At 38.9% G+C, this 50,135-nt stretch carries 48 protein-coding genes, 1 tRNA gene and 1 pseudogene; 32 read left to right on the forward strand and 18 right to left on the reverse strand.

The window, feature by feature from the left end:
• Positions 1-157 precede the first annotated feature (157 nt).
• The 3 genes from VB713_RS18780 to VB713_RS18790 form a co-directional block, all read right to left on the reverse strand.
• Complete coding sequence (locus VB713_RS18780) at positions 158-1,096, reverse strand: hypothetical protein (protein ID WP_323313032.1); 939 nt, start codon at positions 1,094-1,096, stop codon at positions 158-160.
• Between the two features lie 71 nt (positions 1,097-1,167).
• Positions 1,168-1,395 (reverse strand): hypothetical protein, encoded by a 228-nt coding sequence (locus VB713_RS18785; protein WP_323313033.1) that lies wholly within the window; start codon positions 1,393-1,395, stop codon positions 1,168-1,170.
• A 41-nt stretch (positions 1,396-1,436) separates the two neighbouring features.
• Complete coding sequence (locus tag VB713_RS18790; protein ID WP_323313034.1) at positions 1,437-1,730, reverse strand: hypothetical protein; 294 nt, start codon at positions 1,728-1,730, stop codon at positions 1,437-1,439.
• A 143-nt stretch (positions 1,731-1,873) separates the two neighbouring features.
• Between VB713_RS18790 and VB713_RS18795 the strand changes: the two genes are divergently transcribed.
• From VB713_RS18795 to VB713_RS18820, 6 genes are all read left to right on the forward strand, one after another.
• A complete protein-coding gene (locus tag VB713_RS18795) occupies positions 1,874-3,346 on the forward strand; it encodes a leucyl aminopeptidase (RefSeq protein WP_323313035.1) in 1,473 nt (490 codons plus the stop codon).
• Between the two features lie 257 nt (positions 3,347-3,603).
• The gene (gene plsX, locus VB713_RS18800; RefSeq protein ID WP_015217127.1) at positions 3,604-4,629 is read left to right on the forward strand and encodes a phosphate acyltransferase PlsX; all 1,026 of its coding nucleotides are present in this window, start codon (positions 3,604-3,606) and stop codon (positions 4,627-4,629) included.
• A gap of 115 nt (positions 4,630-4,744) precedes the next feature.
• On the forward strand, positions 4,745-5,734 hold the full coding sequence (locus tag VB713_RS18805; RefSeq protein WP_323313036.1) for a beta-ketoacyl-ACP synthase III: 990 nt from the start codon (positions 4,745-4,747) through the stop codon (positions 5,732-5,734).
• A 113-nt stretch (positions 5,735-5,847) separates the two neighbouring features.
• Positions 5,848-6,729 carry an ACP S-malonyltransferase gene (gene fabD, locus VB713_RS18810; RefSeq protein ID WP_323313037.1) on the forward strand — a complete coding sequence of 294 codons (882 nt, stop codon included), beginning with the start codon at positions 5,848-5,850 and terminating at the stop codon, positions 6,727-6,729.
• Between the two features lie 235 nt (positions 6,730-6,964).
• Complete coding sequence (locus VB713_RS18815; RefSeq protein WP_323313038.1) at positions 6,965-7,864, forward strand: acyl-CoA desaturase; 900 nt, start codon at positions 6,965-6,967, stop codon at positions 7,862-7,864.
• Positions 7,865-7,956: 92 nt separating this feature from the next.
• Complete coding sequence (locus VB713_RS18820; protein ID WP_323313039.1) at positions 7,957-8,595, forward strand: lysophospholipid acyltransferase family protein; 639 nt, start codon at positions 7,957-7,959, stop codon at positions 8,593-8,595.
• Positions 8,596-8,621: 26 nt separating this feature from the next.
• On the opposite strand, the gene VB713_RS18825 is transcribed toward VB713_RS18820, so the two are convergent.
• On the reverse strand, positions 8,622-10,016 hold the full coding sequence (locus VB713_RS18825; protein WP_323313040.1) for a serine/threonine-protein kinase: 1,395 nt from the start codon (positions 10,014-10,016) through the stop codon (positions 8,622-8,624).
• A 153-nt stretch (positions 10,017-10,169) separates the two neighbouring features.
• On the opposite strand from VB713_RS18825, the gene VB713_RS18830 reads away from it, so the two are divergent.
• Both VB713_RS18830 and VB713_RS18835 read left to right on the forward strand, forming a co-directional pair.
• The gene (locus VB713_RS18830) at positions 10,170-11,408 is read left to right on the forward strand and encodes a transposase (protein ID WP_323313041.1); all 1,239 of its coding nucleotides are present in this window, start codon (positions 10,170-10,172) and stop codon (positions 11,406-11,408) included.
• Positions 11,409-11,427: 19 nt separating this feature from the next.
• Positions 11,428-13,587 (forward strand): DEAD/DEAH box helicase, encoded by a 2,160-nt coding sequence (locus tag VB713_RS18835; protein WP_323313042.1) that lies wholly within the window; start codon positions 11,428-11,430, stop codon positions 13,585-13,587.
• Between the two features lie 116 nt (positions 13,588-13,703).
• Here the strand turns inward: VB713_RS18835 and VB713_RS18840 are convergent, their stop codons facing one another.
• On the reverse strand, positions 13,704-14,363 hold the full coding sequence (locus VB713_RS18840; protein ID WP_323313043.1) for a hypothetical protein: 660 nt from the start codon (positions 14,361-14,363) through the stop codon (positions 13,704-13,706).
• A gap of 258 nt (positions 14,364-14,621) precedes the next feature.
• Here VB713_RS18840 and psb34 point away from each other — a divergent pair, with 258 nt between their 5' ends.
• From psb34 to VB713_RS18870, 6 genes are all read left to right on the forward strand, one after another.
• Entirely contained in the window at positions 14,622-14,792 is a 171-nt protein-coding gene (gene psb34 / locus VB713_RS18845; protein WP_323313044.1) for a photosystem II assembly protein Psb34, read from the forward strand.
• Between the two features lie 157 nt (positions 14,793-14,949).
• Positions 14,950-16,353 carry a 3-isopropylmalate dehydratase large subunit gene (gene leuC, locus VB713_RS18850; RefSeq protein WP_323313045.1) on the forward strand — a complete coding sequence of 468 codons (1,404 nt, stop codon included), beginning with the start codon at positions 14,950-14,952 and terminating at the stop codon, positions 16,351-16,353.
• Positions 16,354-16,470: 117 nt separating this feature from the next.
• Entirely contained in the window at positions 16,471-17,079 is a 609-nt protein-coding gene (gene leuD / locus VB713_RS18855; protein WP_323313046.1) for a 3-isopropylmalate dehydratase small subunit, read from the forward strand.
• 42 nt (positions 17,080-17,121) lie between these two features.
• Positions 17,122-17,355, forward strand: a complete 234-nt coding sequence (locus tag VB713_RS18860) for a DUF3134 domain-containing protein (protein ID WP_323313047.1) — start codon at positions 17,122-17,124, stop codon at positions 17,353-17,355.
• Between the two features lie 190 nt (positions 17,356-17,545).
• Positions 17,546-18,448, forward strand: coding sequence for an SMP-30/gluconolactonase/LRE family protein (locus tag VB713_RS18865; RefSeq protein ID WP_323313048.1), 903 nt, complete (start codon positions 17,546-17,548; stop codon positions 18,446-18,448).
• Between the two features lie 22 nt (positions 18,449-18,470).
• Entirely contained in the window at positions 18,471-19,025 is a 555-nt protein-coding gene (locus VB713_RS18870; RefSeq protein ID WP_323313049.1) for an antibiotic biosynthesis monooxygenase, read from the forward strand.
• Positions 19,026-19,121: 96 nt separating this feature from the next.
• Here the strand turns inward: VB713_RS18870 and VB713_RS18875 are convergent, their stop codons facing one another.
• From VB713_RS18875 to VB713_RS18900, 6 genes and pseudogenes are all read right to left on the reverse strand, one after another.
• Positions 19,122-19,550 carry a HEPN domain-containing protein gene (locus tag VB713_RS18875; protein WP_323313050.1) on the reverse strand — a complete coding sequence of 143 codons (429 nt, stop codon included), beginning with the start codon at positions 19,548-19,550 and terminating at the stop codon, positions 19,122-19,124.
• Positions 19,547-20,017 carry a hypothetical protein gene (locus tag VB713_RS18880; RefSeq protein WP_323313051.1) on the reverse strand — a complete coding sequence of 157 codons (471 nt, stop codon included), beginning with the start codon at positions 20,015-20,017 and terminating at the stop codon, positions 19,547-19,549. The genes VB713_RS18875 and VB713_RS18880 overlap by 4 nt, the downstream gene beginning before the upstream one ends.
• A gap of 13 nt (positions 20,018-20,030) precedes the next feature.
• The gene (locus VB713_RS18885; protein ID WP_323313052.1) at positions 20,031-20,747 is read right to left on the reverse strand and encodes a hypothetical protein; all 717 of its coding nucleotides are present in this window, start codon (positions 20,745-20,747) and stop codon (positions 20,031-20,033) included.
• A gap of 41 nt (positions 20,748-20,788) precedes the next feature.
• A complete protein-coding gene (locus VB713_RS18890; RefSeq protein WP_323313053.1) occupies positions 20,789-22,069 on the reverse strand; it encodes a VWA domain-containing protein in 1,281 nt (426 codons plus the stop codon).
• Positions 22,066-23,322 carry a VWA domain-containing protein gene (locus tag VB713_RS18895; RefSeq protein ID WP_323313054.1) on the reverse strand — a complete coding sequence of 419 codons (1,257 nt, stop codon included), beginning with the start codon at positions 23,320-23,322 and terminating at the stop codon, positions 22,066-22,068. Before VB713_RS18895 ends, VB713_RS18890 begins: the two co-directional genes overlap by 4 nt.
• Positions 23,323-23,763: 441 nt before the next feature.
• Positions 23,764-23,967, reverse strand: a pseudogene (locus VB713_RS18900) (4-Cys prefix domain-containing protein); the annotation flags it as partial.
• Between the two features lie 454 nt (positions 23,968-24,421).
• On the opposite strand from VB713_RS18900, the gene VB713_RS18905 reads away from it, so the two are divergent.
• The 6 genes from VB713_RS18905 to VB713_RS18930 all read left to right on the forward strand — a co-directional run bounded on the left by VB713_RS18905 (position 24,422) and on the right by VB713_RS18930 (position 29,118).
• Positions 24,422-25,084 (forward strand): ATP-dependent Clp protease proteolytic subunit, encoded by a 663-nt coding sequence (locus tag VB713_RS18905; RefSeq protein WP_323313055.1) that lies wholly within the window; start codon positions 24,422-24,424, stop codon positions 25,082-25,084.
• Between the two features lie 116 nt (positions 25,085-25,200).
• Positions 25,201-25,794 carry an ATP-dependent Clp protease proteolytic subunit gene (locus VB713_RS18910; protein ID WP_323313056.1) on the forward strand — a complete coding sequence of 198 codons (594 nt, stop codon included), beginning with the start codon at positions 25,201-25,203 and terminating at the stop codon, positions 25,792-25,794.
• A 185-nt stretch (positions 25,795-25,979) separates the two neighbouring features.
• Positions 25,980-26,588 carry a J domain-containing protein gene (locus VB713_RS18915; RefSeq protein WP_323313057.1) on the forward strand — a complete coding sequence of 203 codons (609 nt, stop codon included), beginning with the start codon at positions 25,980-25,982 and terminating at the stop codon, positions 26,586-26,588.
• Positions 26,589-26,856: 268 nt separating this feature from the next.
• Positions 26,857-27,117, forward strand: coding sequence for a MoaD/ThiS family protein (locus tag VB713_RS18920; protein WP_323313058.1), 261 nt, complete (start codon positions 26,857-26,859; stop codon positions 27,115-27,117).
• A gap of 304 nt (positions 27,118-27,421) precedes the next feature.
• Positions 27,422-28,726 carry a threonine synthase gene (gene thrC, locus VB713_RS18925; RefSeq protein WP_323313059.1) on the forward strand — a complete coding sequence of 435 codons (1,305 nt, stop codon included), beginning with the start codon at positions 27,422-27,424 and terminating at the stop codon, positions 28,724-28,726.
• A gap of 116 nt (positions 28,727-28,842) precedes the next feature.
• Positions 28,843-29,118: a MoaD/ThiS family protein gene (locus VB713_RS18930; protein WP_323313060.1), complete on the forward strand. Its 276-nt coding sequence runs from the start codon at positions 28,843-28,845 to the stop codon at positions 29,116-29,118.
• Positions 29,119-29,442: 324 nt separating this feature from the next.
• Here VB713_RS18930 and VB713_RS18935 read toward each other — a convergent pair whose 3' ends face one another.
• Positions 29,443-29,799, reverse strand: a complete 357-nt coding sequence (locus VB713_RS18935; RefSeq protein ID WP_323313061.1) for a hypothetical protein — start codon at positions 29,797-29,799, stop codon at positions 29,443-29,445.
• Between the two features lie 341 nt (positions 29,800-30,140).
• Here VB713_RS18935 and VB713_RS18940 point away from each other — a divergent pair, with 341 nt between their 5' ends.
• From VB713_RS18940 to VB713_RS18950, 3 genes are all read left to right on the forward strand, one after another.
• Positions 30,141-31,754, forward strand: a complete 1,614-nt coding sequence (locus VB713_RS18940; RefSeq protein WP_323313062.1) for an AAA-like domain-containing protein — start codon at positions 30,141-30,143, stop codon at positions 31,752-31,754.
• Between the two features lie 14 nt (positions 31,755-31,768).
• Positions 31,769-32,608: an AAA-like domain-containing protein gene (locus tag VB713_RS18945; RefSeq protein WP_323313063.1), complete on the forward strand. Its 840-nt coding sequence runs from the start codon at positions 31,769-31,771 to the stop codon at positions 32,606-32,608.
• Positions 32,609-32,902: 294 nt separating this feature from the next.
• Positions 32,903-35,011, forward strand: coding sequence for a GUN4 domain-containing protein (locus VB713_RS18950; protein ID WP_323313064.1), 2,109 nt, complete (start codon positions 32,903-32,905; stop codon positions 35,009-35,011).
• Between the two features lie 252 nt (positions 35,012-35,263).
• Here the strand turns inward: VB713_RS18950 and VB713_RS18955 are convergent, their stop codons facing one another.
• The 3 genes from VB713_RS18955 to VB713_RS18965 all read right to left on the reverse strand — a co-directional run bounded on the left by VB713_RS18955 (position 35,264) and on the right by VB713_RS18965 (position 36,543).
• On the reverse strand, positions 35,264-36,040 hold the full coding sequence (locus tag VB713_RS18955; RefSeq protein ID WP_323313065.1) for a transposase: 777 nt from the start codon (positions 36,038-36,040) through the stop codon (positions 35,264-35,266).
• Positions 36,041-36,050: 10 nt separating this feature from the next.
• A complete protein-coding gene (locus VB713_RS18960) occupies positions 36,051-36,182 on the reverse strand; it encodes a hypothetical protein (protein ID WP_323313066.1) in 132 nt (43 codons plus the stop codon).
• Positions 36,183-36,324: 142 nt separating this feature from the next.
• Entirely contained in the window at positions 36,325-36,543 is a 219-nt protein-coding gene (locus tag VB713_RS18965) for a UPF0175 family protein (protein WP_323313067.1), read from the reverse strand.
• 80 nt (positions 36,544-36,623) lie between these two features.
• Between VB713_RS18965 and VB713_RS18970 the strand changes: the two genes are divergently transcribed.
• The 5 genes from VB713_RS18970 (at position 36,624) to VB713_RS18990 (ending at position 41,733) form a co-directional block, all read left to right on the forward strand.
• A complete protein-coding gene (locus VB713_RS18970; protein ID WP_323313102.1) occupies positions 36,624-36,752 on the forward strand; it encodes an addiction module protein in 129 nt (42 codons plus the stop codon).
• 134 nt (positions 36,753-36,886) lie between these two features.
• Positions 36,887-37,240: a XisI protein gene (locus tag VB713_RS18975; RefSeq protein WP_323313068.1), complete on the forward strand. Its 354-nt coding sequence runs from the start codon at positions 36,887-36,889 to the stop codon at positions 37,238-37,240.
• Positions 37,241-37,396: 156 nt separating this feature from the next.
• Complete coding sequence (locus tag VB713_RS18980; protein WP_323313069.1) at positions 37,397-37,792, forward strand: CU044_2847 family protein; 396 nt, start codon at positions 37,397-37,399, stop codon at positions 37,790-37,792.
• Positions 37,793-38,473: 681 nt separating this feature from the next.
• Positions 38,474-40,651 (forward strand): type I DNA topoisomerase, encoded by a 2,178-nt coding sequence (gene topA / locus VB713_RS18985; protein WP_323313070.1) that lies wholly within the window; start codon positions 38,474-38,476, stop codon positions 40,649-40,651.
• Positions 40,652-40,848: 197 nt separating this feature from the next.
• Entirely contained in the window at positions 40,849-41,733 is an 885-nt protein-coding gene (locus VB713_RS18990; protein ID WP_323313071.1) for a pirin family protein, read from the forward strand.
• Positions 41,734-42,065: 332 nt separating this feature from the next.
• Here the strand turns inward: VB713_RS18990 and VB713_RS18995 are convergent, their stop codons facing one another.
• A complete protein-coding gene (locus VB713_RS18995) occupies positions 42,066-43,085 on the reverse strand; it encodes a tRNA-dihydrouridine synthase family protein (RefSeq protein ID WP_323313072.1) in 1,020 nt (339 codons plus the stop codon).
• 135 nt (positions 43,086-43,220) lie between these two features.
• On the reverse strand, positions 43,221-45,272 hold the full coding sequence (locus VB713_RS19000; protein WP_323313073.1) for a YfbK domain-containing protein: 2,052 nt from the start codon (positions 45,270-45,272) through the stop codon (positions 43,221-43,223).
• Between the two features lie 735 nt (positions 45,273-46,007).
• On the opposite strand from VB713_RS19000, the gene VB713_RS19005 reads away from it, so the two are divergent.
• The 4 genes from VB713_RS19005 to VB713_RS19020 all read left to right on the forward strand — a co-directional run bounded on the left by VB713_RS19005 (position 46,008) and on the right by VB713_RS19020 (position 48,906).
• On the forward strand, positions 46,008-46,208 hold the full coding sequence (locus VB713_RS19005) for a hypothetical protein (RefSeq protein WP_323313074.1): 201 nt from the start codon (positions 46,008-46,010) through the stop codon (positions 46,206-46,208).
• Between the two features lie 212 nt (positions 46,209-46,420).
• Positions 46,421-47,143 (forward strand): hypothetical protein, encoded by a 723-nt coding sequence (locus tag VB713_RS19010; protein WP_323313075.1) that lies wholly within the window; start codon positions 46,421-46,423, stop codon positions 47,141-47,143.
• A gap of 32 nt (positions 47,144-47,175) precedes the next feature.
• Positions 47,176-47,246, forward strand: a tRNA-Ser gene (locus VB713_RS19015).
• Positions 47,247-47,466: 220 nt separating this feature from the next.
• Positions 47,467-48,906, forward strand: coding sequence for a VWA domain-containing protein (locus VB713_RS19020; protein WP_323313076.1), 1,440 nt, complete (start codon positions 47,467-47,469; stop codon positions 48,904-48,906).
• Between the two features lie 103 nt (positions 48,907-49,009).
• Here the strand turns inward: VB713_RS19020 and VB713_RS19025 are convergent, their stop codons facing one another.
• Positions 49,010-49,927: an AbiJ-NTD4 domain-containing protein gene (locus VB713_RS19025; RefSeq protein ID WP_323313077.1), complete on the reverse strand. Its 918-nt coding sequence runs from the start codon at positions 49,925-49,927 to the stop codon at positions 49,010-49,012.
• Between the last annotated feature and the right edge of the window lie 208 nt (positions 49,928-50,135).

Consider the following 50,135-nt stretch of genomic DNA (forward strand, 5'->3'; position numbering starts at 1 on the left):
AAAACTGGTTTACTAATTGCTGTTACTGTACCTCATAACAGCGGGAAGTGCTGTAAATCAGATTTAAATTGCTTATGAATTATTTACAATTGTGAAATTAAAACCCACCTGCATAGCTTATAATCCCCCTTTTTAAGAGGGATTCAGGGGTATGTACCTAATCCGATTCCACTGAATTAGAGTTAATTAACTGTTTAAATTCCTCCAAAGAATTAACACTAATTGTTGATATCAGGAGTTTTTCTGACAAAGATGTATCATCAACTTGATTGATTTTTTCAACTAGATTTTCTGGAATATTACCAAACCGGACTTGCAATAGTTTGATAATATCTTGCTTTTGAGTTCTTTCTATCGCTCGTCTTTCAATATTAGTTAATAATGGCATTTTTATTTCCTCCTGATAATTAGCTAATCTTTCTTCAAAACCTGATTGTAGTTCTTCAGATAAAGCCATCATTAAATCAATAACTTTATACAAATCAGCAATTTCTTTACGGTTATACCTTCTTTCATAAAGTAACCGGGCTAAGTTCCATTTCCACTGTTCCCTGGCTGATAAATTACTCGTAGTGGCTTTGGTCTTTAAATGTGCCATTACTACTATAGCAAAAACATTATTATTTTGTTCTAGGTCTTCCCACTGATAATCTAGAAGTTTCACAATAGAAAAGTTAAAAAGCAGTTGACTCTTTCCTAAACCATATTGGTAAGAATTTGGTCGCCAATTTTTAGTTTCATCTCCTAGTATTGCTAAACTAACGACTGGTTTTTGATATAAATCAAAAGCTCGATAGTTGTAAATAAACATCCTTTGTGCAAATTCTTTGTCATATTGACTTTGTACTTCTACATGAATTAATATCCAAAGTTCTTGATTATCTAATAACCACACTTGGAATAATTTATCAGCGTGGCGATTTTTTGTTTCCGCAGATGCGGTAATTTGTTCTAATTCTTTATCTAGAGAAACGGGATTTTTCGTCCAATCAATTTGTTGATGAAGTTCTGGATAGAAGAAATTTATAAATGACTCAAAATAGTCTCCTATTGCTTCTTTCCAGGTTTCATCATAGTTGGCTGTGATTTCGGTCATTATGATAAAAAAAACTGTAAAGGAATTTATAGAAATTAATTTACTAAAATTCAGAACTTTAGGGACAAAACTTATACATGGTACGCCGTGATAACTGTTTTCTTGTCAGGACTATAAATAGATTCTACCCTTGGGTATTGATCATGAATCCACCAAACTTTTATTCTATTACCTTGGGCTGGTGCAGTTCCTGAGATTGAATAACCAGCATCAATCATTAATTGCTCAAATTGAGTTGCGCTTAAAGTTTGATATTTTAGCTTTGGTAGTCCCTGTATTTGATGCTTGTTGAGAGTCATAGGTAGGCTGGTACGTTATGAATATCTTGTACCTTACTAACCTATCCTTTTCTCAACTCCTCTCCAAATGAGTCATAAGTTCCCTGGTATGATGTAAAAATCTTGTAACCTGGTAATACTAAAGCAATGCCTATTCTGCTGTGAATCTTGCCTGGATATCTGTAAGGTTCATCGTCAGGAACAGCACCACCAATCCGAATATGTGTTCCTGGTAGCCATAAGTATAATCCAGGAATCAATAAGTCCATACTGTAAGCAATTTCTCTCATCGCTTGATTTTCACCAGGAGAATTATTGCTGGAAAAGCTTAACTTGGTGTTTGTGATGTTCAACATACGTTTTCAATCTCCAATAGAGATTTTGCCAGAATAGGTTAGTTTCAATCCCTAATAGGGATTATCTTAACAGGAGTCCCCACACCCTGGAAATTTTGAGCAATACTGGTACAAGTAAGGAAAGTTTACAGAACATTACAAAAATGACGATTCAACCTACAAATACAGCTTTATTAGATTGGACAGGTGATACTTTAGCGATCGCTTTATTTGAAGATGCGGTAGAGTTAACAGGTGATTTAGCCGCCTTAGATGAGAAATGTGGCGGAATTTTAAAAGAACTCATAGCTGAAGAAGAATTTACTGGTAAGCTCAATAGCACCGTTGTTATGCGGGCAGGTGCTAATCACCCAGTGCGAAAAGTGATTTTGGTCGGTTTAGGTAAACCAGACTCGCTGAAACTAGAAACTTTACGCCGTGTTGCGGCTACAGTGGCGCGAACTGCTAAAAAGCAAAAAACCAAAACTCTAGCAATGAGTTTACCCGTCTTGGATAATGATCCTGCTGCTACGGCGCAAGCAATTGCTGAAGGTACACAACTAGCACTTTACCAAGATACCCGCTTTAAATCAGAGCCAGAAGACAAAAATCCCCAAATTGAAACTATTGATTTACTGGGATTCGGGGGACAAGAAGCAGCTATTACCCGTGCAGAGCAAATTGTTTCTGGGGTAATTTTGGCTAGACAATTGGTAGCAGCCCCAGCCAATACAGTGACACCAATTACTATGGCAGAAACAGCCCAAGCCATAGCTAAAGATTATGGTTTAGAAATCCAAATTCTAGAAAAAGAAGAATGTGAAAAACTAGGTATGGGTGCATTTCTAGGAGTCGCCCAAGCTTCTGACTTACCACCAAAATTTATTCACCTCACCTACAAACCAGCAGGAACACCAAAACGCAAATTAGCAATTATCGGTAAAGGTGTCACCTTTGATTCTGGAGGTTTAAATATTAAAGGTGTAGGTAGTGGCATCGAAACCATGAAAATGGATATGGGTGGTGCTGCGGCTACTCTTGGTGCAGCTAAAGCTATTGGGCAGTTAAAACCAGATGTGGAAGTTCACTTTATCTCTGCCGTCACTGAAAACATGATTAGCGGTAAGGCTATGCACCCAGGAGATATATTAACCGCTTCTAATGGCAAAACTATCGAAGTCAACAACACCGATGCTGAAGGGCGTTTAACCTTGGCTGATGCCTTAGTTTATGCCGATAAATTAGGAGTAGATGCGATCGTTGATTTAGCCACTCTCACTGGCGCTTGTGTAATTGCTTTAGGTGACGATATTGCCGGTTTATTTACACCTGATGACGCTGTAGCTTCCCAACTGCAAACAGCCGCTGAAAATGGTGGGGAAAAAATTTGGCGGATGCCAATGGAAGATAAATATTTTGACGGATTGAAATCTGGTATTGCCGATATGAAAAACACCGGACCCCGTTATGGTGGTTCTATTACTGCGGCTTTATTCCTGAAGCAATTTGTCAAGGATACTCCTTGGGCGCATTTAGATATTGCTGGGCCAGTGTGGGCTGATAAGGAAAATGGCTACAACGGTGCAGGTGCAACTGGTTTTGGTGTGAGAACTTTGGTTAGTTGGGTTTTGAGTTAGAGAACTCCATTCTCGTTCCCATACAGAGTATGGGAATAAATTATATAAGGCTCCGCCTTGAGTGATAGTAGAGGTAGAGCTTTTTTTTAATAACTGCTTTATGCCGATTAATAAACGAGTTTTGAGAGATAGATGGATGTTTACATAATTTGCTTAGTTGCAGGAAAAATATAGTTCCTTATGCTTTTTTGGGAATTTTGAATTTTTTAAGTATTGCAATCTGATAAAATTTGTAAGGTTTCTTTGAGCTAGGAGCAATGGGATCGACTGGTGTAAGGATCGCAATTGACGCTATGGGAGGGGATCACGCACCCAAGGAAATCGTCGCTGGCGCACTGCGAGCGCGGGAAGAATTGGGTGTAAAAATCTTGTTGGTAGGTGATCCCCAAAAAATTGAAGCTGCTATGCCACCAAAAACAAATATGGTGGATTTAGAGATTGTTTCTGCTGAGGAAGCGATCGCTATGGATGAGGAACCTTTAAATGCAGTCAGACGCAAACGCAAGGCCTCCATCAATGTAGCAATGGATTTAGTCAAAAAACAGCAAGCAGATGCTGTATTCTCTGCTGGTCACTCCGGGGCAGCAATGGCTTCAGCTTTACTCCGCTTAGGCAGATTACCGGGAATTGACCGCCCAGCTATTGGCACAGTATTTCCGACAATCAAGGCAGGTAAGCCAGTATTGATACTTGATGTCGGCGCTAACGTAGACTGTCGTCCTAAGTTTTTAGAGCAGTTTGCGGTGATGGGGTCGATTTATAGTCAGTATGTTTTGGGAACAGAAGAACCCAAAATAGGTTTATTGAATATCGGCGAAGAAGACACCAAGGGCAATGAAGTCGTTCTCCGCGCCCACCAAATGTTAAAGGAAAATACCCAAATTAATTTTACTGGTAATGCTGAAGGGCGTGATATTTTATCCGGTGAGTTTGATGTAATTGTCTGTGATGGCTTTGTCGGTAATGTCGTATTAAAATTTGCCGAAGCAGTCGGAGGCGTAATTCTACAAATTCTGCGCGAGGAATTACCCCAAGGACTACACGGTCAAATCGGGACGGCAATTTTAAAACCCAACCTCAAGCGTGTTAAACAGCGCATGGATCACGCCGAACATGGTGGTGCTTTACTTTTAGGCGTAGACGGAATTTGTTTTATCGGTCACGGTAGTTCTCAAGCGCCTTCAATTTTTAGTGCTATTCGCATGGCTAAAGAAGCTGTAGATAATCAGGTACTGCAAAGACTTCAGTCCCAATATCAAATCCTACAGAGTGAAAGCGATTAGCTGAAAAGTTATTTGTCATTAGTCATTTGTCATTTATGCTGGTAAAAACTACAACTGATTTATGACAACTGACAATTGACAAAAATACTGATAGCTGGGGAAATTAGGAGTGCCAATGTTTAACGGTATAGCAATTACAGGCAGTGGCTCGGCAGTACCAGCAACTACCTTAGATAATAAATTACTAACTCAACTGGTAGAAACATCAGATGAGTGGATTACTACAAGAACAGGAATTAGTCAACGGCGGTTAGCTTTGCCACCAGAGTCATTAAGTATACTTGCTACCACTGCGGGTAGACAGGCTATTGAGGCAGCAGGAATTAAAGCCGAGGATATTGATTTAATTTTATTAGCCACATCTACACCCGATGATTTATTTGGCAGTGCTTGCCGAATTCAAGCTGAATTAGGGGCAATTAAAGCAGTCGCCTTTGATTTAACAGCAGCCTGTTCAGGTTTTGTATTTGGACTAGTCACAGCAGCCCAATATATCAGAACAGGTGTCTATCAGAATGTACTCTTGATTGGGGGCGATATCCTCTCTCGTTGGGTAGATTGGCAAGACCGACGCACTTGTATATTGTTCGGTGATGGTGCTGGGGCAGTAGTTTTACAGGCCAATAAGAGCGATCGCTTATTAGGATTTTCTCTTAAAAGTGATGGTACTCAAAATCATTACCTCAACCTTGCCTATGAAGGTGCTGCTCAAGAATTGATTCCAGGTATCAATGTCACTAAAGGAACTTATCAACCCATCAGCATGAACGGCAAAGAAGTCTACCGCTTTGCAGTCCAAAAAGTGCCAGAAGTTATAGACAAAGCCTTATTTGCCGCTAATCTCACCGTAGATCATATAGATTGGCTCATATTGCATCAAGCAAATCAGCGGATTATTAATGCGGTAGCTGAACGTTTAAATATTCCAGCACATAAATTAATAAGTAACGTCGCCAACTATGGCAACACCTCAGCAGCTTCTATTCCCCTAGCATTAGATGAAGCCGTGCGAGAAGGAAAAATTAAACCCAATGATATCATTGCTACCTCCGGCTTTGGCGCAGGTCTAACCTGGGGTGCAGCAATTTTTCAATGGGGAAGGTAGAAGGGGCAGGGGGCAGGGAGCAGGGAGTAGGGGGAGCAGAGGAAGAATAATTTACTAATAACCAATGCCCAATGCCCAATGACCAATGACCAATGACCAATGACTAATAACCAATGACTAAAACTGCATGGGTGTTTCCCGGACAAGGTTCGCAAACCTTGGGTATGGGAATGGATCTACTAGAAATACCATCTGCTCAAGAAAAATTTGCCCAAGCTGAGGCAATTTTGGGCTGGTCTGTTATGGATATCTGTAAACATGACGAAGAAAAACTATCACGCACACTTTATACCCAACCTATTCTTTACGTAATAGAAAGTATCCTCGCTGATTTATTAAGAGACAAGGGACAAAAACCAGATTTAGTCGCTGGTCATAGTTTGGGAGAATACATAGCCCTTTATGTTGCTGGCGTTTTTGATTGGTCTACAGGTTTACATCTAGTTAAACGTCGTGCGGAAATTATGGATAGTTCCGCAGGTGGCATGATGGCCGCACTAATGAACTTTGACCGAGAACAATTAGAAAAAGTCATTAACGAGACACCTGATGTCGTTTTAGCAAATGATAACAGTCCGGCTCAAGTCGTTATTTCTGGAACTCCAGATGGTGTAGAGGCTGTTATGTCGCAAGTCAAAGCCAAGCGTGCTATTCCCTTAAAAGTTTCAGGGGCATTTCACTCACACTTAATGACTGCTGCTTCTACGGAATTTCAAGAAATTCTCGACTCAGTAATTTTTCAGACAGCTGTTGTCCCAGTTTTGTCTAATGTCGAACCTGTTCCCACAGTTGATGCTGATATAATAAAACAGAGACTTTCTCAACAAATGACTGGTTCAGTTCGGTGGCGAGAAATTGCTCTGCAATTACCAGAAAATGGGATTGAGCGAGTTGTAGAAATTGGTCCTGGTAATGTTTTAACAGGTTTGATAAAACGCACTGCTGCTGGGTTAATCTTAGAAAACATTCGTAATGCTGGAGAGTTGCCTAAATAGGTGATGAAAGCAAACTAATTCAAAACTAAAGAAATCATTATTTAGATAACTTTGGCAACATAACCTGTTTACGTTGCCTATCTTCCCTGTTTAAAGATTTACTTGATTAATGGTTTTTTAATTTATTTACAGTAATTTGTTAAGGGTTTCGGTAAGATAACGCCAAAAAAATCAAACTTACACTTCCTTAAAATTGCTCAAAAAATAGCGTATTAACCCTGCAAAGAAATGATATATGACAAAATATCCAAGACTTTTAGTTATTAGTTACATTTTAGGCCCAGTTCTAATAATATTAACCCACTTGGGAGTATTTCTTCTGTTCGTCACAGGACTCTCATGGATGAGCATTCTTTGGGGAGTTGCCCTTTATGTGATTAGAATGATGAGTATTACAGCCATCTATCATCGGCTTATTACTCATAAATCTTACCAGGCAAAAGCAGTCATCAAATGGGTCGGTAGCATTATTGCTTGTTCCTCTGGACAAATGGGTCCGAACTGGTGGAAAAGTCATCATATTCAGGGACATCATAATAACTCCGATAAACCAGGTGATAGTCACTCTCCCCATACACCATTTAAAGGCTTCAAAGGCTTCCTGTGGTCGCAGTTTGGATGGCTTTTGTCTCGAAACTTTTTTCCGCCCAGCCTTGCCGCTGATTTGGAAGCAGACTGGGTAATGAAAACCATAGATCGATTACACTTTATTCCTCTTATCCTTTTAGGCTTAATTTCTTTTTGGATAGGTGGACTGGAGTTTCTCAGTGCTTTCTTCCTGAGTACAGTGATACTTTTCCATTGTGTTGCCTTTGTCAACTCTCTTTCTCATATATTTGGAGAACAACCCTTCCGCAGTGATGATTATAGCCGTAATAACTGGTTCGTTGCGCTGCTTACTTTTGGTGAAGGGTGGCACAATATGCACCACGCATTTCAGTGGTCAGCCCGTCATGGTTTCTCTGTTAAAAAAGGCAAAGTTGTCTACTTGATAGATCCCACCTATGAGTTTATTCGACTTCTAGAAAGACTACACTTAAGTTCTAATCTGAAGCTACCCTCCGAAGTGGAACTCCTGCAAGCGGCGAACAGCATTAGTAAAGAGAAAAAAATTACAGTTGATGCCTCATCCTGAATAATGATAGTGCTGCTAATTAATGCGTTTGGCTGATGAAAAGCGATCGCGATCGCTTATCCTAGACCTTAGTCTCATTTGAATTATCCTCCGTGACCAGAGAACGCGAACCTTTTATCAGTCTAGCACTTTACTACGCTTTTAAGTGGTCTGTAGTTAGTCCTATGCTGCATACTTACTTTCGTATCAAGATTTATGGCGTAGAAAATGTCCCCCAAACTGGGCCGTTGCTAGTAGTTAGCAATCATGCTAGTTACTTTGACCCACCAATTGTTTCTAATTGTGTACGTCGTCCCGTAGCGTACATGGCTAAAGAAGAATTGTTCAAAGTGCCAGTTTTAGCACAAGCGATTAAATTGTATGGTGCTTATCCCGTTAGTCGGGGTAGTGCTGACCGTGCAGCTATTCGTGCAGCTCTAGAATGTCTTGATAATGGCTGGGCTGTAGGTGTTTTTTTAGAAGGTACACGTACTCCAGATGGTCGCATTACTGACCCCAAAAAAGGCGCAGCATTACTAGCAGCCAAGGCCAAAGTACCTTTTTTACCAGTGAGTTTATGGGGTACTGACAAGATTTTACAGCCAGGTTCATCCCTTCCCCGTTCAGTTCCCATTACTGTCAGAATTGGTAAACTAATTGATGCTCCTAGTGCTACTACTAAAGCAGAATTAGAAGCGATGACACAAAAATGTGCGACTGTAATTAATGAAATGCACGATTTGGGACGATAAATAGTTCCAAAAAGTAGGATGCTTCCTTAATCTTTTGTAATTGGTAAATCAAGCCATTCACTAAGTTCGTGAGCCAACCAATCAAGTTCTAGAGTACTAACAGAAAAAATGTTACTTTCACCAGTGTGAATTTTATATTTCAGCATTCCTGACCAGATTATTAAGCATGGTTGGGGTTGATTTTTATTATTATAAGTACTAGTTCGCTCTACACGAACAATATTTTTTTTGAAACTAGGAAGTGGATAATAGCGCTCAATACCAAATAACTCATAACAGGAATAAATTTTTTTCCTATTGATATGAAGTTTTTTAGTACCAAATAAACAGATAAATATAACCAGAAATAATATTAATAAACTCAGTGGAATGAATAAAGGCAACATGATTCTAAATATAGGCAGAATCATGATAAAAGAAAGCGGTAAAACTATCCGAAAATACCAAGATAACATCATTATGATTTTGGTAAATCCATTTACTGGAGGGATAGTTATTTCTATAAAATCAGCATTTTTATGCAAAGTAACTTTACTTCCAAAAGGCTTTCCTAAAACTGCATTAGATGCCTTGACAGGAATCTGAGTTTTAACTCTAGGTATCTCTAAAATCTGTAAAGCCTGTTCAGCAGAAGCTAAACGTTTACTCGTCATAGGTTGTGTCATCTTCCGCAACCAACTGCTAAAACCAGGACTAATATTAGCGGCTGCTTCAAATTTAATGACTAAATCTTGCTGCGGTAAATCTGCTGGGTGTTGACCTGTGACCAAATAAATTAAAGTTGCTCCCAAACCATAAAGATCAGAAGCAGGAGTAGCCTTACCACTAAATTGCTCAGGTGGCATATAACCATAACTACCCACAACAGTCATTGTGCTATTATTTCTCAGAATAGTCTGTACTGAACCAAAATCGACTAAATAAACATCACCGACACTATTACCAGAACGATTTGTTAATAATATGTTGCTGGGTTTAATATCACGGTGAATTACTGGTGGTTGACGACCATGTAAATATTTCAGAATATCTAGTATTGCTCTTGCGATTTGTTTGACTTCTTCTTCATTAAAACTACGTCCTGCATTGAGTTGTGTTTCTAAAGATTCGGCAGGGATATAACTTTGTACAAGCGCAAATCCTTTGTATGCTGGAGTATCTAGCTCAAAGTAGTCTAAGTAACTGGGAATTGCTGGGTGAGAGATGGCTTTGAGTGTTTCAGCTTCCCGTTCAAATAGCTTTAAATCATGCCATTGAAACTCATCATCAAATGTCAGCAGTTTAACTACTACCAGTTCTTGGGTTTGTAAATCACGAGTTAGCAGCGTCCTCCGTCCTGCTTTTTTACCCAGTTGCTGCTGTACTTCGTAACGTTCTAACAGCGTCTCTTTGGCAAAATCACCTAAATCTTGATTTGTCATTTTGCTAAATTCACAACTTCGTTGCTTTTATAACTTTACTCCCTGTTACTACAGTACTGTAAGCTTACTGAAACCAGCAACCAGCAAGAAACACCATATTTTATGGTTTTTAACAATCATGATATACTATTTATGTAATAAAAGTAGACATAAATGATCGTATTTGAGGCAAAACTTGAAGGACAAAACGAGCAGTATCAGGCGCTTGATCAAGCCATTCGTACTGCTCGTTTTGTGCGTAATAGTTGCCTGAGATACTGGATGGATAACAAGGGCATTGGACGCTATGACCTAAATAAATTTTGCGCTGTACTTGCAGCCAGTGTTGAGTTTCCTTGGGTATCTAAGCTGAACTCGATGGCAAGACAAGCTAGTGCTGAAAGAGCGTGGTCTGCAATTGCTCGGTTTTTTGACAACTGCAAGAAAGGTAAACCAGGAAAAAAGGGATTTCCAAAGTTTAAGAAAGAACAAACGCATGGTTCTGTAGAGTATAAAACCTGTGGATGGCGACTTTCTGACGACCGTAGGTACATCACTTTTACTGATGGGTTTAAGGCAGGAACCTTTAAACTCTGGGGAACCCGTGACCTGCATTTCTACCAACTTAAACAGTTTAAAAGGGTGCGGGTTGTACGTCTTGCAGATGGCTATTATTGCCAGTTTTGCATTGACCATGAACGAGTAGAAAGGCGAGAACCAACGGGTAAAACTATTGGTATTGATGTGGGACTGAACCACTTCTACACCGATAGTAACGGGGAAGCAATCGCCAATCCTAGACATCTTCGCAAGAGTGAAAAGTCTTTGAGACGTTTGCAGCGTCGGATGTCTAAGACTAAAAAAGGTTCTCAAAATAGAATTAAGTTTAGAAATAAACTTGCTCGTAAGCATCTCAAAGTAAGTCGCCAGCGTAAAGACTTTGCCGTTAAAACGGCAAGGTGCGTGGTGAGGTCTAACGACCTTGTGGCGTATGAAGATTTGATGGTGCGAAATATGGTGAAAAATCACCGATTGGCTAAGTCAATTAGTGATGTTTCGTGGTCATTGTTTCGTGAATGGGTTGAATATTTTGGCAAGGTATTTGGTGTGGTAACTGTTGCAGTTCCACCCCACTACACTAGTCAGAATTGCTCTAACTGTGGCGAGGTTGTCAAAAAGACTCTTAGTACCAGAACTCATGTTTGTCCTCATTGTGGGCATACGCAAGACAGGGATTGGAACGCAGCGCGGAACATATTAGAAAAAGGATTGAGTACGGCGGGTCACGTCGGAACTAACGCCTCTGGAGAGACTGACCAATACTTGAGTGAGGAAACTCCTTCAAGCAAGTCAACTCGTGGAAAGAGGAAACCCAAAGAGCAATCTTTGGAATCCCCACCCTCAACGATGTAGGGTGGGGAGGATGTCAACTATGAGCAACAGCACTTTTTCTCAACTCGCACCTTTTATTCAAGAATATATTTATCTTCACAACTGGACGGAATTAAGACCAGTACAAACTGCTGCTTGTGAAGTCATATTTAACACAGATTCTCATTTATTAATTGCTGCTGCTACCGCTGCGGGAAAGACTGAAGCGGCCTTTTTACCAATTTTAACTTTATTACACCAAAACCCAGCAAATACTATAGGTGTATTGTATATTAGTCCCATTAAAGCTTTAATTAATGACCAATTTGAACGCCTCAATGGTTTATTAAAAACAGCAGATATATCAGTATGTTCTTGGCATGGCGATGTTGCTCAAAATCGCAAAAGCCAACTTTTAAAAAATCCCCAAGGTATTCTCCAAATTACACCAGAATCTTTGGAAAGTTTGTTAATTAACAAAAATGATCAACTAATCCGGTTATTTGCTGATTTACGTTTTATCGTTATTGACGAAATTCATGCTTTCATGGGTTCAGAACGTGGATTTCAAATTATTTGTCAATTACAGCGTTTAGGAAAAATTACCAAAAAAGAACCTCGTCGGATTGGGTTGTCAGCAACTCTTGGTGATTACTCAATGGCTGAAGAGTGGTTAAAATTAGGAACGAATCAGACAGTAATTACTCCCAATATTGAAGCAGGTAAACGCCCAATAAAATTAGCTGTAGAACATTTTTATATTGACAAGGAATTTGATCAAGAATCAGCATACGAAAAATATATTTTTAATCTTACTAAATCTCGTAAATGTCTAATATTTGCTAACAACCGTACCCAAACAGAATCTATTATTTCTTCTTTGCGTCAAATAGCTAAAAAAGAAGCATTTCCAGATATATATCATGTCCATCATGGCAGTATATCCGCCAGTTTAAGACAATCTGCTGAAAATGCCATGCGGGAACCTCATCATCCGGCTGTGACTGCGGCAACTTTGACTCTAGAGTTAGGTATAGATATTGGTTATTTAGAAAGAGTTATTCAGTTAGAATCACCTTTGTCTGTTGCTAGTTTTTTGCAAAGATTGGGACGGAGTGGCAGAAGGGGAGAATCTGCGGATATGCGTTTTGTTTGTGCTGAAGAAAAACCCTTAGCAGAAGCTTCATTACCAGAACAAATTCCCTGGCAACTTTTACAGTGTATTGCTATTATTCAACTTTATTTAGAAGAACGTTGGTTAGAACCAATTCAGTCAATTAAATATCCTTTCAGTTTGCTTTATCATCAAACAATGAGTATTTTAGCCGCAATGGGAAAACTCTCACCGGCAGCTTTGGCTCAACAAATTTTAAATTTACCACCATTTACTAATATTTCTGAAAATGATTATAAATTATTGCTACGTTATTTAATTGATATTAATCACATTCAAAAAACTGAACAGGGTAAATTAATTATCGGTTTAGCAGGAGAAAAGATAGTAAATAGATTTCAGTTTTATGCTGTCTTTCCTGAGAACAAAGAATATGTAGTCAAAGCAGGTAAAACAGAAATTGGCAGTATTGTGATACCTCCTGCTGTTGGTAATCAATTTGCTTTAGCTGGAAGAAGTTGGGAAGTTATAGAAGTTGATTTTAAGAAGAAGGCTATTTTTGTTAAACAATCTGAGGGTAAAGCGACTATTTATTGGCGTGGTGGTAGCGGTAATATTCATACTAAAATTTTGCAAAGAATGCGGCAAGTTTTGCTAGAAGATGTAGAGTATATGTATCTACAACCAAATGCAATACGACGTTTGCAGGAAGTTCGTAAACTGACACGAACATTAGATCAAAAAAATATTTTGTTATTAGAAAAAAACAAATGCTGTATCTTTCCTTGGATGGGTACTGTTGCTTATCGTACTTTGGAAAGATTGCTTAATTCTTTTTGTCGAGAATCGTTAGAAATTACCAGTATTGGTGGCATAAATCCCTATTATTTGACTTTGAAATTAGGTAAGGATAAGTTCTCTAATGTTTATCCAGAAATAGTTTCTTTGTGTGAGCAGAGAATGACAACAGAACATTTAGTTAGTCATGCAGAAGCACCAGAAATTAATAAGTATGATAAATTTATTCCGCACGTACTTTTAAGAACAGCTTTTGCTCATGATCATTTAGATATGGAAGAACTGAGACAACAAGTTTCCCTTTGGTAGAGGATTAAGAATATTGAGGATATTTGAGGTAGGGAATTTCGAGAAAATACAGTTGGGTTTCGTTTCTTAACCCAATCTACACGGCGGTCACTAGAAAAAATTACCGTTTAGTTTTTTCACTGTTTCCACTCCACTTGAATAGGTTTAATTTCCTGTTCATTATATGCAGTGAGTTGAGCCGATACATTCTGATTCGACCAGCTTATACCTTTAATATGATACTTGTAGTTCTGTCCGTATTGTGCGCGGGCTATTTCCACTGCTTTAGCTCCATCTGCACCATTTATTATAAAGTGTCTGATCCCCACCATGAGTATTACAAGTCCTATCCCCAATATGAATGCAGATTTAGGAATAGAGGCAGAATCACCCGATCGCACTCTTGCGGATACTACAGGTGCAGCACGCAGTTGTGTGTAGATCCAGACAAAAAGAGCGATCGCACCAATTGAAACTAGATACGGCACAAAAAGACCGACCGGATCAAGGTGAAATTCAGTTACCCAGAGTTCTGCTGGCTTGGAAAAGGGAAGCAATATCAATATATGGCTAATGAAGTTGGAACTTATGTAAGCGGCGTACCATGTAACGATGGAAACTGTATGCAGGTTGCCCCGGAGAAGAAACACACCTGCCACCACACCTGGGATATGCAAGGTGGGGGAATAATTTACGCAATAGACCATGTAGGCAATATCCAGGACTCCAGCTAGGATCAGCGCAATACCCACCCGGTTTAAAATAGCGCCATATTGGGATGTTTGTTTCAGTTTCATAGGTATAGATAGTTCACTGGTTATTTCTATCTAGCGATCGCTCCAAATTTTCAATCCCATCCTAATACTCATTCGTTTTATGTACGCGTTTCAGCAATATTTGTATTGCAGTTTTCTATATTCTTGTTCACCAACTATCCCAGATAAGTAAGGCTTATCTATATCATCTACTATTTTTTTGTCAAGTTCTATTGACACTTTGTAACAATCTTGTTAAATTAGTTTACATAAAGTAACAAACAAAGGAAAAAACATATAATGTATACCACCACTAACGAAGAAGGCATCCTCAATAACTACGCCAACGAGCCAAAGCTTTACTACGCTGAATACCCTACAAAACAGCAACAAAACAGCTACGCCTTCCAAGGTGCAGTAGCAGTCCTATTTATTACATCTATAGTTTTAATCGCTTTGGGGGTTAGCTAAGATTTCGAGCTTCGGTAATTAGTATCTAATCGTCATTTGGATTTCTCCTATCAGCCCCAGCTAGTTTCGCTGGGGTTTTTTTTATGACTAAATTTGCGAATTACTGCAAATTTTTTGATACTATGGATAATCCGACTCCTTTAATCGAGATGGGAATATGAGCAAAGGAACCCTGTTTGACAAAGTTTGGGACTTACACACCGTTGGGACACTTCCTTCAGGGCTGACACAACTATTTATTGGGCTACACCTCATTCATGAAGTGACAAGTCCTCAAGCCTTTGCAATGTTGCGGGAGCGGGATTTAAAAGTATTATTTCCAGAACGGACTATAGCTACAGTTGATCATATAGTTCCTACAGAAAACCAAGCCCGTCCCTTTGTGGATAGCTTGGCCGAAGAAATGATTCAAGCATTAGAAAAGAGTTGTCAAGAAAATGACATTACTTTTTACAATATTGGTTCAGGAAATCAAGGTATAGTTCATGTGATTGCACCCGAATTGGGACTAACTCAACCGGGAATGACGATCGCTTGCGGAGACAGTCATACATCTAGTCATGGGGCATTTGGTGCGATCGCATTTGGGATTGGAACCAGCCAAGTCCGGGATGTTCTGGCTTCCCAAACCCTAGCTTTATCGAAATTAAAAGTCCGCAAAATAGAAGTTAACGGCAACTTAAAACCAGGTGTTTACGCCAAAGACGTAATTTTACATATTATCCGTACCCTCGGAGTCAAAGGTGGCGTGGGCTACGCTTACGAATTTGCCGGCACAACCTTTGCCCAAATGAACATGGAAGAACGGATGACCGTTTGTAACATGGCCATAGAAGGCGGTGCCAGATGCGGTTACATCAATCCTGACCAAATTACCTACGATTATCTGCAAAATAGAGACTTTGCGCCTCAAGGTGCAGATTGGGATCAAGCCGTTACTTGGTGGGAATCTCTGCGTAGTGCAGTTGATGCTGAATATGATGATGTCGTAGTTTTCAATGCTGGGGAAATCACCCCCACTGTCACCTGGGGAATTACCCCTGGTCAAGGAATTGGCGTAGATCAAAAAGTACCCACAACAGCAGAACTCCTAGAAGAAGACAGGGTGATCGCCGAAGAAGCATATCGCTACATGGACTTATACCCAGGTCAACCCATCCAAGGCACAAAAATTGATGTCTGCTTTATTGGTAGTTGTACCAACGGCCGCATTAGCGACTTAAGAGAAGCCGCCAAAATTGCCCAAGGTCGCCAAGTGGCAGCAGGTGTCAAAGCCTTCGTCGTCCCTGGTTCCGAAAGAGTCAAAAAAGAAGCCGAAGCCGAAGGACTAGATAAAATCTTCCAAGCAGCCGGCTTTGAATGGAGAGAACCAGGATGTTCCATGTGTCTAGCCATGAACCCCGACAAACTCCAAGGCAGACAAATCAGCGCCTCCTCCTCTAACCGCAACTTTAAAGGTAGACAAGGTTCATCTTCCGGACGCACCTTACTCATGAGTCCCGCAATGGTAGCCACAGCCGCTATTAAAGGCGAAATCGCCGACGTGCGGGAATTGTTGTAACAACCTATCTTGTGAAACTAGGACAGGCTAGAAGCCCGTCCCACTAGAAATCTCTCTTAAAACTCTTCTTTCTTCGCGTTCTTCGCGCCTTCGCGGTTCATTAAGTTCATTAATATTATGGTCAGTGAAGTAAAACAAATATCAGGTAACGCCGTTCCCCTCATTGGTAACGACATAGATACAGACCGAATCATCCCCGCCCGCTACCTAAAAGCTGTTACATTTGACGGTTTAGGTGCAGGTGTATTTATAGATGATCGGCAAGCATTAAACTGTCAACATCCCTTTGACCAACCCCAATACCAAGGTGCAAAAATCCTCATAGTTAACCGGAATTTTGGCTGTGGTTCATCACGGGAACACGCACCCCAAGCCTTGGCTAAATGGGGAATAAAAGCCCTGATTGGTGAAAGCTTTGCGGAAATATTCTTTGGTAATTGTGTCGCTATGGGCATACCTTGCGTTACAGCTGATGCAGCGACAGTCAAACAACTGCAAGATTTAGTCACAGCAAATCCGCAAACATCTGTTAGCATAGATTTGGAAAATTTGCAAGTGAAAATTGGTGATTTTACCTCCCCAGTGGTGATGAACGAGGGGACAAGAAGCACCTTTGTTTCTGGTACTTGGGATGCTTGCGGTCAATTAGTAGAAAATGTCGAAAAAGTGCGGGCAACTGCGGCGAAATTGCCGTACATTGGTTGGCGTAAGTTAGCAGTAAAGTAAGTTAATCAATTTAGTTTTTCCCAATTCAAAGAGAATTTTTGTATGCTTAATGGCCCTTTGCATGAACAACCTCGTAACCAACGAGCTACCGTAATTCGTACAAGTCATGAATTTATTCTTCTGGAATGGCTGAAGTCTACTGGACGGTTAATACCTCGTGAACCAGCGGAAACAGGGAATCTTCGTGAGGTAGAAGAAATTTCTGAAATTATCGACCTCGATGATCTTCCTTATGATAATGATGATGATGACTCAGACGTAGAATTAGAAGATTAGTAGAGAAAGGCAGAAGGAACAAGACAGGGCGTAATTTTTGTTTTGTGATTTCTGCCTCTGCCGTTAAATAATAATCTGTTATGCAAATTTCATATTGAATATCTTTTGCTAATATCCATTTGGTAAATACCTTCATAAGTTTTGTGGTATAAATTCATGGTTTAGCAACCTTCGAGAGAATTTCACTCAAATGCAGAACTCAACAGGATTACCGCCAATTTACGCCCATACTCCAGTTGAATTAGTCCCAGCCCAAGTTATTGCCACATTCCCAGTTAACACCTTTCTAGAAAATCTTGTCATCGCTCCAGATGGAAGTATTTTGGTGACTAATCATGAAATAGGTAAAGTTGTGCGGATTTTACCGGATGGCAGTCAACATATTCATGCCAGTGTAGAAGGTAAAGTCAGTGGTTTAGCCTTCACTACTAATGGTGGTCTGATTGCGACTGGATGGAATGCTGATTTTGTATCTGTGATTTTTCACATAACAGCCGATGGTGTTGTCGAAACTTTAATGACATTACCAGATGCGATTTTTCCTAATGGCATTACCCCAATGTCTGATACACAGTATTTAATGGCAGATTCCTATCGAGGGGCAATTTGGCTGATTGATATTGCCCAACGTAGTGCCTCAATTTGGCTAGAACACCCTTTGTTAGCTCGCAATAGTATACAAAGCAGAGTTCCGGGTGTCAATGGCTTGAAGTGGTTTAATGACCAACTTTATGTTTCAAATACTGATAAACAGCTATTGTTGCTGATTACCATTGACACTGCAAATACTCCCAGTGAACCAGAAATTTTCGTTAAGCAGACAAATATTGACGATTTTGCCTTTGATGTAGAGGGTAATCTGTACGGGGCAACTCACGTTTACAACAGTGTAGTCAGGATTGCGCCCGATGGCACTACGACTATTATTGCTGAATCTGAGCAGAACGTAATTGGTAGTACAGCAGTTGCTTTTGGCGATCGCACTGCTATTTATGTTGTCACAAATGGGGGGATGTTTTTGCCACCTCCCACAGGTGTCGTAGCGGCTACAGTCGTTCGACTTGAGGTGGGAAAAGCTGGATATCAAAGGTGATCGGCAAAAAGGAAATTAACGGATGGAAACGTCACAAGAAGAGCAATTGGTCACGGTTGTGATTTCGCAATTCGTCAAACCAGGCAATGAAATGGCTTTTGAGGCTTGGGTGAAAGATATTACCACTGTAGCCAGAACTTACGTAGGTCATCTCGGTACAAATGTGATTCGTCCTCAACTTGGTGTGAGAACTGAATATGTGATTATCTTGCGATTTGATAGTTATGAAAATTTGAAAGAATGGATGACATCACGCGATCGTCAATACTGGCTGACTCAAGCCAAACCTTTGGTAGAATCTGACCCCCATATCCAGGAAATCAGCGGCTTAGAAGCTTGGTTTTCTATTCCTGGTCAACCTTTAAAAACACCACCACGCTATAAAACTGCATTACTTACCTGGGCAGTTGTTTACATATTAATTAATCTTTTGAGTGTCTTTCTTAGTCCTTTACTTCGTAGTTTACCTCCGCTGATTATTTCCTTAATTATTTCCGCTATTATGGTGGTAATGCTGACTTATATCATCATGCCCAGAGTGACTCGTCTGTTTAGCTTTTGGCTATATCCCCAATAAAAAGTTTAGGATAATTATCAATTTTTCAGGGTAGGCAGATGCCCACCCTAATTAATTATTCTCGTAAAAATGAATTAATATTATTAATAAAATTTTCTATGGGTTTTGGCTAATAGTAAACTTCTCTAATAACTGGACTACTTGTTTTGCATCCTTAATAGCTTGTTTTGCCTTAGAAATAAGAAGATTAGGAGCTATATAATCTTCATAGTCAACTTCAACTCTCAACAATCGTAAACGCTCTAAAGTTTGCCCTAACTTTATAAAATCACGTTCTTTACTACCTAATAATCCTGTAATAACATATGTATGTACACCAACCTTAAGAGTTCTTAAATTAGTATATCCTTCAAAATCTCTTAAGTAGTTTCTAGTTAAACAAAAAGCGGAGTAATACGCTCTACTGATAGAAGAGCGTATTTTTGCTTCATTAATTGATGCACTATTTACCTGATTTGAGGTACTAATTACTTCATTATATAAAGTTTGTGCAACTTCTAAATAATTTGACCAGTCGAATTTCATTCAAAGTCCAAATGAATACAAAGATTTACAGCAACTCCTAATGACGCATCTATCCACCAATTTTCATCAAATTCGTTTAATTGATTTAATGATTCATCGACAGATTCTGGACTGGCACAGATAGAAAGCACAAGTTTCTCCCATTGGGGAGATTCAGGATCAACATACAACTGTAATCTTAATTTCTCGGTGGGGAAATACTTTCTTATTTGTGGATGAGCTTCCAGAATAACATCTATCAGGTTAGAATGCTTTTGCAAAAACCTTCTTACATTGATGTTTTCTATTGTGTAGAAAAAAAAGATTTTTCTTAATTTTATATTATTAGTCCATCCAGTATCTTCTACCAGATGTTTTGGTAATTGCCAATTATCTGTAGCTATTTTTTGCCGTTGAATAGCTATAACATCATTATCATCATCGAAACTATTATCTACCAACTGTTTAGTTTGCTTTTCTAAAAGCATTTTTCCACCTTTTTTATTTAGAACTAGGGTAATGATCTAGATGCATAACATCTGCTTTATTTAGCATGGATTTAACAACATCTGCTTCTATTAGAGATTGAGATAATTGTTCTTGTAAATTTTTTACATCGTTTGAATCTAAAGCTACATAAAACTCTCTCGAACCACTTGCATCTTGGTACGCAATTTTTAATGTGTGAACTACCAAAGCTCCGGCGATACCTTCTTTAATCTCTGTTTTGAAAACAGGTCTTACATCAGCCACAATACGTGAATTTAAGAATATATGATCGTATTCTTGTAACAAACTTATGGCTTTAGAAGAAATACTAATAGAGCCATCAATTGCTAATAATTTATTTAGCCTTTGCTCAAAACGTGTAAATTCTTCATGTGATAACTCTGAGAATGTATCATCACTAGACAAAGCACTAATTAATGCCGTTATTATTTCACTATTTTTAAGATTTTCCTGGGTACGCAGAGAATAAATTGAACGAATAGCCCTTAAAATATCTTCCAAATTATTAATAGATATTTCTTCTATTTTTGGAGATATTTCCAATATTAAGCTATCTATATTTACGAATGGGTGAATTTCTGTTACGACATTGAGTAATTTATTAAATAAAATTTCATCAATCTTTATAATTAAATCAATACCTAATTTATATTGTGGTGGAATTTTTATATTGTTCATTTCTTTAACAGAGATATATCTGTCTTCCATCTTAGCAAATTAAAGGGTAGGCAGATGCCCACCCTAGAGAATTATTCGCGTAAAATTGTTTTTGAGACAATTCTGGTTTTTTTACGATCGCTCTCCGAGAGTTCTTCACCAGCTTGCAGACGTGTGGCGTTGGTTTGCAACACAGTGGCTGCACCTGTATCTCCGATTTGCAAGGCGGTTTTGGCAGCTGTTTGCAGCATTGTCACAGCCCCAGCGCGATCGCCTTGTTCCAATTTTGTCTCTGCTACCTGAGTTTGACGATATTTAGCTAATACCAAAATCGACTGGATCACTTGGAGATTCACCGCTGGTTGGTAAGCCTTAGTCACATTTGCATAAATAGGCAACAAGGGGGAAAGTAACCCTTCTTTATTTTCTGCTGGATTATCGTAGCGAATTTGGATATGTCCAATCACTTGTTTGCCTTCTGGTAACTGTCCCAAATAAATATTTGTCAAAACCACCCGTTCCGCATCTTTCATTAAATCTCCCAAGCGGATAATAAAGCTACCGTTAGCTTCTGCTTGCACTGATAACTCAATGGTTTCTGGGGCAACTTGGGCAATGGGTTTAAGTTCTGCTAATCGGACACCAGGCACTAGAGACAGCAGCAGGTGGGCATTAGTTAAGCCCACAGACTGAATGCGTTTAAACAAGTTACCAAATTGGGTTACGGCTTGTTCTGGATGCTCAATATAAGCCAGAGTACCACCACCTGCATCGGCAATTTTTTCTAACAAATCCTGGTTCCAGTCATTGCCAAAGCCGAAGGTGTTGATTGTCAGGTTGACTCTAGTTGCTTTTTGGGCAAGTTCCAAACAGCGTTTGTGGTCATTGGGGCCAATTTCCCATTTCCAGATTTTTAACCCACCGTCACCATGGCCATCTGTGAGCAGAAATGCTTGGGAAACAGCGCCTTTTGTGCCTTTGAGTAATTCTGTGATTCCCAAAGACAAGGCTTCCGCAATAACTGTGCCTCCAGAAGCCTTGAGCTTGTTCTTTAACTTGGCTTTGATGCTTTCGATATCTGTGACGACTTGATTGGGGATAACGACCTCAGAAGTACCCGCAAAGGCGACAATGGAGATGCGATCGCCTGGTTTAAGTTGAGCTAACAATTGCTCTACTGCCTGAATCACTGTATCCATGGCTTCTCCATGCATAGAACCACTTTTATCCAAAATCAGGCATAAATTCAACGGTAAACTTTGGTCAAGTTGATCAGCAGTAGCTGATATAGAAATGGCTAATTGACGCTGGTTACTCAATAGAGCCGCATCAACATTCGTATCATTTAGTGCCGACAGTAATTGAACTTTCATTTAGGAGGAGCATCCTGCAACACAGTTTTTGAGACAATTCTGGTTTTTTTGCGATCGCTTTCTGATAACTCTTCCCCTGCTTGTAAGCGTGTAGCGTTGGTTTGCAATACCGTTGCGCCACTGGCATCTCCCATTTGCAAAGCCGTTTTGGCTGCCGTTTGTAGCATTGTCGCTGCCCCAGCCCGATCGCCCTGTTGTAATTTCGCTTCGGCTAACTGGGTTTGGCGATATTTGGCTAAAGCCAAAATTGACTGTTGCACTTCGGGATTGGCAGATGGTTGGTAAATTCGCTCTACATTTGCATATACTGGCATATTCAGGGAAAATAATCCGGTTTGGTTCTGGGCGGGATCATCGTAGCGGACTTGCACATTAGCGATCGCCTGTTTACCTTCGGGCAACTGTCCCAAATAAATATTAGCCAAAATCACCCGTTCCACATCCTTCATTAAGTCTCCCAAGCGCACCAGAAAACGTCCATCAGCATCTGGTTGTACTGGTAATTCAATGGTATCCGGGGCAACTTGGGCAATGGGTTTAAGTTCTGCTAATCGCACATTCGGCATCAGTGAAAACAACAGATAGGCGTTAGTCAATCCCACTGTTTGCATCCGGGTGAACAAGCGACTGAACTTATCCATAGCCTGATCTGGTTGTTCAATATGAGACAAATTCCCCAAACCAGCATCAGCTATTTTTTCTAAAATATCCTGATTCCAATTGTCACCAAAACCCAACGCATTCAAAGTCAAATTATAGCTGGCGGCTAATTGGGCGAATTTCAAACAGCGATCGTTATCACCATGTTCATTTTCGCCATCAGTTAGCAAAAAGGCTTGGGAGATAGTTTCTTTTTTGCCTTTGGCTAATTCTTCAATCCCCAACCGCAAACCCTCATCAATGGCTGTTCCACCATCTGCTGTGAGACGATTAATTTGCTGTTTGATCTGGTGGCGATCTGTAATCACCTGATTAGGGACTAGAACTTTAGCCCGGTGATCAAATACAACAATACTCAAACGATCATCAGAACTGAGCCGATCAACCAGCAAAGAAGCTGCTTTTTTCACAGTTTCGAGCGATCGACCATTCATGGAACCACTATGATCTAAGATTAAACATAAATTTAATGGCGCACTGCGATCTAGAGTCTCGCCAATCGCAGAAATCGAAACAGCTAACTGACGTTGACTGCTGGATTGATTCGCGTCTAAATTAGCATCATTGAGAGTAGGCTGCAAGTTAACCTTCATAAGCCAATTTTCCTATCGAGATTATCTATATCTATTTATAGATAACTCCAAAAGGTAGCTTACAGACTACGGAAAACAATTTTAACAAAAACTGTATACCTCATTCCCTACCTCTGCCTATAAAATTATTGATCAGCTAAAACATATCTAATTTAAATATTCGAGCCGATTCTGAATCAGGATTAAAGGATTTGAGGATTTACAGGATGTTGGTTTGCGTTGAGGTTTTTTCGGGTTTCGGTATTTTCAGGATATTCTTGTTGTCTGAATCAGGATTTTCAGGATTTGAGGATTTACAGGATGTTGGTGTGTGTTGAGGTTTTTGGTTTTAAGGATTTTCAGGATATTCTTGTTGTCTGAATCAGGATTTATAGAATTTAAGGATTTACAAGATGTTGGTTTGCGTTGAGGTTTTTGGTTTTAAGGATTTTCAAGATGCTATTGCTTAATTACGCATTTTTCATTTAATTTATCAATATCTTGGGCTAAATAAGTTTTGCCAAAACCTCCCCCACCCAGAGGTTTAACCGGACGATAACGGTTTCTGAGAATGATTAAGGGAATACCACAGTGAGGACAAAATTTGGTTTGGTCGGGAACTGGTGGGTTATGACAATCTGGGTTCAGACAACATATCTGATTCATGAGTGGGTTGTGGTAGATACGTTGAAATTTTAATGATATTTTAAATATATATACACAAATATACTAGCCAATTACGCAACCAGAGCATTTTTTCCCTATCTCGTAGCTTTTTAACCCAATACAGTTCAGTTAAGAATTTTTTCTTCTCTTTTCTCTGTGCCTCTGTGGTTAGTTTTCAAAAAAGAATTTTAGGCTAAACTGAACCGTATTGCTTTTTAACCGACTTTTTTTGCTTTCTCCTTCCTCTACAAGAGAAAAACATATTACCTAGTATTACTGAAACGACGATCTAGGAATAAGATCAATTTACAAACAGTAAAATCCTCTACATCCTGAATTTAGACAGAAAAAAACCAATCCTGCCTTCTGCCTAGAAATCCACACCCTAAATCACCCAAACATCGCGCTAGGATGTAATACAGTTAACGGCATAGTTTCAGGCGATTGAGTTGCTATGGACATTTCTCCCATCAAGGCTGTGCAAGCCCCCTATTACGGCGATAATTTCTACAGAACACCACCGCCAGATTTACCTTCCTTGCTCTTGAAGGAGCGAATTGTCTATCTGGGAATGCCTCTGGTGCCTGCTGTCACGGAATTGATAGTCGCTCAATTGCTGTATTTACAATCCGACGACCCAGAAAAACCAATTAAAATCTACATCAACTCAACTGGCACGTCTGGTTATAGTGGTGAACCTGTCGGTTTTGAAACCGAAGCTTTCGCCATTTATGACACCATGAAATACATCAAGCCTCCAATTCACACCATTTGCATCGGTTCAGCAATGGGTATGGCTGCCATGCTGCTGAGTGCTGGTACAAAAGGTTGTCGTGCTAGTTTGCCCAATTCCAACATTATCCTGCATCAACCCAAGAGCTACGCCCAAGGCCAAGCAACGGATATTCAAATTCGCGCTAAGGAAGTTTTGGCAAACAAAGCATCAATGCTGGAAATTCTCTCTCATACCACGGGACAGGATGCAGCAAAAATCTCCAAAGACATGGATCGTCTTTTTTACATGACACCTTACCAAGCGAGAGATTACGGTTTGATTGACCGAGTTTTTGAGAAAGAAGAACTGGCCAATCCCCCACTCCCTGCAAGTGTGCTTTAAAAAGTACCGAGTACCGAGTATTGAGTACCGAGTACTAATGACTCTTCACTCAGGACTCAGCACTAACTTTCACTCAGTACTAACTACTGAAACTAATTAAAACTGGAGTAACGAAAATGCCTATAGGCGTGCCTAAAGTTCCTTACCGGATGCCCGGAGGACAGTATACAGACTGGATTAGTATTTACGATCGCCTTTCCAGGGAGAGAATTATTTTTCTGGGTAGAGATGTTGATGACGAAATCGCTAACCAAATTATTGCCATCATGCTTTATTTGGACTCAGATGATCCAGGTAAGGATATTTTCTTATACATCAATTCCCCCGGTGGCATGGTAACATCTGGTTTGGCAATTTATGATACCATGCAACACATCAAATCTGATGTTGTCACCATTTGCGTTGGTTTAGCTGCTTCTATGGGTTCTTTCCTGTTAGCGGCTGGAACTAAGGGCAAACGCATGGCTTTACCTCACTCCCGGATTATGATTCACCAACCTTCCGGTGGTACTCGTGGACAAGCATCTGATATCGAAATTGAAGCTAGAGAAATTATCAGAATGCGTAACCAGTTAAATCAGATTTATGTTGATAATACTGGTCAAACTTTAGCCAAAATTGAAAAAGACATGGATCGTGACTTTTTCATGTCCGCTCAAGAAGCTAAGGAATACGGTTTAATTGACCGTGTGATTGAAGAACGACCGTAGAGCGAAGCAGGGGGTGCAAGGAGAAAGTTTTCCCCCTTGCGCCCTGCTTCTTGTCCTCTTCCCAATCGTCTATCCTCAAAAACTGTAAATTTTGAACTTTAAACTATAAATTTAGTTTTTATTATTTAGATTTAGGCTTTAATGCTAATAACTAAAATAAATTATTTGCTCACTGATAGCTCAAGATGGACCTTGGAGATTGCTACCGTTTATTGGGACTAAGGTCGGGAGCCTCTTTTGCTGAAATTAAGTCGTCTTACCGCCGACTGGTGCAGCAATATCACCCCGATACTAACCCAGATGATGAAAAGTCTAAAGACAAATTTATTGCTTTGACGGAGGCTTACAGATTCCTGCAAACGGTAATACCGTCAGAGGAAATAGCCTCAAAATCAAGTAGTTCATCAACTTCTGTACGTAGTTACATTGAGGTGGAATCCCAGGAGTCAGTAGCAACCACAACAACTGTGATGCCCCACCCACCAACTCTAGAGGATATAGAACAACGGTTAAAGTGGAAAACTTATGAACAGTTGCAACGGTTTTTGCAAGAAAGACGTTTTCCGCAAGCGATCGCTCTTGTGGAGGCTTTAGCTGCTAGATTACCACTAGATATAGAAGTCCGCCAATGGCAAGCGATCGCTTATCAAATCTGGGGAAGGGCTTTAATTTCCGAAAAACAACTTCCGAAAGCGAGAATTTATCTGAAAAAGGCTTTAAAGACAGATCCTCACAATAAGGCTCTGTTAAACGAAATCCAGCAGGACTTTCAGCGTTTGGGGATTAAATTTTAAGATTTGATAATTTATATGTCGTCAATATGTCTCCCACTCAAGGAAGCAAAATTTTGAGAAGATTGATCTAACAATATGCAGTAATTCTCAGATCAATTAGACTTCCAAATAAGTAACTTGATTCCCAAAAGAGCCACGGGAACTGGATGCTGCTGATCAAGGTCTTCAATTGCTGAGAAGGGATACCAATGCTGAACAAAGTTGAATTCATCTGGCATTTAATTTCTTCTAATAAATAATCAAATAAATCAGGGTGTAGAAAAATTGTATGTCGAAATCTGCAATTACCGTAACCGTTAAATTGTTCGCTGCCTATCAAGAAGCTTATGGTGTGAGTGAACTGGTGCTAGATTTTCCTAACGGTACGCCAGTAAAGGCGGTGTGCGATCGCTGTATCACCGAACATCCAGAACTCTCTCAATGGCGTGATGTTACCCGCTTTGGGATTAATCTCATCTTTGTGGAACCAGACACCCTACTAGAAGATAGTGATGAAGTTGTCCTCATTCCACCCGTTAACGGTGGCTGAAAGAGTACTGAGTACTGAGTACCGAGTCCTGAGTCCTGAGTATTGAGTGATTGAGTACCGAGTCCTGAGTCCTGAGTATTGAGTATTGAGTGATTGAGTACCGAGTCCTGAGTCCTGAGTATTGAGTGATTGAGTGATTGAGTACTGAGTGATTGACTCGGATTTACACTCGTTACTTTCGTGTTCTCATCCCTATTCCGTTATAAAAACTATATCCGACAAAAATAGTCGGGTATGTTTGACGTGTATTTTAGGGCGTGCTAGAGTAATCCAAAGTTGACGGATATACGGGGACAGGTAGTTTATGACTCAGGCAATTGCAAACCTAAACAAAGCAAACACTTCTATACTGCAAGCCTTGAAGTGTAAGGAATGTGGAGCAGAATATGAACTCAAAGCGAGTCATGTTTGTGAATTTTGCTTTGGGCCGCTAGAAGTCAAATACGACTATGATGCTTTACGCCAGTCCGTCAGCCGAGAAAAAATCCAAGCTGGGCCAAATTCAATTTGGCGCTACCGTCAATTTCTACCTGTCGCTACTGATAATGTTATAGATGTAGGCACGGGGATGACTCCCTTAGTGCGATCGCACCGTTTAGCCCGTCGCCTGGGTTTAAATAAACTTTATATTAAAAATGATGCCGTCAATATGCCCACCCTGAGCTTCAAAGATCGGGTGGTGTCAGTTGCACTCAGCAGAGCTAGAGAATTAGGTTTTACCACAGTTTCTTGTGCCAGTACAGGTAACTTAGCAAATTCCACAGCAGCGATCGCAGCCTATGCTGGTTTAGACTGCTGTGTATTCATCCCCGCAGACTTAGAAGCTGGTAAAATATTGGGCAGCTTAATCTACAGTCCCACCCTCATGGCTGTCAAAGGCAATTACGATCAAGTCAATCGTCTCTGTTCAGAAGTCGCCAATACACACGGTTGGGGTTTTGTCAATATTAATCTCCGCCCTTACTATTCTGAAGGTTCCAAAACATTAGGCTTTGAAGTTGCAGAACAATTAGGTTGGGAACTACCAGATCATATTGTTGCCCCTCTAGCATCTGGTTCCCTGTTTACCAAAATCTATAAAGGCTTCAAAGAATTTACAGAAGTAGGTTTGGTGGAAGGTAAAAACGTTCGTTTCAGTGGCGCTCAAGCTGAAGGCTGTTCCCCTATCGCTAAAGCCTTCAAAGAAGGACATGACTTTATCCAGCCAGTCAAACCAAACACAATTGCCAAATCCATCGCTATTGGGAATCCAGCAGATGGTGTTTATGCCGTAGAAATAGCCCAGAAAACTGGCGGTAACATTGAATCAGTCAATGATGCAGAAATTATCGAAGGCATGAAGCTACTGGCAGAAACAGAAGGTATCTTCACAGAAACAGCCGGTGGAACAACAGTTGCAGTACTGAAAAAATTGGTAGAAGCTGGCAAAATTGATCCAGATGAAACTACAGTTGTTTACATCACCGGCAACGGTTTGAAAACCCAAGAAGCAGTACAAGGCTACGTTGGTGAACCTTTGACCATAGATGCCAAACTTGATAGTTTTGAACGGGCTTTAGAAAGATCCCGGACACTTGATCGCTTAGAATGGCAACAAGTCCTCGTTTAGTCATTGGTCATTAGAGATTTCTCAAGAATGACTACTGAATAATGATTGTAGGGGTTTAGCGCAATGCTAAACCCCTAGTAACCAACCACCGAAAATCGAAAATTAAAGTTGAAATTATGGCTGTAACTGTTTTAGTTCCTACTGCTCTGCAACAATTTACAAATAATCAAGCTACCCTAGAATGCAGTGGCAGCAATATCACTGAATTATTTGAATCCTTAGAAAAAAGCTGTCCTGGTATCAAATCACGTTTGTGCGATGAAACTGGTAAGCCAAGACGATTCTTAAATTTGTACGTTAACAGCGAAGACATCCGGTTTCTAGAAGGCACAGAAACATCCCTAAAAGACGGTGATGAAGTCAGTATCGTTCCCGCTGTTGCAGGTGGTTGAGCTATCTGCAAATTAAACCTCCCCCAGTTTGCGGGGAGTTTATTATTTAGGTAGGGTTTGCGGAAAAAGTCTTTTCGTTAGGGCTAGGAGTCAGGAGAAGAAGGAAGAAGGAATAGTCTTAAATCCGGTCAAGTGATAGGTTTTTGCTTTATACTAAAAACGGGTTAAAAGTGTCATTCTGAACGAAGTGAAGAATCTCCGAGATACTTCACTGCACTACGTTACGTATGGCTACGCCACGCTACGCGAACAGTATGACATAAGTCCAGATTTCACCCGTTGGCAGTATATATGCCTAACGGCACGCTTCGCGAACAGCAAGCCCTACGTATTGTTTAGTTGTTGCTGCCATTCCTGATTTTTTTCTATATCATTCAAAACGATACGTTGATAGGATTCATTTTCTAAGTCAATCGTTAACACACTACCAAAGTCATTTTTTCTAGTTACATACCAAAATTCCTTACCTCGGTCTGTGTAATAAGTTCCAGCTTTAATTAGACCAGGTACAAAACTGCCAGGGGCGCGAATTTCTTTCCAAGTATTAGGTGGTAGTTCTGTTGTTGCTTGCGTAATATGGGTTAACGGTATTTGCCAAACTTTGTGAAAGCGAACAGCTAAAAGTTGCTCTTTTAAAGAAAATTCTATTTGTAAATAGTCTTCAACTATACTTAGGTGCATAAAATCAAAAGGTGCAAAAAGGTTAAAGCACTTGTTTGGTAAACTTTTTACTGACAACAATCAATTTTTTAACTCGATTTTATTCAAAAATCTGTCATTTGAGCAGATTCAAGACTATTCTTACTTCCTCCTTCCAATTCTCACCCTCAACTATCACAATCGGTTTTTACTGTTTTTTATGATAATACAAAGCTGTATTATATCCCACATTCCGCACCCTGGGGTGTTACATTTTGGAGGGAATCGGGTAACAATACATTCACGCAACGATATTAAGCGCACAACTTGTGATAAATATGGCTGGAAAAACTGCATACATAAACAATATGATTCAATAGATTATGAAAAAAATCCTCATTTTAACCGCTAACCCTACCAATACACAAACCTTACGTCTTAATGAAGAAGTAAGAAACATTGAAAATGCTCAAGAACGTTCTCAGAAACGTGACGAATTTAAAATTATTGTTAAGCAAGCAGTACGTCAAGAAGAATTTCGTCGTCACTTATTAGATCATAAACCCGATATTGTTCATTTCTCAGGACATGGTGGAGGTGAACAGGGTTTAGCTTTAATGGGAGATAATGGAGAAGCAATTTTAGTTAAGCCTGATGCTTTAACCGATTTTTTTGAAATTGTACAAAGAAGTTTTAAAATTGAGTGTGTTGTGCTAAATGCTTGTTATTCCGAAATACAAGCTGAGGGTATTTATCCTTATGTTGATTATGTAGTAGGAATGAATCAAAAAATAGGGGATAAAGCAGCAAGAGAATTTACTCTTGGTTTTTATGATGCTTTGTTTGCAAATGAATCAATAGAAACTGCTTTTAAGTTGGGTTGTAATGCCATACAAATGAAGGATATTCCTGAACATTTAACTCCTATTTTAAAAAACCGGACTAATTTACATTCTCAGTCGGTACTTAATTCTTTTAAAGATATTAGTTTAGAAAGTTTTGATGGACAAGTTCCTTTAAATTCACGTTTTTATATTGAACGCCCTAATATTGAATCAAATTGTTATCAGACAATTTTAGAACCCGGAGCATTAATTAGAATTAAAGCACCTAAAAAAATGGGAAAAACATCTTTGATGAGTCGCATTTTAAATCATGGTGTCAAACAAGGTTATCAAAAAGTATCTATTGATTTATGGAGTCCAGAAATATTAACTGATATTAGCACATTTTTACAATGGTTTTGTGCTTTAGTCAGTGAAGAATTAAACTTAGAAATCCAATTAGAGAAATATTGGAAAAGGTTTTTAACTAATCAACAAAATTGTAGTAAATATTTTAGTGATTATCTCTTAACTCAAATTACTCAACCAATAGTATTAGGGTTAGATGATATTGACGAAATATTTTCTTATCCGCAAATTGCTGGTGAGTTCTTTAAGCTTTTAAGATCGTGGAATGAGAAAGGTAAAAATAGTGATGTTTGGCAAAAGTTACGTATTGTAATTGCTCATTCTCAGGAGGTTTATATTCAGTTAGATGCTAATCATTCGCCCTTTAATGTAGGTTCATCTTTTGAATTAGGAGAATTTAATCAATTACAAATTAAAGAATTAATTAAACGACATGGTTTAAATTGGTCTGAGCAAGAAATTCAAAAGTTAATAGATATGATAGATGGACATCCTTATTTATTAAGAGTTGCTTTATATTATTTAGCAAAAGGTCAAATAAATTTAGATGATTTTTTGAAAAATGCACCTACAGAAGCGGGATTATATCGTGATCATTTTTCTAAATATTTATCAGTTTTGGAAGATAATGAAAATCTCAAAATAGCGATGAAGAAAGTAGTTGAAAGTGATACTCCAGTTCAGTTAGATGCCAAGATAGCGTTTAAATTACGCAGTTTAGGGTTAGTAGAAGCAAAAGAAAATAAAGTAATCCCCCTTTGTAATTTATATCGGCTTTATTTTTTAGATAGATTATCAAATTAATTGAGGAAATTATTATGAGTGCAGATAATAAGATTATTCAATATCAATTTAGTGGTAGTCTTCCTCCTAATGCACCTACTTATGTAAAGAGAAAAGCTGATGAGGAACTTTATCAAACATTAAAATTAGGGAATTTTTGTTATGTATTAAATTCAAGACAAATGGGTAAATCTAGTTTGCGTGTGCGAATAATGAAGCGTTTGCAGACGGAAGATAAATATGGTTGTGTGGCAATTGATTTAACTGAGATTGGTAGTGTTGATGTAACTGTTGAAACCTGGTATGCGGGAATAATTGATAGTTTAATTAGTGGTTTTCAGCTTCAAGAAAAGCTAGATTTAGGGACTTTTTTAGAAACACATCAAAATCTTTCTCCGGTTAAATGGTTAGGAAAATTTATTGATGAGGTTTTATTAACCCAAGTTCAGAAAAATATCGTCATTTTTATAGATGAAATTGATAGTATCATCAGTTTAAAATTTAATGTGGATGATTTTTTCGCGTTAATTCGCTCTTTTTATAATCGTCGAGTTGATAATGTTGAATATAATCGTCTGAGTTTTGTGTTGTTAGGTGTAGCGACTCCTAGTGATTTAATTCAAGATAAAACGCGGACTCCTTTTAATATTGGTTATGGGGTGGAATTAACAGGTTTTACTTTTGCAGAATCTCAAGTATTAGCAAAAGGATTAAGTGTTAAAACAAATCAACCTGAGAAGTTATTAGAATTAATTCTAAAATGGACTGGAGGACAACCTTTTTTAACTCAGAAAGTCTGTAATTTAGTTTTAAATGATCCCCCTCAACCCCCAGGGGAAACGCATCTAAATTATCTTGACAAAATACAATTTTGATGTATCAACGAAGAAATCTTAATTTATCGTTTGATTGATTTTTTTGGAGTCATGGTGATTGATTAAAGTATTGTCAATAAGGAGGCATTAATGCGAATTTATAGGTCGTTATTGAGATTCAATTGTCCTTATTGATAAGATGCGTTTCCCCTGCCTCAACCCCCCTTAGAAAGTGGGGAGTATGCAGAATGGTTAGAGAATTTAATTAGAACTAATATTATTGAAAATTGGCAAGCACAGGATAACCCGGAACATTTACGCACCATTGAAAGACGGATTTTAATTGATGAACAAATGGCAGGTGAATTATTAGATATTTATCAAAAGATTTATCAACAGGGAGAAGTAATTAGTCAGAATACTGGAGAGGAGGGAAAGTTACAGTTATCTGGTTTAGTGGTGAAAATAAATAATTATTTACAAATTTATAATCCTATTTATCGAGAGGTTTTTAATCAAGAATGGATTGATAATCAATTAGCTGCTTTACGTCCCTATTCTGAAGCTTTTAGGGCGTGGTATGGTTCAGGTTGTCATGAAAATTCTTGGTTATTACGAGGAAATGCTTTAAAAATAGCAGAAGAATGGGCAGAATTGAAAAATTTAAGTTTTCAGGATAAACAATTTTTAGCAGCTTCTCGTCAGCAGGAAATTGAAGAAGAAATCAATAAAAGGGAAAAGGAATCTGAGTTAGAAAGGGAAAGAAAGGAGAAAGAAGCGGCAGAAAGGGCGAGAATTATTGAGGAAGAAGCTAAACAGGAAGCAGAAAAACAATTAGCAAAAGCTAGAAGAAGAGTTTATTTTGCACAAGTATTTTTATTGATTGCAGGAGTACTCGGAATTGCAATTGCTAAAGTAGCCCTAGATGCTAGTAGTAATCTAAAAAATGTTGCGATACAGCTTGAAAATACTAAAAAATTAACTAAAAATGAACAACAAAAAGCTGAAAATGCTACCCAACAAGTTATTCAAAAGAATACAGAGTTGTCACAAGTAAATGACCAAATGAAACAACAACAGCGAGAAGCAGAGAAAGCAAAAACAGAGGCGAAAAATGCTAAAATAGAAGCCAGAACAGCTAAAGAAGATAAAGAAAAGTTAGAAACACAAAAAAATAGGTTAGATAATGATACTAAAAAATTACAAGGAGAATTACAGTCAAAGTCTCAAAAAATTAAAGATGCTGAAAATAAAGTTTTAGTTTTCAAGCAACAGCAAGAAAAAATTACCAATCGACTTAAAGACAAACAAAGACAATTTAATATTGCTAAAGAACAAACAGAAAAATCTCAAAAAGATGCTGCTCAAATCAGACAAAGTATTGATAAAATTACAGAATTATCAGCAGTTGCTTCTCAATTACAACAAAAAAATCAAGTAAACGAAGCTAATCAATTTTTAAATATTGCAGGTTTGGTTTTACAAGAAAAAATCACAAACCAAGAACTAAAAGAAGCTTTATTAGATAGTTCTTTGGTTTTAGGATATGAATCTTTAAAAACAGAAGAGAATAAAAATCCACAATTAGAATCACAATATAACAAAGCTAAAGAAGACTTGAATGAAAGTTTTAAAAAATTACCAAAAGAAAATAATATTGATAAAAATGATTCTAGTTATTTAGCGACTTTAGTTTATATTTATTATGTAAAAGGTAAATTAGGAAAATCACTAAATAATTACAAAATAGCATTAGCTAAATATGATATTCTCAAATCTCAATTAAAATCTAATACTGATTTATTTAAGTTAGACCTGAATATTCTCTATAATGGTAATGCTGATATTGTCGCTAGTCTTTATCGTCAACTTGATGATTTAGATAAATCAAATACAGTTTATTATGAATCTTTAAAAACACATTTATTAAATGAACTAGATTATTTAATGAAACAAAATAGATGGAAAGATGCAGATTTAAAAAATTGGCAGTTTATTCTTGTTTCAGCTAAAAGAGAAAAAGAAGGTTATTTAGAAGTAAATGATGTTAAAAACTTTCAATGTCAGGATTTAAAAGCAGTAGATAAATTATGGGTGGATAACTCAAAAGGGAAGTTCGGTTATAGTGTTCAAAAAAGAATATATCTGGAAACAGGCAATTCTTTAGATTTTGACTGGAAAAAGGGAACATTTACAAAATGGAACGAAGAAGGGTATAATACTTTTGTTGAAAGGGTGGGATGGAAGAAGGGTAAAGAGGAAGGGGGAGATTGGATGAGATATGATGAACTACCCTTATGGGAAGAAAAATATTTAAGTACGTATAAAAAGCGATTTACTTTACCTTACCTTGATGGTGGTGGGGTGGTGGTTACCTTGGTGGGGTACCTGGTTTGGGGTTGGGTGGTTGGGGGTGGGGTCGGGGGGTTCTTCTCTCTTCTTGCAGAGACTTGTAGATTGTAGCAGATAAGGCTTTCAGAGCATTGTAAACATTTGTTAAGCAAGCATTTTCCACGAAAGAATAAGGTTTACAGAAATTCGATACCTGGCACGAGTCCCCTGGCACGAGTCCAAAAAGTAAAAGTCCAAAAGTCAATAGTTAAAATTTGATGGAGTGGGCAAAAAAGCAAAAAAGCAGCAAACTTTATCCAAAAAACGTCACAAAAAAGCCATTTTTAGCAGCAATAGAGACACTACTCCCTTGTTAACCTCAAATTATTGACTGTGATTCTGAAAAATAACTCCTGCAACTTGAGAGTTGTAACAATTAGCAAAGATGAATTTCTCAGCCACTTCCAAAATTTCGGGATTAGTTTCCTCCCAACTATCCCAAGGTAATCGCATTTGTCCAGGTGATGTTTTTTTGTTTTTACCTTTTCCTTTAATCACCTTCGGCAAGAATTGATTACCCCAAGAATAATGTTTTTCTGGTTTTGCTTTTGGCTTATAATTTTTACAGAAACCGCGATATTTAGCCGCACATTCATCTAACGTTCTCCCCAAAGCCAAAAAAGCAGGATGCCAAGTTGTTAAACCATCATCCCCCAATCGGTCATAAATTCCATAATTACTAAAATCATAAAAAAATCCTTCTTGCATTCCTGCCGCTTTCGGGTTAGCGTGAATATACCTAAGCGTATTTAATGCCCTTTTATAATCGTTTTTAGCAAATCCTGTGCTGTGATAGCGTTTTTCCCAAAAGTGTCCTGTTCGGTTCAGCATTCGGTTAAAACACATTGCCGTATACCAGTTTATCCAGTGCATGATTTTGGGTAAATCTTCAGGTTGTGCTGGTTCGATTAAATAATGCACATGATTTGACATAATACAGATGGCATAAAGCTTAAATTGGAATTTAGCCAAAGCCTTTTTGAGAGTATAGAGAAACACCTGACGGCATTCGTGACGAGTTAACTTAAATTCACGGTTATTGCAGCGGGTGGTAATATGATAACTGTATCCTGGTATTAAGTCGCGCTTTGGTCGTGGCATCAGATGACAGCTACATTAATTCTTGTATTACCGCAGGAGGAGTTAAAATTCTACTATACAAGTTTTGCAGTAATTCTAAACAGCCAACTTGATGCAGATACAATAGAGGAGAAGTATTAACAACAACTGGAGAATTAGGCATTGTTCACATCTTGTTCTAACTGTTGAGAAGTTATACTGCAAACGGGTCAAACTTGGACTTATGTCATACTGACCGTAACGTAGTGCAGGGAAGTATCTCGGAGATTCTTCACTTCGTTCAGAATGACACTTTTAACCCGTTTTTAGTATAAAGAAAAAGGTGAAACTTGATAACGCCCTAAAACTATTAAAAATTCTACCCGTGACATTCCTGCTAATTGTGCTGCTCTTCCTGATGACAGTTTACCAAGTTCAAACAGTTTGACTGCTGCTAAAATTGGTATTTCTATAGATAAATTTTCTGGAGTTTCTTTGAGACTAATTAAAACTTCTTCAGGTATTTCTAAGGATATACTACTCATAGTGTTATGTTTAATTAATAGGTTTCAGGTTAGCTATAATGTTAATAATTAGGTAAAATTATAACACAATATCGTGATAAATTGAAAGTCTAGAATCTGATATTGATGAAAATATCCAAAATATTTGGAATATAGAAGCGAAAAAACACCGTAATGAAATTCGTAATCATACCGTTGAGTTAATTCCTGGAGAAATGAATGAATTATAACTTGCTTAGTTTCCTCTTCTCTTTTTTTGCGGAGTATTTCAAATAGAAAATCTTGATCTTCTTTTGATAAACTGGCTAGTGAATTAATAATTTCTTGCAACGTTATCATAAAATCTCTAACAATTTAATCAACAATGGATAAATTAGAACAATATCGCAATGCCATCAAAAAAATATTGACGGAATATTATGAAATGAGTAATCCGCAAAGTATCGGAAATAGAGAAATTGAGGCTAGTGAACGTTTAGCTTTTGATGAAAAAAGAGATCAATATATTTGGTTTCGGTTTGGCTGGGATGACAAAAGACAAATACAGTATATTATCATCTATCTTTGCATTAAAAACGGTAAAATTTGGGTAGAAGAAGATGCAACTAATTTATGTATTGTTGATGATTTGCTATCAGCCGGAATACCACAAAGTGATATTGTTTTGGGTTTCCACTATCCCAGTAAACGCAGTTTAACAGAATTTGCTACTGCTTAAAAAGGCAGATTTTAAGTAGGGTGTGTTGCGGCTTTGAAAGGATTTAGAAGTTTGAGAGATTAAAGATTAGCCGTAACGCTGACGCTAACACACCCTACGATTTGGGTATATTATGATAATGTAGATACTGGACTAATTAAAAGATTATTTATCTTTATGTCACAACTAACACCGATTCAATTAGAAGACGGAACAATTATCTATATCGAAGCATCAGAAAATGTTGCTGCGTCTATTCCTCAACCTTCAAAAAAAGAAATAGAAACTCCAGATAAACTAGATTTTCTGATTGAAACTCCTGAAGAAGCAGAGCGTGGTGTTTTAGAAAAACTTAATCTGAAAGCACAGGGAGAACAGCTACAAAAAACTATTCAATCTTATTCAAAACATATTATTCAATCTTTCAAAGATTTAGCTCTTGCTGAAGTTTCTGAAGTCACTTTAGAATTTGGGGTTAATGTGGGAGGAATGACGGGAATCCCTTATATTGTCACTGGAGAGACTAGCAGTAATATTAAAATTACTGTTAAATGTAAATTTGATAAGACGTAAATTTTGTCTGAATCAGGATTTACAGGATTTAAGGATGTACAGGATGTTATACTGCAAACGGGTCAAACTTGGACTTATGTCATACTGACCGTAACGTAGTGCAGGGAAGTATCTCGGAGATTCTAGAGCCTACGGCACGCTACGCGTTAGCAAAGCTCCACGACGTGGCACACTTCGTACCCTACGGGAAGCAAGCTACAGAATGACACTTTTCAACCGTTTTTAGTATATTTTAAAGTATCATGTTTTGAATATCTGATTTGATGATTAATTGTGAAGTCATGAGATTTAATATCAAATTACTTGATAATCATAATTTACAAAATCTCTAAAAAATATCAACATTATAAAATATACTCACATCTAAAAAATCATCCTCAGCTAAAATCCTGTACATCCTTAAATCCTGTAAATCCTGATTCAGACAATTGAGAAATTCAGATTCCCGAACTTATTGTAAAAATATTATCACTCATTTTATCCTATAGCGGTTTTTGGTTGAGTGAGATACAATAACCCCACCCCCAACCCCCTCCTCCTTCGGATTCACCAGTCGTCTACGGTGGGAAACCCACCTACAGCGCTGGTTCACCGCAAGCGAGGAGGGGGCTATGATGTATTTTATTCAAGTGCGTACTGCATACTGCTATATCTATATAAAGCATCTGAAAAATAAGTGCTATGCCCAAACGCCTCCTAGTCGTCGAATCACCTGGAAAAGTCAAAAAGCTGAGTCAAATTCTCGGTGCAGATTGGATTGTTCGTGCTAGTTGTGGACATATCCGCGAACTCAGCAATGAGGGTGATGATTCACTAGGATTCACAATGGATGGTAATAGTGTCCGCTGCAATTATATCCCTCGTGACCAACGGGCAAAAGAAACAATTCAAAAACTAAAAGCCGCTGTTAGGCAGGTTGATGAAGTTGTTTTAGCAACAGACCCAGACAGAGAAGGAGAAACCATTGCTTGGCATCTTAAAGAAACGTTAGGTTTGAGAGAACCCAAGCGAGTAGTTTACACAGAGATTACAGCAGATGCCGTAAAGAGAGCGATCGCACATCCCAGAAAACTCGACACTAATTTAATAGGTGCAGGATTATGTCGAGATTGCCTCGACAAACTGGTAGGATACAAAGGCAGTCCCCTAGTTTGGGCATTAAATAACGGTGCAAAAAGCGTAGGTAGAGTCCAAAGCGCCACATTACACCTAATTTGTCAGCGAGAAAGAGAAATTCAAGTTTTTGTACCCCAAGATTACTGGAGTGTTTGGGTAGATTATCAAGAAGGATTCCGGGCTTTTTACAAAGGTACGGCAAATTCTGCCACAGAAACAGCAGCACCAGAAACTGAAACTCATGATGATGCAGCTAGTAATAACCCAGAAAAACCAGAATCTAAACGCGTTCTTTCAGAAGTAGAAGCCACAAGGTTAGTTGAGGAAGCAAAGCGTCATTCACATCAAATTATTCATGTAGAAGGGAAACTTGTTAATCGTCAACCCCCTCCACCATTTACCACCTCTACCCTCCAACAAGCAGCCGGGTCCAAGTTGAAATTTGCCCCCGACAAAACCATGCAAGTAGCCCAAAAGCTATATGAGGCAGGGTTAATTACATATATGCGTACAGATTCAGTGATGTTGAGTCCTGAATTTTGTGCTAGTGCGCGTCAATGGTTGGAGCAAAACGACCCCCAGAATGTCCCCCAGCAGGTAGCCAAGCATCGTAGTAGTAAAACGGCTCAGGAGGCACATGAAGCTATTCGTCCAACAGATGTCTTTCGTCCTTCAGTTCAGTTGCGTGCAGAACTCCCTACCGATGAGTTTAACCTGTATGTGATGATTTGGAAAAGAGCGATCGCTTCCCAATGTCGTCCTGCTCAACTCCGTAAAACTTTGATAATTACGAAATCAGGTAATATTTTATGGCAAGCTAGAGGGCAAGTAATTGAATTCTACGGTTATGCAAAGTATTGGCCGAATCTTAGCAAAGATGCCGTTTTACCTTTATTGCAACAGGGACAAACACTAATTTTAAAAAATGCCGGACATGACCAGAAACAAACACAACCACCACCAAGATACAGTGAGCCGAAACTTGTACAATTAATGGAACGTAAAGGAATTGGTCGTCCTAGTACCTATGCTCCTACAGTTGCTACTTTAAAGAAACGCAATTATGTGGAATTGAAAAAAGACAATCTTCAACCTACCGTTTTGGGTTTAGAAGTTGATGAATTTTTACAGAAGGCTTTACCAGATTTATTAGAAGCAGAATTCACTGCCAAAATGGAAGATGCCCTAGATGCAATCTCTGAAGGAAAAAACTCTTGGCAACATTACCTGACTAGTTGGAATCAAAATTATTTTGTACCTGCCCTTTCTAAGGCTAAAACTGTGGTGGTTAATTCATCAACTACAGTGAAAACTAATAATTTAGTTGAGCGCAAATATGAAACTTCTAAAACTCGTTGTCCTGATTGTAAGAACTGTTTAGCTAAAATTCCCAGCAGCAAAGTTAAAAAGAAATACTTTCTTAAATGTGTGAATGGCTGTGAAAATATTGTTTTATTTTGGAGTGATTTTAACAAAAAGTGGGAAGCACCGAAAACTAAAACATCTGAAACTGAAAAGACTCCTAAGCCTTCTGCAAAAATCACTTCATATCCCTGTCCCGTATGTAAAAAACCTTTGGAGGAATACAGTTATATTAAAGATGGACAAAGTAAAACTATGTTGCGGTGTTCTGCTCAAGAATCTTGGAAAGATAAGAAACATAAGGATGTGGCTTATTTTCATACACCTAAAGGATGGTGGAGTCCTAAATTTGGGAATTTGAATAATATCAAGTCCGGCTGAATATAAATAAGCCTATTGGGAATAAATCTGCGTGCTGTTTTAGAGGATGTTTTATTACAATATCATCAAACTTGACTTGAAAAGCCTTATTATTCTATATTCTACTATCATTGGAATGTCATCAATTCGCTCGTAACTTATCTTCACAGTTTTATTTTCCTCAACTCCCCTAAATTCATAATCAGTCTCTATAACTCATGACCATACTTCAACTAATTGAACCTGAAGTTAAAGATTTAGGTGGGTTTATTGCCCGCCGTAGTTTGCCATATCTTAATTATCAAATGGTCGGTCCGTTTATATTTTTTGATCATCTTGGCCCATCTGTTTTGCCTCCCAACAAAGGCATTGATGTCCGACCACATCCTCATATTAATCTTGCGACGGTAACTTACTTATTTGATGGCACTTTGATGCACCGCGATAGTTTGGGTACTGTGCAAGAAATTCAACCGGGTGCAGTAAACTGGATGACAGCAGGAAAGGGGATTGTACATTCAGAACGATCTCCTGCTCCTGACCGTCATAACGAAGCCACCATTCATGGGATTCAAATCTGGGTTGCCCTGCCTGTAGAATACGAAGAAATAGATCCTTGGTTCACTCACTATCCTGCTGAAACTCTTCCAACCTGGGAAGAGAATGGCGCTATCATCAAACTCATTGTTGGACAAACCCTTGGCTATACTTCACCTGTCAAAGTTTTTTCACCCATTCTTTATTTAGATGTGGTGCTGTCTGCTAATGCTCACTTCACTGTCCCCTCTGATTATTCCGAGAGGGCAGTATACAGCGTCACAGAGGGGTTGAACATTAATGATGAGCCGCTAGAGCCATATCGCTTTGCTATTTTAGAGCCAGGTTCTGAGATAAAAGTTTCTGCTGTTGCCTCTGCTCGATGTATTGTTATTGGTGGTGAGCCATTAGGCAAACGTTACAAATGGTGGAATTTTGTTTCTAGCCGTGCAGAAAGGATAGAGCAAGCTAAAAATGATTGGCGTGATCACCGCTTTACTACTGTGCCAAATGAAACAGAGTTTATTCCGCTACCAGAAATGGTGACAGAGGCTAATCCTTTTTAATAAGTTGCATAAAATTAAGATAAGTAGGTAGGCGCAAAAAAACAGAAGTATGTAACGAAACGTAAAGTTGCCTCAAAACCTCTTCCCTCCTGCCTTCTGCCTTCTGCCTCCTGCCTTGTCTCAACGATAAATATTTATGCCCACCTACTTACAGCAGGAGTCAGGAGTCAAAATGGCTTTGTGTATGGGTTTGAATTTAGATGTTGTAACTCCTAACTACGCAAACTGCTGTATCAAGAATAATTGACCGCAGATAAACGCAGATAAACACAGATAAAGACGGATAATTTAATTGATGTCATCATTCTGTACAGCCTCATAAAGAAATGGTATTACACGCTCACTAAGGGTTCTAGGGCTAAAGTTTTGGTTCCTTCAGTCAGGAAAATGCGATCGCAGAGGTTAAACATTTCTACTTCGGTAGAGGTCTGTCGCATCAACCGCAGGAAATGACCTTCAGCATCAACACTCAAAGCAATGTAGTTAAGGAACATTTTCAGGTAGCCTACCCGCGCTCGTTCTGGTATGGTTGACGCTGTGGGGGTTTGCCATAAACGATCAATATAGTTGCGTACCTCTACTAAAGGCACAGGTGTAATCGCCTCTCCTTGTAAAGTCTGGCGAATTTGATTAAAAAGCCAAGGATTCCCAATCGCCCAGCGTCCTACCATTACACCTGCTGCCCCCGTTTGAGAAAGCACTTCCAGGGCTGTTTTCGCTGAGTTGATATTACCATTGGCCATGACTGGGCAATCTACCCGTTTCACCGCTTCCGCAATCAAATCATATTTCACCACCCCGTGGTACATATCTTTCACCGTGCGACCATGCAAACTCAGCAAATCAATGTTGTGGCGATTGATGATATCTAGTATTTCATAAAAGTTATCTGTGTTTTCAAAGCCTACGCGCATCTTCACAGTCAAAGGTTTATCATTCACAGTAGAACGCAGTTCTCCCAAAATTCGCTCTACTTTTTCCGGTTCTCGCAGCAATCCACCTCCAACATTTTTGCGATAGATTCTCGGCGCAGGACAGCCCATGTTTAAGTCTACTCCGGCGATATTATATTTGCAGAGTTCCTGTGCTGTTCTCACTAAGTCGGGAATGCTTTCGCCAATCATTTGAGCAAAAACGGGGCGACCGGTATCGTTTTCGGTGATTGCTGCCAGAATTTTACAATTGAGTCGTGAGGTATCATTGACGCGGAAATATTCGGTGAAGAAGTAGTCAGGACTGCCGTAGTGGGCAATGATCTTCATAAACCATAAGTTTGTCACATCTTGCATGGGTGCAAGAGCTGTGAACGGTAGGTCTTTCTGAAGCGATTGGGGGAGCAATACCTGGGACATAGGATTATCCCTGCCGATTTCGTTTGGAACAAAGGATATTCACCATTTGTCCTTTGTCAAACAAAATAGTATGTGTCGGCTTTCCAGAGTCGGGAAGGAAAGTCTTGTTCTTTTCACCCATCAGCTTCATTTTAATCACTTCCTGGTCATTAACTCCCTAGATTGCTCAACCAAGCGAATAAACTCACCTCGATAACCCTCCTGATCTTCACCCTGGGCTTGAGTTGCCAATCTCATTACCAAATCATAGTTAGCATTCCCCTTATACTCAGAATCACGTAATATCATCCCAAAAGTTGCGATCGCAGCAGCAAATCTCAAATTAGTTGATGGTGTTTGGTTAGCGTTGAATTTACTATCTGGAATAGTTTGGGTAATCAATTGACTGGTACTGTCCTGGGGTAATTTATAGCGGAGTTTCACCAACATCATCTCATTATCGGCAGTATCGGTCGCAGTTGCACCAGAACGCTGATAACGCAAAGGATCTACCTCTGGCAGTTTCACATCACTCTTCACACCAGTAGGAATAACTTCATACAGTGCTGTCACAGAATGACCAGCCCCAATTTCCCCCGCATCTTTCTTATCATCATTGAAATCTTGGTTTTGCAACAGGCGATTTTCGTAGCCAATCAAGCGGTATGCTTGGACTTTAGCCGGATTAAATTCCACCTGAATTTTCACATCCTTGGCAATGGTAAACAGCGTTCCCCGAATGTCATTAACTAGAACTTTTTTAGCTTCTAATAAGGTATCAATATAAGCATAATTGCCATTCCCCTTATCAGCCAATTGTTCCATTTTGCCATCTTTATAGTTGCCAGTACCAAATCCTATAACTGTGAGGAAAATTCCCTGATCTCGCTTCTGTTCAATTAATCTAGTCAATTCAGCATCACTAGAAACCCCGACGTTAAAATCTCCATCAGTAGCTAAAATTACCCTATTATTACCAGATTTAAGGAAGTTTTGTTTGGCGATTTTGTAAGCCAATTCAATCCCCTGACCACCAGCAGTAGAGCCTCCAGCCTCCAATCGGTCAATAGCTGCTAGAATTTTCGTTTTCTGACTTCCAGGGGTAGCAGGTAAGACTACACCCGCATTTCCTGCGTAAACTACTAAACTTACCCTGTCTTCAGGATTGATTTTATTCACCAACAATTTCAAAGACTGTTTTACCAAGGGCAATTTGTTGGGTTCACCCATAGAACCGGAGACATCAATTAAAAATACCAAGTTACTGGGTGGTAAGGTTTCACTCTCTAAGCGTTTCCCTTGCAAACCTACCTGTACCAGCTTATGTTGAGGATTCCAGGGAGCAGTAGTTACTTCAGTGGTGACGGAAAAAGGTCTATTTCCTGTCGGTTGAGGATAATTATAAGTAAAATAATTAATAAATTCTTCTATCCGTACTGCATCTTTGGGTGGTAATTGCCCTTGGGTAATAAACCGTCTCATATTACTGTAAGATGCCGTATCTACATCTATGGAAAATGTGGAAAGAGGGTCATTACCAACACGATGAAAGGGATTATCATCAATTCGGTTGTAGTTCTCTGTGTTGAATTGCCGATTGATTTCAGGTTCGGGGGCAATCATACCACTAATGCCACGTCCAACTGTACGCTTAGGAATACTGTAACGGTTAATATTAGACGTGACAGGGGAACTAGGTGGTAAATTTAGAGGTTTTACTGATGGGTTAGTCTTGCGAGTAGACTGGTCTTGAATGCGTTCTCTAGCAGCTTGAGTAGGAGCGATATCAGCTTTAGCTTCTAATTCGTCTTTGGGATTATTGAGGGTTGCTAACTCTGGTGCAAATTCTTTTTGCAAGCGTTCCAGGGTTTTTAAGTCTGTTTGAGCAACTGTTGTGGAGTTACTTGCTATTAATGTGTTGGTTCGTTCTAAACAAGAATTTAAAACTGTGGCGAATTCTGTGCGAGTGACGGGAAGAGTGCCAAAGTTGGGAACGGAAACGACACAACTATAATTGTTAACTAATGCCTGGAGTGCTTGATAGTCAGGGTGATTGGGTAGAATGGAGTTGACTGAGGTAGTCTGATTGGCTGGAATTGCTTTTGTTAGAGACTGATTTAAAACGGCAACTCCTACTGTTGGTAGTAATAACAGCAGTGTTAAAATACTGACGCGCTGCCACATTTTCGACGGAATCGGGTAAGACATTATTAAATCCTCACAGATGTTTGCCCTGTTGTTCTTACTTAGAATAGTCCTGAGCAGTCTGAGATTTGATTACCGTTACAGTTTTAGTAACTGTAATGCATACAATACTTCACATACACAGCATTGGTAACAATATCTCCAGGAAATGCCGACAAGCGCAGCTTTTCAGGATCATGTTTCTGTCCAGGTACTTAGGGTCGGAAACAGGTCAAGAATAGCGGAATATTCAATTTAAGGTGCAGTTCTCTGACTTTCCCAAAAAATTTGTAGTATGCTCTTGACATCTAGTAGTATTTGTATTACAAATGTAATATCAACAAAAACGCCTCCTCCAAAAGGCAAAAAACCCACTCCAGCAATCATGCTTTTCTTGGGTCTGTAGCTCTAATGGTAGAGTTCCTGGATTCACTTGTGTCCTGACAGAAAAAGCTTACATACTTGCTCAATTGGTAGAGCGATCGTCTCTTAAACGATAGGTTGCAGGTTCAAGTCCTGCGTGTGTCACCACAGCTTTTTCAACTTACACGAGGTGTGAGTGCAACTCTCACAGGGAGGGTATCGGTTCAATCCCGATCAGATCCATTGATAACGTAAGTGGCTAGTTAGGAATAGGAGTCAGGAGAAAGAATGAATTTTGAGTTATTTTCTACCCTTGCCATCTTGTCACCTTACCTTGATTTGATAATTAGCAACTTGGGTTAATAACAATTTGTAATTTTAAAAGAGGTGATAGCAATGGTTCATATTCGATTTGAGGGACGTTCTGTTGATGTTACAGAAACACAACTAGGAATTACAGCAAGGATGAATGATGTGGCAGTAAAGGAACACATTGCTCGACATTTAGATGTAAATAAAGATAGACTTTCTGATTACATAATTGATCGTCGTCCCAGTGGTGATTTGATTATCCGTCCTGAAGCTGTTTATGGGTAACGGGTAACGGGTAACGGGTAATTGGTAATTGGTAATTGGTGATAAAAATCCAGTTTTAATCCTGTTTATCCTTAAATCCTGGAAATCCTGTTCGCGTAGCGTGGCGTTAGCCATATCAAACATTATTTATAAGGAGGTAAGTCCGATGATGTTCGCTAAATTATTTGCAATCAAAAACCCATCGTTACAACTGCATTTAACTAACGTGAAATATGAGCGAACATCGTTTGAGCGAAATAGTGATTGAGCGTCCTCGTGGTGGGATGAGAATTAGCCTCAAAAAGCTCAAAGGCTTTAAAAAGCAATTACACAAAATCACCGCAGAGGCAACAGAGGATGGATTATTAAATCCCTACCTGATTAAACCAACAAAGAAATCTAAATATCTTTCAGATCATCTCGCACCTCTGCGTCGGTTGTTGCGCTCAAAAGTCGGACAGCCTTGGAACGACATTTACAGCGAACTGTGTCAAAGATTAGATCCCAGCACAATGGCAGGACAGCACATTATTGGTCATCTATGGGATTACGTTGAACGCCATGTAGAAATCATTGATGGTCAGGTTCGTAGCAAGTCTTACCGCTGGAATCGAATTCGGTTAGATGGGAGTTACTATGACCGTTTTTATATCCATCCTGAAACCGGAATTCTTTGTCTAGTTCAGAAAGTAAAGCGAAAGCAGAAGCAAAAGCAAGAAGAAACCGATATTGTCATCATTGATAATTATCATCAATACCAGAAAATAAACGAGATTTGGTATTTAATTACTTTTGCAGATTTTCCGCCGTTAACTGATTATGTCACGGATGTTATCAAAGCTGTAATTCATTGCTCTACGGCAATGTCTAAAGGTCAAAAAATTTACGCTGTCAAAAAACAGCAATGTAGCAAGAAAGAAATTAGATTGATTTTAAATCAGCTTGCTAAAACTTAGAATTTTCACTTCGTACCCTAACCGAAAAAGCTTACATACTAGCCGAATTGGAACAGGCACTTGAATTGAAATCAAGCAACTACGGGTTCAAATCCCGTGTGTGAATCAACAGCCTTTTCAACTTGTACGAGGTGATTTTATTTATTTCCATTGGCAGTTGTTGCCGCGCCCTAATCTCGGAAGCCTACATAACTCTGAAACAGTTAAACACAATGCTTCCACAACTTGCGCGGTGACTCTATCACCCCGCGTGCAACACTGCCTCCGGTAATTTTAGATTTTGGGTTTTCGATTGCAATCCAAAATTCTTAGAGGAGGTAATCATGAATACAAATACCGCAGAACGTGACTTGCGTTTAGAAATGCTCAATAGTTTGCTGACAACCCCTCACCGCAAACTTGAGCAAGTCGCAGAAATTCATAAGTTAATTGTTGAACTTGATCCGATATTTTACGGACATCTAGCTGTTTGGTATCAGCGTTATGGTGATGTTCGTGACCACAAAGAAGTATTCCTAGCCTATTTGCTAACTAGCAATTTGACTGAACACCGGGATGCTGGATTTATGATGCTGCAAGCGTTTCCGCCCTACCAGGTGGCTCGTGTGGTGGATTTTATGAAGCAGCAACAAAATAAGTTGCCTCGTTCGGCTCGGACTGCGGTGCGGCTATATCTGAAGACACGGGAGAGTAATCCGGCTCTATTCGATCGCGCTGCTTTGCGAGGTCGTAAGGCAATGAAACACCTGTATGCTGCTCTGCACATCAAGCCCAATGAACGGGCGAATGCGATTTTGTTCCGCAATACTCCGCCAACTGGTTCTTTAGCAGATGTCCTAAAACAGCTTGCTAAGGCAGAAAAAGCGGCAGAACAGGCACGTTTGATTGTGGAGTTCAAAATTCCTTATGCGATCGCTATTGGTGCTATTAAACAGCTTACACCAGTTGTATTGGTGGCATTAATCAACAGCATGAGTCCCCAAGAAGTGATCAATAACCTCAAGTCAATTCAGGCTAGAGGAGCAATGGATCACCCAGAAGTCAAGAAGCTGATTGACTCTAAGCTGGAGGAAGCATCTAAAAGTGGGCGTGTCTCAGCTTTCAAAGCCCAGGTGGCCGCAGATACAGCAGATTTCGACGCAGATACCGTTGCTCGGTTGGACAAGGTTACTAATGAGCAGGTAAAGCGACGGGGGACAATTGCTCGGCCAACGGCTTTACTGGTGGACAAGTCCGGTTCAATGGAAAATGCGATCGCTGTTGGTAAACAACTTGCTGCTTTAATTTCTGGTATCACTCAGGCAGAATTGTTTGTCTATGCCTTTGATACTATTCCCTATCCTGTTACGGCAAAGGGTAAGGAGTTAACTGACTGGGAACGTGCTTTCCAGTACATCAATGCAGGTGGTGGTACTAGTATCGGTTGTGCGTTGGAAGCAATGCGGAAGAAGAAGCAGGTTGTTGACCAGATTATCGTGGTAACGGATGAAGGTGAAAATGCTGCTCCTTACTTCGGTGAGGTTTACAAGAACTATTGCCGGGAGTTGGCGATAATGCCGAATGTGGTGATTGTCCGTGTGGGTAGTCATTACAACTGGGTGGAAACTCAACTGAAGCAGCAACAAGCACCTGTAGATACGTTCACTTTCGCTGGTGACTACTACAGTTTGCCGAACCTTGTCCCACTCTTAACGCGCCCTTCTCGTCTAGATTTGCTGATGGAGATTTTGGATATGCCTTTGCCTGTAAGGGTGGATAAATGAGGTTAGTCATGGGTGCATTGTTTATTGGTTATGCACCCATTAATTCTACAATTTAACTTTGAATCTTCTGTTGAGTTGAAGAATAAAACTCAATTTGCTGATACTATTCTTGCTGAGGATTGTTAAAGTCAATTCCTGCTTTTATAGCTTTTCCTTTAAGATAGTTAATAAAAGCAGAACAAGACACAAGCATAAATTTGGCATCTTCAAAGTCAAGGTCAGATTCATCTAGCAAGGCATGGCGTATTCCGTTAGCATCACTTGTATAACCATACAACTTGCTAAATGCTCCACTTAAGGCAGGATGCAAATCAAATATTGGTTCTTTTTCTAGAGTATTTAAAGCTTTTCCCAATGTTGCTTTATTATCATTAGCAATTAGGCAACAAATTGATTCTACAGCACTAATAGATTCTTTTATAGAATTCCTATAGTCAGGGTTTTCTTTTCTCGACAAATAAATTAGGGCAGTGTTAATATGATTCGATACTGGAGCAAATTTATCTTGATATGCTAAAGCTTGTTCTATTGTCTGTATTTCTGTTTCTGAGGTTATTGGTGTAATTGTCGAGCCAATAAATCTATAGCCAGACAATTCACGTTCAAAAACATGATTGCATAAGTTAATAAAATTTTCTAACATATCATCATTTCTGTAATTTCTAGCAATGAACTCTAAAAAATTATAGACTTCATACCATTTATATTGGGAAAATGATTGTTTTATAAATTGATAATCTCGCTGCCATATTCCTGATAAATTATCAAATGGTTGTTTGAAATGAGAAAACCACAAAATCTTAATTAAAGATTTTATATCATCTGTTTCAAAATATTGATAAGCGGAGGATTCTTTTCTGTCGTAATCTATATAACCACCCTGAGAATAGGTTTCTATTTTTTTCCAAAACGATAAAATTAAGACATTCCATAAACTGTTACGCAGATCATTACTCATTGAATCAATCTGCATAATATCTTTCTTGGGTTCAAAGCCGTGTCTCTGAGAAAATGTATCCATATTTTAGTTACTCAATTAGATTAGATATATTATAACTAACTAAAGAAAATATACTGAGATATAGTTAGCTAAATTTGTATTACTTTAACTTAGATAATAGCTCAACGCAAGGAGGTGATAAAGCAAAATGAACAAACTGTGATCGCTCGACGAAAGTACGAATCATATCAGGTCGTCTCCATAACCACCCCGACGATCTACTTTTTCT

This window comes from Anabaena cylindrica UHCC 0172 (genome assembly GCF_034931625.1).
GTDB classification, from domain to species: domain Bacteria; phylum Cyanobacteriota; class Cyanobacteriia; order Cyanobacteriales; family Nostocaceae; genus Anabaena; species Anabaena cylindrica_A.

What these genes read in the sequence shown, in the direction of transcription:
- VB713_RS18795 (WP_323313035.1), top strand. Translation starts at nt 1,874, where the DNA reads ATGACGATTCAACCTACAAATACAGCTTTATTAGATTGGACAGGTGAT.
- psb34 (WP_323313044.1), top strand. Translation starts at nt 14,622, where the DNA reads ATGTATACCACCACTAACGAAGAAGGCATCCTCAATAACTACGCCAAC.
- thrC (WP_323313059.1), top strand. Translation starts at nt 27,422, where the DNA reads ATGACTCAGGCAATTGCAAACCTAAACAAAGCAAACACTTCTATACTG.
- VB713_RS18840 (WP_323313043.1), bottom strand. Translation starts at nt 14,363, where the DNA reads ATGAAACTGAAACAAACATCCCAATATGGCGCTATTTTAAACCGGGTG.
- VB713_RS19005 (WP_323313074.1), top strand. Translation starts at nt 46,008, where the DNA reads ATGGTTCATATTCGATTTGAGGGACGTTCTGTTGATGTTACAGAAACA.
- VB713_RS18880 (WP_323313051.1), bottom strand. Translation starts at nt 20,017, where the DNA reads ATGCTTTTAGAAAAGCAAACTAAACAGTTGGTAGATAATAGTTTCGAT.
- VB713_RS18945 (WP_323313063.1), top strand. Translation starts at nt 31,769, where the DNA reads ATGAGTGCAGATAATAAGATTATTCAATATCAATTTAGTGGTAGTCTT.
- VB713_RS18910 (WP_323313056.1), top strand. Translation starts at nt 25,201, where the DNA reads ATGCCTATAGGCGTGCCTAAAGTTCCTTACCGGATGCCCGGAGGACAG.
- VB713_RS19025 (WP_323313077.1), bottom strand. Translation starts at nt 49,927, where the DNA reads ATGGATACATTTTCTCAGAGACACGGCTTTGAACCCAAGAAAGATATT.
- VB713_RS18950 (WP_323313064.1), top strand. Translation starts at nt 32,903, where the DNA reads ATGGCAGGTGAATTATTAGATATTTATCAAAAGATTTATCAACAGGGA.
- VB713_RS18875 (WP_323313050.1), bottom strand. Translation starts at nt 19,550, where the DNA reads ATGAAATTCGACTGGTCAAATTATTTAGAAGTTGCACAAACTTTATAT.
- VB713_RS18815 (WP_323313038.1), top strand. Translation starts at nt 6,965, where the DNA reads ATGACAAAATATCCAAGACTTTTAGTTATTAGTTACATTTTAGGCCCA.
- VB713_RS18780 (WP_323313032.1), bottom strand. Translation starts at nt 1,096, where the DNA reads ATGACCGAAATCACAGCCAACTATGATGAAACCTGGAAAGAAGCAATA.
- VB713_RS18805 (WP_323313036.1), top strand. Translation starts at nt 4,745, where the DNA reads ATGTTTAACGGTATAGCAATTACAGGCAGTGGCTCGGCAGTACCAGCA.
- VB713_RS18885 (WP_323313052.1), bottom strand. Translation starts at nt 20,747, where the DNA reads ATGGAAGACAGATATATCTCTGTTAAAGAAATGAACAATATAAAAATT.
- VB713_RS18865 (WP_323313048.1), top strand. Translation starts at nt 17,546, where the DNA reads ATGCAGAACTCAACAGGATTACCGCCAATTTACGCCCATACTCCAGTT.
- VB713_RS18920 (WP_323313058.1), top strand. Translation starts at nt 26,857, where the DNA reads ATGTCGAAATCTGCAATTACCGTAACCGTTAAATTGTTCGCTGCCTAT.
- leuC (WP_323313045.1), top strand. Translation starts at nt 14,950, where the DNA reads ATGAGCAAAGGAACCCTGTTTGACAAAGTTTGGGACTTACACACCGTT.
- VB713_RS18905 (WP_323313055.1), top strand. Translation starts at nt 24,422, where the DNA reads ATGGACATTTCTCCCATCAAGGCTGTGCAAGCCCCCTATTACGGCGAT.
- VB713_RS18830 (WP_323313041.1), top strand. Translation starts at nt 10,170, where the DNA reads ATGATCGTATTTGAGGCAAAACTTGAAGGACAAAACGAGCAGTATCAG.
- plsX (WP_015217127.1), top strand. Translation starts at nt 3,604, where the DNA reads ATGGGATCGACTGGTGTAAGGATCGCAATTGACGCTATGGGAGGGGAT.
- VB713_RS18975 (WP_323313068.1), top strand. Translation starts at nt 36,887, where the DNA reads ATGGATAAATTAGAACAATATCGCAATGCCATCAAAAAAATATTGACG.
- VB713_RS18785 (WP_323313033.1), bottom strand. Translation starts at nt 1,395, where the DNA reads ATGACTCTCAACAAGCATCAAATACAGGGACTACCAAAGCTAAAATAT.
- VB713_RS18790 (WP_323313034.1), bottom strand. Translation starts at nt 1,730, where the DNA reads ATGTTGAACATCACAAACACCAAGTTAAGCTTTTCCAGCAATAATTCT.
- VB713_RS18990 (WP_323313071.1), top strand. Translation starts at nt 40,849, where the DNA reads ATGACCATACTTCAACTAATTGAACCTGAAGTTAAAGATTTAGGTGGG.
- VB713_RS18955 (WP_323313065.1), bottom strand. Translation starts at nt 36,040, where the DNA reads ATGCCACGACCAAAGCGCGACTTAATACCAGGATACAGTTATCATATT.
- VB713_RS18860 (WP_323313047.1), top strand. Translation starts at nt 17,122, where the DNA reads ATGCTTAATGGCCCTTTGCATGAACAACCTCGTAACCAACGAGCTACC.
- VB713_RS18995 (WP_323313072.1), bottom strand. Translation starts at nt 43,085, where the DNA reads ATGTCCCAGGTATTGCTCCCCCAATCGCTTCAGAAAGACCTACCGTTC.
- topA (WP_323313070.1), top strand. Translation starts at nt 38,474, where the DNA reads ATGCCCAAACGCCTCCTAGTCGTCGAATCACCTGGAAAAGTCAAAAAG.
- VB713_RS18915 (WP_323313057.1), top strand. Translation starts at nt 25,980, where the DNA reads ATGGACCTTGGAGATTGCTACCGTTTATTGGGACTAAGGTCGGGAGCC.
- VB713_RS18980 (WP_323313069.1), top strand. Translation starts at nt 37,397, where the DNA reads ATGTCACAACTAACACCGATTCAATTAGAAGACGGAACAATTATCTAT.
- VB713_RS18835 (WP_323313042.1), top strand. Translation starts at nt 11,428, where the DNA reads ATGAGCAACAGCACTTTTTCTCAACTCGCACCTTTTATTCAAGAATAT.
- VB713_RS18890 (WP_323313053.1), bottom strand. Translation starts at nt 22,069, where the DNA reads ATGAAAGTTCAATTACTGTCGGCACTAAATGATACGAATGTTGATGCG.
- VB713_RS18825 (WP_323313040.1), bottom strand. Translation starts at nt 10,016, where the DNA reads ATGACAAATCAAGATTTAGGTGATTTTGCCAAAGAGACGCTGTTAGAA.
- VB713_RS18870 (WP_323313049.1), top strand. Translation starts at nt 18,471, where the DNA reads ATGGAAACGTCACAAGAAGAGCAATTGGTCACGGTTGTGATTTCGCAA.
- fabD (WP_323313037.1), top strand. Translation starts at nt 5,848, where the DNA reads ATGACTAAAACTGCATGGGTGTTTCCCGGACAAGGTTCGCAAACCTTG.
- VB713_RS18940 (WP_323313062.1), top strand. Translation starts at nt 30,141, where the DNA reads ATGAAAAAAATCCTCATTTTAACCGCTAACCCTACCAATACACAAACC.
- leuD (WP_323313046.1), top strand. Translation starts at nt 16,471, where the DNA reads ATGGTCAGTGAAGTAAAACAAATATCAGGTAACGCCGTTCCCCTCATT.
- VB713_RS19020 (WP_323313076.1), top strand. Translation starts at nt 47,467, where the DNA reads ATGAATACAAATACCGCAGAACGTGACTTGCGTTTAGAAATGCTCAAT.
- VB713_RS18930 (WP_323313060.1), top strand. Translation starts at nt 28,843, where the DNA reads ATGGCTGTAACTGTTTTAGTTCCTACTGCTCTGCAACAATTTACAAAT.
- VB713_RS18960 (WP_323313066.1), bottom strand. Translation starts at nt 36,182, where the DNA reads ATGCCTAATTCTCCAGTTGTTGTTAATACTTCTCCTCTATTGTATCTG.
- VB713_RS18935 (WP_323313061.1), bottom strand. Translation starts at nt 29,799, where the DNA reads ATGCACCTAAGTATAGTTGAAGACTATTTACAAATAGAATTTTCTTTA.
- VB713_RS19010 (WP_323313075.1), top strand. Translation starts at nt 46,421, where the DNA reads ATGAGCGAACATCGTTTGAGCGAAATAGTGATTGAGCGTCCTCGTGGT.
- VB713_RS18965 (WP_323313067.1), bottom strand. Translation starts at nt 36,543, where the DNA reads ATGAGTAGTATATCCTTAGAAATACCTGAAGAAGTTTTAATTAGTCTC.
- VB713_RS19000 (WP_323313073.1), bottom strand. Translation starts at nt 45,272, where the DNA reads ATGTCTTACCCGATTCCGTCGAAAATGTGGCAGCGCGTCAGTATTTTA.
- VB713_RS18895 (WP_323313054.1), bottom strand. Translation starts at nt 23,322, where the DNA reads ATGAAGGTTAACTTGCAGCCTACTCTCAATGATGCTAATTTAGACGCG.